At 65.3% G+C, this 56,005-nt stretch carries 56 protein-coding genes and 1 tRNA gene (2 of these 57 running past the window's edge); 30 read left to right on the top strand and 27 right to left on the bottom strand.

Annotated features, from left to right (window positions below; all coding sequences use genetic code 11):
• Positions 1 to 499 carry the start of a tRNA 2-thiouridine(34) synthase MnmA gene (gene mnmA / locus VF617_RS05945; RefSeq protein ID WP_331013948.1) on the bottom strand. 611 nt of this gene lie to the left of the window's left edge, so 499 of the gene's 1,110 nt are visible here — the first part of the coding sequence; the start codon lies at positions 497 to 499; the stop codon falls past the left edge of the window.
• Between the two features lie 116 nt (positions 500 to 615).
• On the opposite strand from mnmA, the gene VF617_RS05940 reads away from it, so the two are divergent.
• The 3 genes from VF617_RS05940 to VF617_RS05930 all read left to right on the top strand — a co-directional run bounded on the left by VF617_RS05940 (position 616) and on the right by VF617_RS05930 (position 1,685).
• Positions 616 to 843: a hypothetical protein gene (locus VF617_RS05940; protein ID WP_331013947.1), complete on the top strand. Its 228-nt coding sequence runs from the start codon at positions 616 to 618 to the stop codon at positions 841 to 843.
• A 100-nt stretch (positions 844 to 943) separates the two neighbouring features.
• A complete protein-coding gene (locus VF617_RS05935) occupies positions 944 to 1,243 on the top strand; it encodes a DUF1153 domain-containing protein (RefSeq protein ID WP_331013946.1) in 300 nt (99 codons plus the stop codon).
• A 184-nt stretch (positions 1,244 to 1,427) separates the two neighbouring features.
• Complete coding sequence (locus VF617_RS05930) at positions 1,428 to 1,685, top strand: GlsB/YeaQ/YmgE family stress response membrane protein (protein WP_331013945.1); 258 nt, start codon at positions 1,428 to 1,430, stop codon at positions 1,683 to 1,685.
• A gap of 51 nt (positions 1,686 to 1,736) precedes the next feature.
• On the opposite strand, the gene VF617_RS05925 is transcribed toward VF617_RS05930, so the two are convergent.
• Together VF617_RS05925 and VF617_RS05920 are read right to left on the bottom strand one after the other, a co-directional pair.
• Complete coding sequence (locus tag VF617_RS05925) at positions 1,737 to 2,453, bottom strand: SIMPL domain-containing protein (protein ID WP_331013944.1); 717 nt, start codon at positions 2,451 to 2,453, stop codon at positions 1,737 to 1,739.
• Positions 2,454 to 2,555: 102 nt separating this feature from the next.
• Positions 2,556 to 2,816 (bottom strand): GlsB/YeaQ/YmgE family stress response membrane protein, encoded by a 261-nt coding sequence (locus VF617_RS05920; RefSeq protein WP_331013943.1) that lies wholly within the window; start codon positions 2,814 to 2,816, stop codon positions 2,556 to 2,558.
• A 230-nt stretch (positions 2,817 to 3,046) separates the two neighbouring features.
• Between VF617_RS05920 and VF617_RS05915 the strand changes: the two genes are divergently transcribed.
• The 3 genes from VF617_RS05915 to VF617_RS05905 all read left to right on the top strand — a co-directional run bounded on the left by VF617_RS05915 (position 3,047) and on the right by VF617_RS05905 (position 8,699).
• Positions 3,047 to 4,243, top strand: coding sequence for an efflux RND transporter periplasmic adaptor subunit (locus VF617_RS05915; protein WP_331013942.1), 1,197 nt, complete (start codon positions 3,047 to 3,049; stop codon positions 4,241 to 4,243).
• A gap of 12 nt (positions 4,244 to 4,255) precedes the next feature.
• Positions 4,256 to 7,408, top strand: coding sequence for an efflux RND transporter permease subunit (locus VF617_RS05910; RefSeq protein WP_331013941.1), 3,153 nt, complete (start codon positions 4,256 to 4,258; stop codon positions 7,406 to 7,408).
• A gap of 85 nt (positions 7,409 to 7,493) precedes the next feature.
• On the top strand, positions 7,494 to 8,699 hold the full coding sequence (locus tag VF617_RS05905) for a DUF445 domain-containing protein (RefSeq protein ID WP_331013940.1): 1,206 nt from the start codon (positions 7,494 to 7,496) through the stop codon (positions 8,697 to 8,699).
• A gap of 32 nt (positions 8,700 to 8,731) precedes the next feature.
• Here the strand turns inward: VF617_RS05905 and VF617_RS05900 are convergent, their stop codons facing one another.
• Entirely contained in the window at positions 8,732 to 9,403 is a 672-nt protein-coding gene (locus tag VF617_RS05900; protein WP_331013939.1) for an HAD-IB family phosphatase, read from the bottom strand.
• Positions 9,404 to 9,485: 82 nt separating this feature from the next.
• Here VF617_RS05900 and VF617_RS05895 point away from each other — a divergent pair, with 82 nt between their 5' ends.
• The 4 genes from VF617_RS05895 to VF617_RS05880 are packed head-to-tail and all read left to right on the top strand — an operon-like array spanning position 9,486 to position 12,971.
• On the top strand, positions 9,486 to 10,595 hold the full coding sequence (locus VF617_RS05895) for an ABC transporter permease (protein ID WP_331013938.1): 1,110 nt from the start codon (positions 9,486 to 9,488) through the stop codon (positions 10,593 to 10,595).
• Positions 10,592 to 11,407, top strand: coding sequence for an ABC transporter ATP-binding protein (locus tag VF617_RS05890; RefSeq protein WP_331013937.1), 816 nt, complete (start codon positions 10,592 to 10,594; stop codon positions 11,405 to 11,407). Before VF617_RS05895 ends, VF617_RS05890 begins: the two co-directional genes overlap by 4 nt.
• A complete protein-coding gene (locus VF617_RS05885) occupies positions 11,407 to 12,372 on the top strand; it encodes an MlaD family protein (protein WP_331013936.1) in 966 nt (321 codons plus the stop codon). Before VF617_RS05890 ends, VF617_RS05885 begins: the two co-directional genes overlap by 1 nt.
• Positions 12,373 to 12,380: 8 nt before the next feature.
• A complete protein-coding gene (locus VF617_RS05880) occupies positions 12,381 to 12,971 on the top strand; it encodes an ABC-type transport auxiliary lipoprotein family protein (protein ID WP_331013935.1) in 591 nt (196 codons plus the stop codon).
• A 15-nt stretch (positions 12,972 to 12,986) separates the two neighbouring features.
• Here the strand turns inward: VF617_RS05880 and VF617_RS05875 are convergent, their stop codons facing one another.
• Entirely contained in the window at positions 12,987 to 13,847 is an 861-nt protein-coding gene (locus VF617_RS05875) for a peptidylprolyl isomerase (protein WP_331013934.1), read from the bottom strand.
• 90 nt (positions 13,848 to 13,937) lie between these two features.
• On the opposite strand from VF617_RS05875, the gene VF617_RS05870 reads away from it, so the two are divergent.
• The 3 genes from VF617_RS05870 to VF617_RS05860 all read left to right on the top strand — a co-directional run bounded on the left by VF617_RS05870 (position 13,938) and on the right by VF617_RS05860 (position 15,949).
• A tRNA-Ser gene (locus VF617_RS05870) sits at positions 13,938 to 14,028 on the top strand.
• A 275-nt stretch (positions 14,029 to 14,303) separates the two neighbouring features.
• Positions 14,304 to 15,056: a GntR family transcriptional regulator gene (locus tag VF617_RS05865; RefSeq protein ID WP_331013933.1), complete on the top strand. Its 753-nt coding sequence runs from the start codon at positions 14,304 to 14,306 to the stop codon at positions 15,054 to 15,056.
• Between the two features lie 2 nt (positions 15,057 to 15,058).
• Positions 15,059 to 15,949, top strand: a complete 891-nt coding sequence (locus VF617_RS05860) for an ABC transporter substrate-binding protein (RefSeq protein ID WP_331013932.1) — start codon at positions 15,059 to 15,061, stop codon at positions 15,947 to 15,949.
• Here the strand turns inward: VF617_RS05860 and VF617_RS05855 are convergent.
• From VF617_RS05855 to VF617_RS05805, 11 genes are all read right to left on the bottom strand, one after another.
• Positions 15,926 to 16,603: a dienelactone hydrolase family protein gene (locus tag VF617_RS05855; protein ID WP_331013931.1), complete on the bottom strand. Its 678-nt coding sequence runs from the start codon at positions 16,601 to 16,603 to the stop codon at positions 15,926 to 15,928. The two genes, VF617_RS05860 and VF617_RS05855, sit on opposite strands and share 24 nt — an antisense overlap.
• Entirely contained in the window at positions 16,600 to 17,613 is a 1,014-nt protein-coding gene (locus VF617_RS05850; protein ID WP_331013930.1) for a quinone oxidoreductase family protein, read from the bottom strand. Before VF617_RS05850 ends, VF617_RS05855 begins: the two co-directional genes overlap by 4 nt.
• Positions 17,610 to 18,116: a hypothetical protein gene (locus VF617_RS05845; protein ID WP_331013929.1), complete on the bottom strand. Its 507-nt coding sequence runs from the start codon at positions 18,114 to 18,116 to the stop codon at positions 17,610 to 17,612. The genes VF617_RS05850 and VF617_RS05845 overlap by 4 nt, the downstream gene beginning before the upstream one ends.
• Positions 18,117 to 18,138: 22 nt before the next feature.
• Positions 18,139 to 19,188 (bottom strand): LLM class flavin-dependent oxidoreductase, encoded by a 1,050-nt coding sequence (locus VF617_RS05840; RefSeq protein WP_331013928.1) that lies wholly within the window; start codon positions 19,186 to 19,188, stop codon positions 18,139 to 18,141.
• Between the two features lie 105 nt (positions 19,189 to 19,293).
• Entirely contained in the window at positions 19,294 to 20,391 is a 1,098-nt protein-coding gene (gene ribB, locus VF617_RS05835; protein WP_331013927.1) for a 3,4-dihydroxy-2-butanone-4-phosphate synthase, read from the bottom strand.
• Between the two features lie 10 nt (positions 20,392 to 20,401).
• The gene (locus VF617_RS05830) at positions 20,402 to 21,166 is read right to left on the bottom strand and encodes an enoyl-CoA hydratase-related protein (protein ID WP_331013926.1); all 765 of its coding nucleotides are present in this window, start codon (positions 21,164 to 21,166) and stop codon (positions 20,402 to 20,404) included.
• Entirely contained in the window at positions 21,163 to 22,044 is an 882-nt protein-coding gene (locus VF617_RS05825) for an amidohydrolase family protein (RefSeq protein ID WP_331013925.1), read from the bottom strand. The genes VF617_RS05830 and VF617_RS05825 overlap by 4 nt, the downstream gene beginning before the upstream one ends.
• A complete protein-coding gene (locus VF617_RS05820; protein ID WP_331013924.1) occupies positions 22,041 to 22,598 on the bottom strand; it encodes a carboxymuconolactone decarboxylase family protein in 558 nt (185 codons plus the stop codon). Before VF617_RS05820 ends, VF617_RS05825 begins: the two co-directional genes overlap by 4 nt.
• Positions 22,595 to 23,782 carry a CoA transferase gene (locus tag VF617_RS05815; RefSeq protein WP_331013923.1) on the bottom strand — a complete coding sequence of 396 codons (1,188 nt, stop codon included), beginning with the start codon at positions 23,780 to 23,782 and terminating at the stop codon, positions 22,595 to 22,597. The genes VF617_RS05820 and VF617_RS05815 overlap by 4 nt, the downstream gene beginning before the upstream one ends.
• Positions 23,779 to 24,420: a glutathione S-transferase family protein gene (locus tag VF617_RS05810; protein WP_331013922.1), complete on the bottom strand. Its 642-nt coding sequence runs from the start codon at positions 24,418 to 24,420 to the stop codon at positions 23,779 to 23,781. Before VF617_RS05810 ends, VF617_RS05815 begins: the two co-directional genes overlap by 4 nt.
• Before the next feature lie 84 nt (positions 24,421 to 24,504).
• A complete protein-coding gene (locus tag VF617_RS05805; RefSeq protein ID WP_331013921.1) occupies positions 24,505 to 26,760 on the bottom strand; it encodes a TonB-dependent receptor in 2,256 nt (751 codons plus the stop codon).
• 226 nt (positions 26,761 to 26,986) lie between these two features.
• Between VF617_RS05805 and VF617_RS05800 the strand changes: the two genes are divergently transcribed.
• Positions 26,987 to 27,877, top strand: coding sequence for an alpha/beta fold hydrolase (locus VF617_RS05800; RefSeq protein WP_331013920.1), 891 nt, complete (start codon positions 26,987 to 26,989; stop codon positions 27,875 to 27,877).
• Between the two features lie 4 nt (positions 27,878 to 27,881).
• Here VF617_RS05800 and VF617_RS05795 read toward each other — a convergent pair whose 3' ends face one another.
• Positions 27,882 to 28,970 carry a serine hydrolase domain-containing protein gene (locus VF617_RS05795; RefSeq protein WP_331013919.1) on the bottom strand — a complete coding sequence of 363 codons (1,089 nt, stop codon included), beginning with the start codon at positions 28,968 to 28,970 and terminating at the stop codon, positions 27,882 to 27,884.
• 220 nt (positions 28,971 to 29,190) lie between these two features.
• On the opposite strand from VF617_RS05795, the gene VF617_RS05790 reads away from it, so the two are divergent.
• The gene (locus VF617_RS05790; protein WP_331013918.1) at positions 29,191 to 30,522 is read left to right on the top strand and encodes an MFS transporter; all 1,332 of its coding nucleotides are present in this window, start codon (positions 29,191 to 29,193) and stop codon (positions 30,520 to 30,522) included.
• Between the two features lie 53 nt (positions 30,523 to 30,575).
• Positions 30,576 to 31,244, top strand: a complete 669-nt coding sequence (locus VF617_RS05785; RefSeq protein WP_331013917.1) for a GntR family transcriptional regulator — start codon at positions 30,576 to 30,578, stop codon at positions 31,242 to 31,244.
• Here VF617_RS05785 and VF617_RS05780 read toward each other — a convergent pair.
• From VF617_RS05780 to VF617_RS05770, 3 genes are read right to left on the bottom strand one after another with little or no spacing between them, the layout of a single operon-like run.
• The gene (locus VF617_RS05780; RefSeq protein WP_331013916.1) at positions 31,241 to 32,116 is read right to left on the bottom strand and encodes a dioxygenase; all 876 of its coding nucleotides are present in this window, start codon (positions 32,114 to 32,116) and stop codon (positions 31,241 to 31,243) included. The genes VF617_RS05785 and VF617_RS05780 overlap by 4 nt on opposite strands.
• A 40-nt stretch (positions 32,117 to 32,156) precedes the next feature.
• Positions 32,157 to 32,822: a malonic semialdehyde reductase gene (locus VF617_RS05775; protein WP_331013915.1), complete on the bottom strand. Its 666-nt coding sequence runs from the start codon at positions 32,820 to 32,822 to the stop codon at positions 32,157 to 32,159.
• A complete protein-coding gene (locus VF617_RS05770) occupies positions 32,819 to 33,697 on the bottom strand; it encodes a fumarylacetoacetate hydrolase family protein (RefSeq protein ID WP_331013914.1) in 879 nt (292 codons plus the stop codon). Before VF617_RS05770 ends, VF617_RS05775 begins: the two co-directional genes overlap by 4 nt.
• 97 nt (positions 33,698 to 33,794) lie before the next feature.
• On the opposite strand from VF617_RS05770, the gene VF617_RS05765 reads away from it, so the two are divergent.
• The 3 genes from VF617_RS05765 to VF617_RS05755 all read left to right on the top strand — a co-directional run bounded on the left by VF617_RS05765 (position 33,795) and on the right by VF617_RS05755 (position 37,177).
• A complete protein-coding gene (locus VF617_RS05765) occupies positions 33,795 to 35,048 on the top strand; it encodes a malonyl-CoA decarboxylase (protein WP_331013913.1) in 1,254 nt (417 codons plus the stop codon).
• Positions 35,045 to 36,598 carry a malonyl-CoA synthase gene (locus VF617_RS05760; RefSeq protein WP_331013912.1) on the top strand — a complete coding sequence of 518 codons (1,554 nt, stop codon included), beginning with the start codon at positions 35,045 to 35,047 and terminating at the stop codon, positions 36,596 to 36,598. The genes VF617_RS05765 and VF617_RS05760 overlap by 4 nt, the downstream gene beginning before the upstream one ends.
• A 327-nt stretch (positions 36,599 to 36,925) precedes the next feature.
• Complete coding sequence (locus tag VF617_RS05755; RefSeq protein WP_331013911.1) at positions 36,926 to 37,177, top strand: hypothetical protein; 252 nt, start codon at positions 36,926 to 36,928, stop codon at positions 37,175 to 37,177.
• A 186-nt stretch (positions 37,178 to 37,363) separates the two neighbouring features.
• Here VF617_RS05755 and VF617_RS05750 read toward each other — a convergent pair whose 3' ends face one another.
• Entirely contained in the window at positions 37,364 to 38,827 is a 1,464-nt protein-coding gene (locus VF617_RS05750) for a Gfo/Idh/MocA family oxidoreductase (protein WP_331013910.1), read from the bottom strand.
• A 109-nt stretch (positions 38,828 to 38,936) separates the two neighbouring features.
• Here VF617_RS05750 and VF617_RS05745 point away from each other — a divergent pair, with 109 nt between their 5' ends.
• Entirely contained in the window at positions 38,937 to 39,641 is a 705-nt protein-coding gene (locus VF617_RS05745) for an NAD-dependent deacylase (protein ID WP_331013909.1), read from the top strand.
• Here the strand turns inward: VF617_RS05745 and VF617_RS05740 are convergent.
• Genes VF617_RS05740 through lepB form a run of 4 tightly spaced genes read right to left on the bottom strand, consistent with a single transcriptional unit; the run spans position 39,627 to position 43,042 of the window.
• Positions 39,627 to 40,604 (bottom strand): nitrilase-related carbon-nitrogen hydrolase, encoded by a 978-nt coding sequence (locus tag VF617_RS05740; protein ID WP_331013908.1) that lies wholly within the window; start codon positions 40,602 to 40,604, stop codon positions 39,627 to 39,629. The genes VF617_RS05745 and VF617_RS05740 overlap by 15 nt on opposite strands.
• On the bottom strand, positions 40,601 to 41,503 hold the full coding sequence (gene era / locus VF617_RS05735) for a GTPase Era (protein WP_331013907.1): 903 nt from the start codon (positions 41,501 to 41,503) through the stop codon (positions 40,601 to 40,603). The genes VF617_RS05740 and era overlap by 4 nt, the downstream gene beginning before the upstream one ends.
• Before the next feature lie 19 nt (positions 41,504 to 41,522).
• On the bottom strand, positions 41,523 to 42,191 hold the full coding sequence (gene rnc / locus VF617_RS05730) for a ribonuclease III (RefSeq protein WP_331013906.1): 669 nt from the start codon (positions 42,189 to 42,191) through the stop codon (positions 41,523 to 41,525).
• On the bottom strand, positions 42,188 to 43,042 hold the full coding sequence (gene lepB / locus VF617_RS05725) for a signal peptidase I (protein ID WP_414713965.1): 855 nt from the start codon (positions 43,040 to 43,042) through the stop codon (positions 42,188 to 42,190). The genes rnc and lepB overlap by 4 nt, the downstream gene beginning before the upstream one ends.
• A 102-nt stretch (positions 43,043 to 43,144) precedes the next feature.
• On the opposite strand from lepB, the gene pgi reads away from it, so the two are divergent.
• The 3 genes from pgi to gorA are packed head-to-tail and all read left to right on the top strand — an operon-like array spanning position 43,145 to position 46,720.
• Complete coding sequence (gene pgi, locus VF617_RS05720; protein WP_331013905.1) at positions 43,145 to 44,638, top strand: glucose-6-phosphate isomerase; 1,494 nt, start codon at positions 43,145 to 43,147, stop codon at positions 44,636 to 44,638.
• A 42-nt stretch (positions 44,639 to 44,680) separates the two neighbouring features.
• Positions 44,681 to 45,355: a hypothetical protein gene (locus VF617_RS05715; protein WP_331013904.1), complete on the top strand. Its 675-nt coding sequence runs from the start codon at positions 44,681 to 44,683 to the stop codon at positions 45,353 to 45,355.
• Between the two features lie 18 nt (positions 45,356 to 45,373).
• Positions 45,374 to 46,720, top strand: a complete 1,347-nt coding sequence (gorA, locus tag VF617_RS05710; protein WP_331013903.1) for a glutathione-disulfide reductase — start codon at positions 45,374 to 45,376, stop codon at positions 46,718 to 46,720.
• Between the two features lie 140 nt (positions 46,721 to 46,860).
• Here the strand turns inward: gorA and VF617_RS05705 are convergent, their stop codons facing one another.
• On the bottom strand, positions 46,861 to 48,132 hold the full coding sequence (locus VF617_RS05705) for a dicarboxylate/amino acid:cation symporter (protein WP_331013902.1): 1,272 nt from the start codon (positions 48,130 to 48,132) through the stop codon (positions 46,861 to 46,863).
• A gap of 72 nt (positions 48,133 to 48,204) precedes the next feature.
• On the opposite strand from VF617_RS05705, the gene glmM reads away from it, so the two are divergent.
• The 7 genes from glmM (at position 48,205) to folP (ending at position 55,337) form a co-directional block, all read left to right on the top strand.
• On the top strand, positions 48,205 to 49,545 hold the full coding sequence (gene glmM / locus VF617_RS05700) for a phosphoglucosamine mutase (RefSeq protein WP_331013901.1): 1,341 nt from the start codon (positions 48,205 to 48,207) through the stop codon (positions 49,543 to 49,545).
• A complete protein-coding gene (locus VF617_RS05695; RefSeq protein ID WP_331013900.1) occupies positions 49,545 to 49,769 on the top strand; it encodes a DUF1272 domain-containing protein in 225 nt (74 codons plus the stop codon). The genes glmM and VF617_RS05695 overlap by 1 nt, the downstream gene beginning before the upstream one ends.
• Before the next feature lie 109 nt (positions 49,770 to 49,878).
• Positions 49,879 to 51,036 (top strand): bifunctional hydroxymethylpyrimidine kinase/phosphomethylpyrimidine kinase, encoded by a 1,158-nt coding sequence (gene thiD, locus VF617_RS05690; protein WP_331013899.1) that lies wholly within the window; start codon positions 49,879 to 49,881, stop codon positions 51,034 to 51,036.
• Positions 51,029 to 51,676, top strand: a complete 648-nt coding sequence (locus tag VF617_RS05685) for a ribonuclease HII (protein ID WP_331013898.1) — start codon at positions 51,029 to 51,031, stop codon at positions 51,674 to 51,676. The genes thiD and VF617_RS05685 overlap by 8 nt, the downstream gene beginning before the upstream one ends.
• Before the next feature lie 50 nt (positions 51,677 to 51,726).
• Positions 51,727 to 52,872 (top strand): YihY/virulence factor BrkB family protein, encoded by a 1,146-nt coding sequence (locus VF617_RS05680; RefSeq protein ID WP_331013897.1) that lies wholly within the window; start codon positions 51,727 to 51,729, stop codon positions 52,870 to 52,872.
• A 181-nt stretch (positions 52,873 to 53,053) separates the two neighbouring features.
• Complete coding sequence (locus VF617_RS05675) at positions 53,054 to 54,181, top strand: site-specific DNA-methyltransferase (protein WP_331013896.1); 1,128 nt, start codon at positions 53,054 to 53,056, stop codon at positions 54,179 to 54,181.
• A 73-nt stretch (positions 54,182 to 54,254) separates the two neighbouring features.
• A complete protein-coding gene (folP, locus tag VF617_RS05670) occupies positions 54,255 to 55,337 on the top strand; it encodes a dihydropteroate synthase (protein ID WP_331014016.1) in 1,083 nt (360 codons plus the stop codon).
• Between the two features lie 2 nt (positions 55,338 to 55,339).
• Here the strand turns inward: folP and VF617_RS05665 are convergent, their stop codons facing one another.
• On the bottom strand, positions 55,340 to 56,005 hold the 3' portion of the coding sequence (locus VF617_RS05665) for a sigma-54 dependent transcriptional regulator (RefSeq protein WP_331013895.1). 762 nt of this gene lie beyond the right edge of the window; 666 of the gene's 1,428 nt are visible here — the last part of the coding sequence; the start codon falls outside the window, past its right edge; it ends in the stop codon at positions 55,340 to 55,342.

Genomic DNA, 56,005 nt, shown 5'->3' with positions numbered 1-56,005 from the left:
AGAGGAAATAGCTCTGGTCGCGCGCCGGATCGACTGCGCGGTGCAATTCCGGCCCGCCCGGGCCCATCACGCGGCGGACATAATGGCCAGTGGCGAGGCAGTCCGCGCCCAGATCGCGCGCAAGCTTGAACAGATCGGTGAATTTCGGCCCCATATTGCATTTCACGCAAGGGATGGGCGTGCGCCCGGCGAGATATTCGTCGGCGAAATCGTCGATCACCGTCTCACGAAAGCTGCTTTCGTGATCGAATACGTAATGCGCGATGCCGAGCTTCTCGCAGACGGCACGCGCATCGCGAATGTCGCGCCCGGCGCAGCATGAGCCGGCGCGGCCAACCGCTTCGCCATGATCGTAGAGCTGGAGGGTGACGCCTATCGTCTCCGCGCCCGTCTGCGCGGCGAGCGCGGCCACCACCGAGGAATCGACGCCGCCCGACATGGCGACGACGATCCGCTTGGCCTTGAGCGGCCCTTCGAGCTGGAAATCGGCTTGCATCATCGCCGCGCCCCATAACGGGACGGAAGGTTAAGCGCCAGTTTTCAGCGGCTTTACGGCCCCTTCAGCACTCGGCGCTAAACCCGGACACCCGATGAAGAATATACGGATGCGTATTTGTGGATTTGAGTTTCGCCAGGCTGGATCGGGATGTGGCGGTTACCGCCATGCCAATCGAGCTTGCCATCCTGCTGGTCGGGGTCGCGGCGCGCCAGGCGGCGAGCCCCACGGCCCGCGCGCAGGCGCGGCTCGGCGTGGCGCTTCCGGTCGATGCATTGCTGGCGCCAATCCACGGCGCATTCCACCGTGCCGCCGCGCTCGCGCTAACGCGCTGGCAACGCAAATGAAGCCGATATTTACCCTGCCGCTTTAACCCATGTTCAAGCCCGGCAGTTATTGGTCGTTTCACAGTTCGAGTATTGGGGTCCCCGCCCCGAATGAGGTCCAATGATTGAAAACCAGAAGATCCGCCCCGCAAGGGTTATCGGCCCACTCGGCGAGCCGCTGACGATCGATACGCTGCCCCCGCCCCAGACCACCCGTTGGGTGGTCCGGCGCAAGGCGGAAGTCGTCGCCGCGGTGAATGGCGGGCTGCTGAGCGTGGACGAGGTCTGCGAGCGCTACAGCCTTACGGTGGAGGAATTCGCCGGCTGGCAGCGCGCGATCGATCGTTCGGGGATGCCGGGGCTGCGCGTCACGCGCATTCAGCATTACCGCTCGCTCTATGAGCGCCAGCAGAAATACTAGCTTAGGTTTCAGGGCTTCTCCCAAGGAGCAAAGCGGCCCGTCTTCCACCCAAGGAAGGCGGGCCGTTTCGTTTGTGCGGCACAAGGTTCCGCGCCGGTGATGAAATTTCGATACGGAACCAATATGACCGCTTGCGAGTAATCCCCCCGTCGCCCGGCCCGCCGGGCAAAACAAGGAGGGACTAATGGGTCTTATCATTTGGCTAGTCATCGGCGGCGTCGTCGGCTGGCTCGCGAGCATCATCATGCGCACCGATGGCCAGCAGGGCATCTTCCTCAATATCATCGTCGGCATCGTCGGCGCTGCGATTGGCGGCTTCCTGCTCGGGCGCGGTGACATCAATGACGGCGCGATCAATATCACCACCATCCTGGTGTCGTTGCTCGGCGCGGTCATTCTTCTCGCAATCGTGAACCTGGTCCGCCGCGGATCGGTTCGCTAAAAGCGACACAACGAAAGGGCCGTGCCGCCAAGGCACGGCCCTTTCTCATGCCTATTTGAGCAGGAATCGCACCGACACGGTGACGCTGAGCTGCTGTTCCCCCGCCACCACCTGCGTATCCGCACTCGCCGCCTGCGCCTTTTCGCGGAACGCCATCATCGGCATCGGCGGCGGCATGCCTCCGCTCTCCGAAATCGCCAGGATACGATCGACCCGCAGCCCGGCTGCCTGAGCATATAGCGTGGCGCGGGCGCGCGCCTTGCCGATCGCGTCAGTCCGCGCCTCGTCCAGCGCGGTTTCCGGCTTGTCGATCGTGAGGTTGGGCCCTGAGATATTGTTCGCACCCTGCTTGACCAAAGTGTCGAGGATCGCCCCGCTCCTGGCGATCTCGCGGAAACGCACCGAGACCTGGTTCGACGCCTGATAGCCGGTGAGGATCGGCGGCTGGTTATTCTCATAACGATATTGCGGGCTGAGCGAGATCGCCGCGGTCTGCATGTCGCGATCGGAGACGCCCGCCGCGCGCAGCGCGGCCAGCACTCCGCTCATGCGCCGGCTGTTCTGCGCCATTGCGGCGCTGGCACTGGGGGCTTGGGTGATGACTCCCGCCTGGATCACCGCGACATCTGGAACGCGTGTGCTGACGCCCTCGGCGGAAACTTCCAGCAGCGTGCCGTCGAGCGCCACTGGGCGCATTTCCTGCGCGGCGGCGGGCAGTGCAGTGGTGAAGAAAAGGGCTACGGTGCCCATCAGTGCAGTGCGAATCATTCAGTTCACTCCAGAAACGATTTGTCCCGCGCCCGGCATTGCCGAACGCGGGACAAATGAAAGCTGAACGAAATTGCGATGAAGCGCGCGCGCTTCAAGCAATCATACGCGGCGGACCATGATCAGCCGATAAAGCGCAAGCAGGATTACAGCGCCCGCCGTCGCCGCGGCATAGGCTTTCCAGCCGCTGCCGTTCACATCGATGCCGAGCATCGGAGTGAGATAGAATGCGAGCAAGGCGCCGGCGATGCCGATCAGGATGGTGACTATGATCCCGCCAGGATCCTTGCCCGGCATGATCAGCTTGCCGAGCGCCCCTGCGACCAGGCCGATCAGCAGCCATTGGATGATACCCTCAGGCATTGTTTTCCTCCTGTTGACGGCCCTTCGCTGAGAGCCCGGACAAAGGGTTGCCTCATGACGCCGCCATTGCAACACGTTTCTTGGAGCAACCCAATCGTGACGCTTGCGAAAAAGGCCCAAAAAGGGCATTGCCCCGCCCGCGTGCCGACGGCCCTTGCCGCTGGTGCCTTATTCATCTAATACAGCGCGAAGTCAGGGTCGGGGCGCAAATCCCGGAACGAGGCGCGCACATGAATTACGAGGCCAAGATGTTCGGACGGCAAGAGCGGCTGGAATTCACCGGGGAACCTGGCGCGCGGAGCAACCGGCGCTGGATCTGGATCGGCATCGTTGCGATCGTCGTGATCGGCGCGCTGACCTTCTATCTGCTCAGCCGGGGCGGCGACGCCGCGGGTAAGGGTGAGTCCGCCAAAAGCGAGGGCAAGGGCCAGTCCCAGGTCCCCACCGTGACCGTGGTCAGCCCCGGCCGTTCGACGGTGCAGACGATCGTCTCGGGCACGGGCACCCTGGCCGCGCGGCGCGAAATGCCGGTGGGCGTTGCCGGTGAGGGCGGCATGGTGACGCGCGTGCTCGTCGAGCCGGGAAGCTGGGTCGGCGCGGGCCAGGTGCTCGCCACGGTCGATCGCTCGGTTCAGTCGCAGACCGCCCAGTCGCTCGGCGCTTCGGTCCGCGTCGCCCAGGCCGATGCACGGCTTGCCCAGTCCGAGCTCGACCGGGCCCAGCGCCTTGTGGCCAACGGGTTCATCTCAAAGGCGGATATCGAACGCAAGACCGCGGCGCGCGATCAGGCCGCCGCGCGCGTCCGCGTCGCTCAGGCGCAGGCTTCTGAAACCAACGCCCGCAATCGGCGCCTCGATATCCGCGCGCCGGCCGCGGGGCTGGTGCTCACGCGCCAGGTCGAGCCCGGGCAGATCGTCAGCTCGGGATCGGGCGTGCTGTTCCGCCTGGCCCAGGGCGGCCAGATGGAGCTGCGCACCCAGCTCGCCGAAAGCGATATCCAGAAGCTCCATGCGGGGGTGCAGGCCGAAGTGACGCCCACCGGCTCGACCAAGGTCTTCAAGGGTCAGGTCTGGCAGGTCTCGCCGATCATCGATCCGCAATCACGCCAGGGCATCGCCCGCGTTGCGCTGAGCTATGATCCGGCGCTGCGCCCCGGCGGCTTCGCCAGCGCGCGCATCATCGCCGGTGGGATCACCGCGGTGATCTTGCCGCAATCCGCGATCCAGAGCGATGCGCAGGGCAATTACGTTTTCACCATCAACGCCAGGAACGAAGCCGTTCGCACGCCGGTCACCACCGGCGAGGTCAGCGAAAGCGGCGTGGCGATCACTTCGGGACTGACGGGCGCCGAGCGGATCGTGCTCACAGCGGGCGCCTTCCTCAATCCCGGCCAGAAGGTCATACCGACCCCTCAGAAGCCTAACTAAGGGCCATATGCCATGAGCTTCCGGAACATCTCGGCCTGGGCGATCCGCAATCCGGTTCCGCCCCTGGTTCTGTTCATCGCGCTGACAATCGCGGGGCTTTTCAGCTTCGCGAGCATGGACGTGAACAACGATCCGGACATCGATTTCCCGATCGTGTGGATTTCGGTGAGCCAGCCCGGCGCGGCGCCCAGCGAGCTGGAGACCCAGATCACGCAAAAGGTCGAATCGGCCGTGCGCAGCCTCCAGGGCATCGACCAGATCGATTCGACCGTTTCGGAAGGCAACAGCCAGACCATCGTCCAGCTCGACATCGGCACGCCGATCGATCGCGCGGTGGAAGACGTGCGCAGCGCGATGCAACAGATTCGCGGCTCGCTGCCCGATGGCATCCTCGAGCCGCAGGTCGGCCGCGCGAACACCACCGACGAGGATATCGCCAGCTTCACCGCCGTCGCGACCGACATGACCGTAGAGGAACTGAGCTGGTACATCGACAATACCGTCTCGAAGGAATTGCTCGCGGTCTCCGGCATGTCGGCGGTCAACCGCAACGGCGGCGTCGATCGCGAGATCCGCGTGATCCTCGATCCCGCCAAGCTCCAGGGCGTCGGGCTGACGGCGAGCCAGGTCAATCAGCAGCTGCGCGCGGTCAACATGAACGCGGCGGGCGGGCGCGCCGAGATTTCAGGCTATGAGCAGTCGGTTCGCGTGATCGGCAACGCCACCAGCGCCTATGCACTGGGGCAGACCCAGATCGCGACCGGCGGAGGCCGCACCGTGCGCCTGGCCGATATCGCGCGCGTGGAAGACAGCTTTGCCGAGCGGCGCAGCATGGCAAAATATAATGGCCGCCAGGTCGTCTCGTTCGACATCCAGCGCGCCAAGGGCGCTTCCGACGTGACGGTGTTTCACGAGTCCGAAAAGAAGCTGCGCGAGCTCGAAAAGACCAATCCCAAGGTCAAGTTCGAGCTGCTCGACAACAATGCGAAATATGCCGAGCAGCAATATCACACAGCAATGGAAGCGATGATCGAAGGCGCCGTGCTCGCCGTCATCGTGGTGTTCCTGTTCCTGCGTGATTGGCGCGCTACGTTCATCTCGGCGCTGGCCATCCCGCTATCGGCGATCCCGAGCTTCTGGTTCATGGACATGTTGGGCTTCACGCTCAACCAGATGACGCTGCTCGCGCTCAGCCTGGTGGCCGGCGTGCTCGTCGATGACGCGATCGTCGAAATCGAGAATATCGTGCGGCACATGCGCATGGGCAAATCGGCCTATCAGGCATCGATCGACGCCGCCGACGAGATCGGCGTCGCGGTGCTCGCGACCACCATGTCGATCGTCGCGGTGTTCCTGCCGGTGGGCCTGATGCCGGGCGTCTCGGGCCAGTTTTTCAAGAATTTCGGCCTCACCGTGGTGGCCGCGGTGCTGATGTCGCTGGCGGTCGCGCGGCTCCTGACGCCGATGATCGCGGCCTATTTCCTCAAGGCGCACGGCGAGGCGGCGCATGGCGAGAGCCGGATGATGCACTGGTATGTCGAAATGCTGCGCTGGACGCTTCGGCATCGCTGGGTGGCGGTGGCGGGCGGCGCGGTGTCGTTCGGCCTCACGATCCTGTGCTTCATGATGCTGCCGATGACGTTCCAGCCCACCGAAAACCGCGACAGCGTACTTGCGACCATCGAAATGGTGCCGGGCACCCCGCTCGAAAAGACCGAGCGTATCGTCAATCAGGTGGAGGCCATCCTCAAGTCCGAACCGGCGGTGGTTAATGTCTATGGCCGTAGCTTCGTAGGCAATGGCCGCGTCCGCGCCGATTTGAATGAAGACCGCAAGGAAACGAGCAACGAGTTCGAGAAGCGCGTCGCGCCCAAGCTAACCGCGATCCCGGATGCGCGGGTCTCCTTCCGATCGCAGTTCGGCTGGGGCGGCAGCGGCCGCGACATATCGGTCACTCTGGGCGGAGCCGATCCCGCCGCGCTCAACGACGTCGCCAACCGCCTCGTGACCGAAATGGAAGGAATGTCTTCGCTTGTCGCGCCTCGCGTTGGCGGCGACCTGCAGCGTCCCGAGATCATCGTGCGCCCGCGCCTCGATCTTGCGGCGAGCCTGGGCGTCACCACCGCGGCGCTCAGCCAAGCGATTCGCATCGCCACCCTGGGCGAGATCGAGCAGAATGCCGCAAAATTCTCGCTGACCGACCGCCAGATCCCGATCCGCGTAGCCATCGACGAGGACGCTCGCGCAAAGCTGTCGACAATCAAGAACATGCCGGTATCGACGCAGAGCGGGGGATCGGTGCCGCTGGGCGTCATCGCCGATATCAGCTTCGGCGCAGGGCCCACCCGCATTCAGCGCCTCAACCAGCAGCGCCGCATCGTTGTCGGTGCCGATCTGGCGATCGATCCCAAGACGGGAAAATCCTATGTCTCGGGCGACGTGATGAAGGAAATCCGCGCGCTCCCGACGATGAAGAACCTCCCTATGGGAATCAGCGAAATGTCTGTTGGCCAGGCCAAATGGCAGGCGGAGATGCTCCAGAACTTCTTTATCGCGCTCGCGGCCGGAATTTTCCTCGTCTTCGCAGTGCTGGTGCTGCTGTATCGCCGCTTCATGTCGCCGCTGGTGAACATGGGCTCGCTGCTGCTGGCCCCGCTCGGCGGCTTGCTGGCCCTGATGGCGACGGGCAATCCGCTCTCGCTGCCGGTGTTCATCGGCATCCTGATGCTGTTCGGCATCGTGGCGAAGAATTCGATCCTGCTGATCGATTTCGCGCTGGAGGAAATGAACAAGGGCGTCGACAAGTTCACGGCGATCCTCGATGCCGGACACAAGCGCGCCCAGCCGATCGTGATGACCACGGTGGCGATGGTCGCGGGCATGGTGCCCACGGCGATGTCGCTCTCAGGGGATTCCTCCTGGCGCGCGCCGATGGGCATCGTCGTGATCGGGGGCCTGATCCTGTCCACGATACTCACGCTGGTGATCGTGCCCGCCAGCTTCAGCCTGGCCACCGGAGTCGAGCAATGGCTCGGGCCGCGCCTGTCGAAGCGGCTGCTGACCTACCGGCCCGGCGACGACGGCAGCCGAGTGATCGGCACCGACGGCAAGGGCGGGCTCATCGACCACAAGCCCGGGGATGACGCGCCGCAGCCGGCTGAGTGAACGGAAAACGGGTTCAGGGATTGGGAAGCGTGTGAGTAGGCGCGCTTCCCGTCCCGTCGAGCCCGTGGCCCCCGGCCTCAAGCGCATGCGCCTGGTCGCAGGCGGGCTGCTGGTGGCGATGGCCGGGTTGTTCCTGGCGGCGCGCTCGCTCGATCATCTTCATCCGGCCATTGGCTATGTCCGCGCCTTTGCGGAGGCCGCGATGGTCGGCGGGCTGGCGGACTGGTTCGCGGTGACTGCCCTGTTTCGTCACCCGCTACGCCTGCCGATCCCGCACACTGCGATAATCCCGCGCAACAAGGACCGGATCGCGGGCACGCTCGCCCAATTCCTGCGCGATAACTTCCTGACCCCCGCGGTGGTCGCGCGACGGATGCAGCGGCTGGACGTGGCCGGCGCGGCGGGGCGCTGGCTCGCCAATCCGCCCCTGGCCAATGGCCGGATCGGGACCGGCGCATCGCGGTTGTTCGCCGATATCCTCGAATCGCTCGATCAGGAGCGGCTGGGCGGAATGGCAAAGGGCGCGATCGCGTCGCGGCTGCGCGCGATCGACCTGTCGCCGCTGTTCGGCCAGGCGCTAAGTGCCGCCATCGCCAGCGACCGCCATTTGCCCTTGCTCGACGGAATAATCCGCTGGGCGGCCAAGGTGCTTGAGGCGAACGAGCACCTGATCCGCGAGATGGTCCACCAACGCGCCGGCAGCGTGATGCGCTGGACGGGATTGGACGAGACGCTGGCCAACAAGATCATCGCGGGCTTGCACAAGCTGATCACCGAAATGGCCGACGACCCCCAGCATCCCCTGCGCGCCAAGGCGGTGGAAGGGCTAGAACGGCTTGCCGAAGACCTTCAGCACAAAACCGAGCTGCGCGCGCGCGTCGAAGGGTTCAAGGCAGAGATGCTCGAAAACCAGGCCTTTCAGCGCTGGATCGGCGGGCTATGGGAATCGAGCCGCGCCGCCTTGCTGCGCGTCGCGCGCGACCCCGAACGCGTGATGGCCGGCAAGATGGGTGAAGCGCTGCGCCAGTTCGGCACCACCCTCCAGAACGATCCGCGCCTGGCCGACACGATCAACCGCTTCGCGCGCCGCACCGCGGTTGGCGCGGCGTCCGATTACGGCGATGGCATAGTCCGTTTGGTCTCCGACACGATCCGCGGCTGGGATGCCGAGACGGTCACCGGACGGCTCGAGAACGCAGTGGGGCGCGACCTGCAATATATCCGAATCAACGGCACCCTGGTCGGCGGGCTGGTCGGCGTTATCCTCCACGCCGTCGATACTTTTTTGTAGGGCTCGGCGCACCCCGCTTCAGCCGGATCAGGTCAACGCCAGTCGAGCTCCGGCCAGCCCTTTTCCGCGGCCAAAGCCCTAAGCGGTCCATGCGCATTGACGGCGAAACCCTCATCCGCCCACTCCAGCAGCGGCGCATCGGAAACATGATCCGAATATGCGCGCACCTGCGCATCGCTGCGCGCAATACCCTGCTGGTCCATCCAATCCAGGATCATGCGGAGCTTTACGGGTCCGTAACAGTTATCTCCATCGAGTTCGGAGATGATACGCCCTTGTTCATCGCGCTTCGCCTTCGTGGCGACCACAGCATCCATGCCCAGGCGACGCGCGATCGCGGCGGCGTAATAGCCATGCGAAGCCGTGGCCATCACCAGCATATACCCCTGCGCGCGATCCCTGGCCATCCGGTCACGCGCGCCCTGGAGCACGCCGTGCGCGACCTCCGCCTCCGCAAAGGCATCCGCGAGGTCGGCCATCCGCTCTTCGGTCAGCACCCCGCCCAGCATCAGGCGATGCGTCAGGCGCTTCAGCCCGCCGCGATCGGTAAGCTTGAGCAGATAGCCGAGCCCGGCAAAACCGGCGATCGGATACAAGGCCAGCCGCCACGGCGCGCGGCGTTTCGCGGCGGCAAGCAGGAAGCGCGTCCACGTGGCCTGCCGCGTGATCGTCTTGTCCATGTCGTAAATCGCCAGGTGTCGCATTGGGACATGTAGGACGGCCCCGTGAAAGCGCGCCAGAGCAAATCCTTGCCGCAGCGCGGCTAATCGCCGAAAGATGCCAGACATGAAGGGTCCGGCGGATTTCGAGCGAGTCGACTCAGGCGGAAGCGTGACGCTGCGCTTCACTGGAAACCTGTCGCTCGCCTACATCGGCGACCTGCCCCAGCGGCTGAATGCCGTGCAGGGTCCGGTCGGCCAGCTCGACCTGCACGCGATCGAGCGGATCGACACTGTCGGCGCGTGGCTGGTCCATCGCTTCGCGCGCGAGCACCAGGCCGGCATCGTCGGGCTGGAGCCCGACGAAGTGCACCTGCTCGAACAGGTGACCGCCGCCGAATGCCCGGTCGAGCCTGCCCGGCGCGTATCGGGACCGATCCCTCGCGTCCTGGGCGAAATCGGCGACGCCGTGGTTACCGCCGGGCAGACGCTTTATGGGCTGCTGGGATTTCTTGGCGCGACGCTGATCGCGTTCTGGAACGTCGCGACGCACCCATCGCGCTTCCGCTTCAATGCGACGATCCACCGCTTCGAGATCGTCGGCGTCACGGCGCTGGGCATCATCGGGCTGATGAGCTTCCTGATCGGCATCGTGATCGCCCAGCAGGGCGCAGTGCAGCTCCGCCAGTTCGGCGCGGAAATCTACACGATAAACCTGGTAGGCCGCATCACCTTGCGCGAACTCGGCGTCCTGATGACTGCGATCATGGTTGCCGGCCGTTCGGGATCGGCCTTCGCCGCGCAGCTCGGCACGATGAAGTTGACCGAGGAAATCGACGCGATGCGCACGATCGGCGTTTCGCCGATGGAGGCGCTGGTGCTGCCACGCACGATCGCCGTGGTGCTGATGATGCCGCTGCTCGCCTTCTATTCCTCGCTGATCGGGATCATTGGCGGTGGATTGCTTTGCTGGATCGCGCTCGACATCCCGCCGATCACTTTCGTCCAGAAGATCCGCGAAGTCGTGCCGATGACCGATCTGTGGATCTGCCTGATCAAGGCGCCGGTATTCGGCGTGATCATCGCGCTCGCCGGCTGTTTCCAGGGCATGCAGGTCGAAGGCGATGCCGAGCAGGTCGGCCACCGAACGACCACGGCTGTCGTCCAGGCGATCTTCCTGGTTATCGTGCTCGATGCTGTCTTCGCGGTGTTCTTCAGCGGGATCGGCTGGAAATGAACACCCGCCCGCCCAAAAGCGAAACGATTATCACCGTGCGCGGCCTCAAGAACGGCTTCGGCGACACGCTCGTCCATGACGGGCTCGACCTCGACGTGCGCCAAGGCGAGATTCTGGGCGTCGTCGGCGGATCGGGCACCGGCAAGTCCGTATTGATGCGCTCGATCATCGGGCTGCAGACTCCGATGGACGGCGACATCGAGGTGTTCGGCGAATCGACCATCGGCCGCGATGAGACCGAAGCGACGGCCGTCCGCAAGCGCTGGGGCATATTGTTCCAGGGCGGCGCCCTGTTCTCCACGCTGACCGTTGCGGAAAACGTTCAGGTCCCGCTCAAGGAATTCTATCCCGGGCTGGATCAGAGGCTGCTCGACGAGATTTCGGGCTACAAGGTCGTGATGAGTGGACTGCCTTCGGATGCGGGGCCAAAATATCCGGCCGAGCTTTCGGGCGGCATGAAGAAGCGCGCGGGGCTTGCGCGCGCGTTGGCGCTCGACCCCGAATTGCTGTTCCTCGACGAGCCCACCGCCGGCCTCGATCCGATCGGAGCCGCGGCCTTCGACGAGTTGACCGCCTCGCTCCAGAAGACGCTGGGACTCACGGTGTTCCTGATCACGCACGATCTCGATACGCTATACGCGATCTGCGACCGGGTCGCGGTGCTCGCCGACAAAAAGGTCATCGCGGTCGGCACGATCCCCGAATTGCTCGCACTGGACCATCCGTGGATCCAGGAATATTTCAATGGACCGCGCGGGAGAGCCGCGGTCGCCAGTACGGCCCGGCATGCCGCACGTGAGGACAAAGCCTGATGGAAACGCGTTCGAACCATGTGCTCGTCGGCAGCGTCGTGCTGATCCTGATCGCCGTCCTCGCGCTGTTCGCCGTGTGGCTGGCGCGCCTGAGCGGCGGCGACGACCGTGAATATGACATCTTCTTCAAGCAGGCGGTCGACGGCCTGAGCGCGGGCTCGCAAGTCACATTCTCCGGCGTGCCTTCGGGCCAGGTAAAGGAAATCTCGTTCTGGAAGCCCGACCCCAGCCTGGTCCGGGTGCGGATCGCGATGAAGGACGACGTGCCGATCCTGGAGGGCACCACCGCGACGATCCAGGGCAGTTTTACCGGACCCTCGACGGTCCAGCTCGACGGCGCGGTCAAGGGAGCGCCTCCGATCGTGTGCCCGGTCCAGAACCCCCAGGCCGCGTGCCCCCTGGGCGTGCCCGTCATCCCCACCAAGGCCGGGGGCCTCGGCGCGCTGCTCAGCTCGGCGCCGAAACTGCTCGAGCGCATCTCGACGCTGACCGAGCGCCTTTCGGACCTGCTCGGCGACAAGAACCAGAGTTCGATCGCCGGCATCCTGGAAAACACCAATCGGCTGAGCGACGCGCTCGCGGATCGCGGGCCCGAAATAGCCGCGACCCTGGCCGAAACCCGCATCGCGATCCAGAAGGCGGGCATCGCCAGCGAACAGATCGGCCAACTCGCCGCCACCACCAACGGCGTGCTTGCGCAAGACATCAAGCCGACGATCAACAGCCTGAACCGCACCATCGCGGCGGCGCAGAAGAGCATGGAAACGCTCGATTCGACGATCGGCGAGGCGCGCCCGGGCATCCAGGCATTCTCCAAAAAGACGATCCCCGAAGTCGGCCAGCTGGTGCAGGATTTGCGCGTGATGTCGCAGTCGCTGGCATCGGTGGCGGAGAAGATCGACCAGGGCGGCGCGGGCGCCATCCTCGGTTCGCCCAAGCTGCCCGACTATAAACCCAAGAAATGAGGGCCGTGATGCAGAAGCGCCTTTTCCTCCTCGCACCGCTGCTTGCGGTATCGCTCTCGGGCTGCATTTCGTTCGGCGCCAAGCCGCCGCCATCGCTGATGACGCTGAATTCGACCGTCGATTTGCCGGTCGGCGAATCCCAGCGGTCGAACGTCGCGGCAACGATCACCATCAGCGTTCCCTCCGTGCCGCAGGAATTGTCCTCGTCGCGCGTGCCCGTCCATTCAGGCGGAACTGCGATCGCCTATGTGAAGGACGCTTTGTGGGTCGAACGCCCGTCGCAGCTCTTCGCGCGGCTGCTCGGCGACACCGTCACTTCGCGCACCGGCCGCCTGGTGCTGACTTCGCGCCAGTCGCAACTTGATCCCGGCGCCTATCTGATGGGCGAACTGCGCGCGTTCGGCGTGGACGCTGACACCGGCGAAGCAGTCGTCACCTATGACGCGGCGTTGATCCGAGGCAGCGAGACAATCGTCGAAAAGCGCCGCTTCGAAGCGCGTGTGCCTGTGGCACCGGTGGATGCCACCACCGTGGGCGTAGCGCTCAACACGGCGGCCAACCAAGTCGCGGCGCAAGTCGCCGACTGGGTCGGCCGCTAGGGCCTTGTCTAAGCCTCAAGGGCGCCGGCGCACGCCCGGCGCGAGGTCGCAAACCTCCAGGCCGGTCGCAACAGTCGGCGCAGCGGGCACTTCGCGCGACTTGATCAGCGCGGCATAGCGCTCGTTATCCGTGGCGCGATACTGGAAGCGCGGGCGTTCGTCCTCGGGCAATTGGCTGGCGAGCCGGACCGACGCGATCCCGGTGCGCTCCTGCTCGGTCGCATACACCCCCATGGCGGCGCTGCTGCGCGGGAGCGCCGACATGAACTGCATGCCCTCCACGATCCGGCCCACGACGGTGTAATTCCGGTCGAGCCGTCGCGCCGATTGCCCGATCGGAGTGAACAATTCCGCGCCGGTGCCGGTATTCGGAAGCGCATCGCGGGCAACACCGACCGTGCCATAGCAATGCGTCAACCAAGCGACCTTGCCGTCAGTGGCGATCGGCCAGCCATCGGCAGTCACTCCCGAGGCTGCCGAATAGCCGTCCGCCTTGGAAAGCCGCTGGGCAGGCAGGAACGCGCCGATCTCGAATTCGGGCGCCGGGCGCTCGATGATCAGGGGCGGAAGCTCTTTCTTCTCGGTGGCGTCGCCCCATTGCGCGACCCAGTTTTCCTGGACACGATAGATGCTCGTGCCGTCCCACCAATGCGCCTCGATCAGCTTGCGGATATTGCCGATATGGCCCGGCGCGAAGCGCGTGGCGAGCCGCACGAAGACCTGGCGGCCATCCTTCAACGTGATCACCATGATCTCGCCATCGGGAATGTCGCGCCAATCCTCGGGCGCGGGATCGGCGGGAGACGGAGGAGCGGTCTGCGCCGACGCGGGTGGCCCGGCGAGCGCGAGGGGGGAAAGCGCCAGCAGCGCGAGCATGGGTTTGATCATACCGGGAAACTGGCACGCCGCGCCGCGCTTGCCTAGCTCCCTTCCACGCTCTATCGGCCATCCCTTCCAGCGATATGCGGAGCGGTGGCCGAGTGGTCGAAGGCGCTCGCCTGGAAAGTGAGTATACGTCAAAAGCGTATCGAGGGTTCGAATCCCTCCCGCTCCGCCATCACTCTTGCCAGGACGACGCAGGCCGCGTCAAAACAGCCTCGCCGATGACGCGGCTGAGCCTCCGATTCCTCGCGGACGGCGCAACGGCCAGGGAAGGTCTGTGGGCATACCGCCTACCGATGGGATTGGCAGCGGGCATCCTGGCGACCCGGCGCCGGTTCCTATGGCCACTATTGACTATTCAACTCGGTCATTGAGTTTTACAGTGCGCATCACGCCGAATTGCTGAGACCGCGCCATCCTCCGGGATGGGGTCGCAAACGAAGGAAGAAGATGGCAACTGCGATCCGTCGCGCCGAGCCCGCGCCCGACCTCACCCGCAGTTCGGTCTCCCGCTACATCCAGCTCGCGACACTTTTCCGCCGTCGCATCGAGACTCGGCTTTGGGCGATCGGCGAGCAGATTCCTACCGTCGACGAGCTGGCCGAAGAATGCGGCGTGGCCCGCGCCACGGTCCGCCAGGCGCTCGGGCTGCTCGAGGCCGAAGGGCTGATCGAGCGGTTCCGCGCGAAGGGCACCTTTGTGCGCGCAGAGCCGCAGGCCCGATCCTGGTGCGCGGTGGGCACCGATCTCGGCGGGCTTTTGCGCGCGCGCGAGGGCGCGATTGTCGAGGTTCTGCTGGAGGAGCGCGGCGTCCGCCTGACTGGGGGATTCCCTCCGATCGGCACGGAGGCTCCCGCCTATCGCCACATCAGGCGCCGGCACGTGCGTGACGGCCAGCCATTCCTGCTCGGCGACACCTATATCGACGAGCGGGTTTGCGCGCATATCCCTAGGGCGGCGTTCAAGACCAAGACCGCGCTCAAGCTGATCAACGACGTGCCGGGCATGAAAATCGGCGACGCGCAGCAGACGCTGACCATCGGCACCGCCGACATCGCAGTCGCCGAGACGCTCGGCCTCCCGCTAAATGCCCCGATCGCAAAGGTCGATCTATGCGTGGTGGATTCGGATGGAACGCTCGTCCTGGCGGGTTATGGCATCTATCGCGGCGACGTCGTCCGGATCGACACCAAGCTCGTCTGACAGTGCGTATCGGGCTCATCACCTACGCGCATCCGGAGCCATTCCACACCGCACAGATGGACGTAGTCGCAGGAACGCTGGCCGCGCTCGGCACGAAGGCCGAGGTCAGCCGGCATTTCGGCTGCCGTGACAAGGCCCTGCTGGCGGCGGAGGCGGAGCGGCTGACCGCCTGGGAGCCGGACCTCATCGTTTCCTTCATGACCAATGCCGATATCGCGGTGATCGCGGCCACGGTCGACACTCCCATCGTCTGCTGGTCGATGGACCCGATCGATTCGGGGCTGGTCAAGGCGATGGCCCGCCCTGGAGGCCGGCTGACGGGCGTGGCCTTTCCGCCTGGGCTGCAGATGATGCAGTTGCGTGCGCTCAAGATGCTCAAGCCAGCGACGCAGCGTGTGGCCATGCTGTTCAACCCGGGTTACGCCCCCGCTGCCGGTTCGCTCGCCAAGCTGGCGGCGGCCGGCGGCCTGTTCGGCATCGAAATCGTCGCCTACGAGGCTTTGACGCTGGAGGCGGTACGGGCCGCCTTGCCCGCGATGGCGGCGGACGGATGCGGCGGCCTGGTCGTCGGCCCGCACGAATTGTTCAACCAAAACGGCCTGGTGATCGGAAGGCTGGCGCTGGAATGCGGGCTGCCCACCGTCGCGATGGACAATATCGTCGAGTGTGGCGGCACTGTCAGCTTCATGCCCGATTTCCCCCGCATCTGGGATGCCGCCGCACGGATCGCCAATCGCATCCTAAAGGGCGAAGCGCCGGGAGCCATCCCGTTCGATCGGCACATCAAGCCTCGCGTGACGCTGAACCTGGATGCCGCGCGGCAGCTGGGACTCCTGCTGGACCCGATATTCGTCGATGAAGCGGACCGGCTAATCGGCGTGGGCGGCGAATAGGGCAAGTGTACGCGCACGGGCCAACGTCGCGTCCGCAGGGTCGGCGTCCACCGCCCCGTCATTGTTGAAGCCGTGGCCTGAATTCTCGTAGATGTGGAACGGGATTTCGGGATGTGCGGCGCTGATCGCGGCATGGGTCGCGTCGGCATCAATATGCCCGTCCTTGCGCGCGAAATGACAGATCACTGGGCAATGTGGGGCCAGCTCGGCCAGAGGGGCGATCTGTCCGTAATAGCAAGCGGCGGCGCGTACGCCAGCGATCTGCGCCGACGCCTGCCACACAAGGCGCCCGCCATAACAATAGCCGACCATGTAAGCCGGGCCCCGCCGCCTCAGTTCCTGCACGCACGCCGAGATATCGCCCATCGCCGCATCCAGCGCGGTCTGCTGCACGAGACGAAAGCCCTCCTTTATCCCCGCCGGGTCATGCGCCGCTGCGAAGCCCGGGCTGGCGCGATCGAACAGCGACGGCGCGATAACTTCGAACCCGGCGGTGGCATAGCGCTCGGCATCGGCACGCATATAGCCATCGAGGCCGAATATCTCGTGGAGGAGCACCACTCCGCCCCGGCATTCCCCGGCGGGCCGGCGATGAAGGATGCCGAACGCAAAGCCGTCATGCAGGCTTTCAAGCGTATCCGGCGCCCGGGTCATGCGTAGAGGGCGTCGGGGACCAGCACGACCTTGCCGCTGGTGGCGCGTGTCTCCAGCGCATGGTGGGCCTCTGCGGCGCGCGATAGCGGCAGGACGCGATCGACCTGGACGCGAAGCTTGCCAGCCGCCGCGAGGACGCCGAACTCGGCGAGAAAATCGAGCAGCATCTCGCGCCGGTCGAGATATTGGCGGAACCAGAAGCCTGTCACGCTCAGATTGCGCGGGGGCAGCGTCTCGGGATCGACCGACCAGGGCTGCTCGCTCGCCGAGCCATAGACCACGGAGCGCCCGAAAGGCGCGAGCAGCGCCATCGATTCCTCGGCAATCCGCCCGCCGGTCATCTCGAGCACGATGTCCACGCCCCGCCCTCCCGTCGCGGTGCGAACTTCCTCGCCCCATCCGGGCCTGCCGTAATCCACCGCCATGTCTGCGCCCAGCTCCATCGCCAGCGCGCGCTTCGCCTCCGTGCTCGCCGCGCCTATCACCATGCCCGCTCCCCAGGCCTTGGCGAGCTGCACTGCGAACACGCCGACGCCCCCCGCCGCGCCCTGGACCAGCACGGTTTCGCCCGGCTGCATTCGCGCAGCGTGCCGCAGGATCATCGCCGCCGACAGGCATTGGACGAACAGGCCGATCGAATGCGGTGCGTCGAGGCCCTGGGGAAGCGGATACAGCCGCTCGACGGGCACCGCGGCATATTCCGCGTAGCAGCCCACGCCCGGAAACACGAAGCTGCGCGTTCCGATCAGCGCCGGATTGCAGCCTGGGCCAACTGCGACGATCTCCCCCACGGCTTCTCCGCCCAGAATGAAGGGCAAGGGGCTCGGCACCGGATAATGCCCCCCTCGCCTTCGCACGGTGTCCGCGAAATTAACTCCGATCGCCTCGATCCGAGCCAGCACCTCGCCCGGCCCCGCAACGGGGCGAGGCACGCTGTCATATTGAAGCACCTCGGGCTCGCCATGCGCGTGGAAACGGACGGCATGCATGCTCAGGGGAACTGGCTTCATGGGTGGAGCATATGGCTGGTGGTGCGGACGGGAAAGGTCTCGCCGCTTTCGAGAAACTGTTCGATCAGCGTCGCCGTCGCCTCGGGTCGCGCCGCCGCGACATCGCGGCCGGCGGCGTATACCAGCATCAGATAGCAGCTCGGCATCTCCTCGCTGCACCGCCGGCCCTGGGCCGCGCCCGCAAGGTCGTCCGAACCGATTATCACCAAGGTCGGCGTTTCGATCGAGGCGAGCGGCGCTTGGTCCGGGATTTGCGGAGCGATCAGCACCAGGCGGGCCACCCGCCCCGGCGAAGCGGCGGCTGCGGCAAGCGCAGCCTCTGCGCCCTTGCCCACTCCCACCACATTGGCCGGTTCCCCGAAACCCTCCACCTTGCCGCGCCGATACGCCGCATCGAGCAATTCGATCGCCGCGACGTCCTCCTCACCGTGCGCGAAAAGGGTGATCGTCCGGCCGCGGGCGTCCTCCTGCTCGGCTGCCATTGCCATCGCGATCTCGTTCATTGTGCTTCCCTGTCTTGCCCGGTCAGACGGCGCGGAGCTGCGGAATGACCCGGCTGGCATAGACTTCCATCGCCTCGCCCCGCTGTTCCGGAGTCAGTCCGGGCCAGTTGAAACCCATATCCACCACCCCGACGCCGGCGTCGCTCAGTTCGCCGAGCTGATCGACGACGCGTCCCGGCGAACCGAACAGCGCGGGCCTGGTCGGCATGCTGATTTTGTGCACATCAGAGGACTTTAGCTTGGCTTCGAGTGCCTTGTTGGCGATCCGGCCGACATTCATGAGCGGCGATTCCGCAGCCTCGGGCACGTTGCGTTCGGCCTCCGCATCGTCATGGGCGACGTGGCAATGGGTTCGGTAGACGACATCGTCCTTGCCCGGCGTCCACCCCGCCGCCTCGCATTCCTGCCGATACAGACCGACGAGGCGCCGCACGACGTGGAAGGGCGCATAGGACACGCCGATCCCCATGCGGTGGCGCGCGGCGAACACGATCGATTCCGAGCTGTTGCCCGATCCATAGACGCGCGGATGCGGGTCCTGCAGCGTGCGCGGCCAGACCGCCACGTTGCGGAAATCGAAATAGCGCCCCGCCCACCCGAACGGAACCACCTCGGTCCATGCGCGCAGGATCAGCTCGATGCCTTCCTGCGTGATGTCGCGCGATTCGGCGGGATTGGTGGTGTAGCTGAGCACTTCGTTGGGGGTGCCCCGCAACAGCATGCAGATCACACGGCCGTCGCTGATCCCGTCGAGCATGGCGACTTCCTCGGCCACTCGGATCGGGTTGTTGAGCGGAAGGATCGGCCCCATCAGCGCGACCTTGATCGTCGAAGTCGCCTGGGCGATCGCGCCGGCGAGGACAGTGGCGCTCGGGGCAAGGATGCCGGACATGTAATGATGTTCGGAAATGCTTACCCAGTCATAGCCCCATTCCTCGAGCCTCAGCGCGTCCGCGGTTGCCGCCGCAAAGGTGTCGCGCGCGGCTTCCCGGCGGCAATATTTGGGTGGTAGGGGCCATGCAGGCATACGATCGACCGCCGTGCCGAGATGCACATAGACAGAACTCTTCACGATCCCCCCTCCATCGCTCCTGTCCGGTCGGGACGCGGCCATGGATGCTGTACCGCCGCGTCCCAAACACAGCAAGTAAAAACCGTAAAGCTAGCCTTTTGATGATTAATCATGATTTTCCAGCATCTGCCAACCGGAAACCTCAAGCTCGAACGCTTCCAGCCCGACATAGCGCTTGGGCGGGCTGGCCAGCAGGAGGATCATCGATCGGACCTGCATCGCACGCAGGATCTGGGCGCCCACGCCGAACTCGCGCACGATCCGCGCTTCGCTATCCGGCTCCTCGACCAGCCCGAAGTGGCGGGACAGCCGCAACGGATCGAGGTGGCGCAGCAGCACGATCATGCCAGCGCTGTCATGTTGGGCAATCGCAGCGAGCGCAGTATCGACGAGATCGCTCCGCTCGCTGATCCCGAGCACGTCGGAGGCGAAATCGACGCGGTGCATGCGCACCAGGGTTGGCCGGCCAGGCTCGGGCTCGCCGCGCGACAGCACCGCATGTTCGGCACCGTCCAGATTGTTGCGGAAGATCGTCAACGTGAACTGGCCGTGGCATGTCTCGACCGGCGCCGAATGGATTTTCTCGATCAGGTGGTCATGCAGCCGACGATGCGCGATCAGGTCCGCGATCGTGCCGATCTTCAGCCCGAACTCCTCGGCCATCGCAAGCAGATCGGGCAAGCGCGCCATCGTCCCGTCTTCGTTCATGACCTCGCAGATCATTGCCGCCGGTGTGCAACCCGCCATGCGCGCCAGATCGACCGAGGCCTCCGTATGCCCCGCCCGCACCAGAACCCCGCCATCGCGCGCCACCACAGGGAAGACATGGCCCGGGCTCACGATGTCTGCAGACCCCTTGGCGCCGTCGATCGCCACCGCAATCGTACAGGCCCGATCCTGAGCGGAAATCCCCGTGGTCACGCCCTCGCGCGCTTCGATGGAGGGCGTGAAAGCCGTCTGGTGACGCGATCCCGTGCTCGGAAGCGGGGCGAGGCCTAGCGCATCTGCGCGGGGCCGGTCGAGCGCCAGGCAGATCAGCCCGCGCCCGTGCCGGGCCATGAAGTTCACTGCCGCGGCATCGGCGAATTCGGCCGCGACGATCAGATCGCCTTCATTCTCCCGATCCTCGGCGTCCACCAGGATGAACATTTCGCCCGCCTTCACCGCGGCGATCAGCTCGCTTGTGGGCGTGATGGCGGTCACACCATCCCCCTCAGCGACCCACGAACACAGGCGCGCGTTTCTCGACCACCGCCCGAGTCGCCTCGCGCGCATCTTCGGTCATCATCAGCTTCGTGGAATAGCCCTGCTCGAGGGCATATCCCTCATCGACGGGCAAGGGTTCGGCTTCGTCCATCGAAGTCTTTCCGAAGCGGATGCCGAGCGGCGCCTTGGCAGCGATATCCGCCGCCATCGCCATTACCGTGGGCAACAGCGCCTCGGGCTCGACCACCTGCTGGACAAAGCCGACACGATAAGCGGTTTCCGCATCGATCGGCCGTCCGGTGAAAAACATCTGCCGCAATAGGCCCTGGGGCAAATGGCGCCCCATATGCGCGGTCCCGCCACAGCGCCCGACATTGATCTCGGCAAGGCCGAAAGTGGCGCGCGTCGAAGCAATGCGGATATCGCTGACCGAAGCGAGCACGCAACCCGCCCCCAGCGCCGGCCCGTTGATCCCGGCGATCACCGGCACGGCGCAATGGCGCACTGCCAGAAACATGCGCCGGACCACCGCGGCCCGCGCCGGATCGTCCTCGACCGTCGCGCCTAGGAACTCCTTGAGATCGAGGCCCGCGCAGAACGCCCGCTCCCCTGCTGCAGTGAGCACCACGCAATTGACGTCGGCCTGCTCGGCGATGCCTTCGAACAATGTTGCGAGTTCGGCATATAGCTCGATCGTCAGCGCATTGACCGGCGGCCGGTCGAGCAGCACCGTCACGATACGGTTTTCCTTGGTGATGCGAACGCCATTCATGCGACTTCCTTCTCATCGAGCGGCGCAAAACCGTAGAGACGCTCGGGATTTCGAACCAAGATGGCATGGCGCAATGCATCGTCCTGCTCGATCCACGCGTCGAACAGATCGAGCAGGTGTCCCACATCGGGGGAGCGTTCGCCCATCCGCACATGCGGCCAATCCGAACCCCAGAGCATCCGCTCCGGAGCGGCGGCGATCAGCACGGCATGCAACGCGCGCGCATCAGCATAATCCGGCCAGTTCCGGGAAGCGCGGCACACGACCAGCTTCACCCAGAAGCCCCTATCCGCCACCGCGGCGATCAGGGCACTGTTCGTGGGATCGTCCAAGCCCTGCTCCGCAGCCATGCCGCCGAGATGGCCCAGCACCACCGGGAGCTGGAGCCGCTGAAGCATCTCCGCCTCGGCGACGATCCTTTCGGCTGGAGCCCAAAGCTCGGCGTGCCAGCCGAGTGCGCGCATTGCCGGGGCCAGCGCCGGCAATGCGTCGAAGCCCACCGTTCCCCGATAGCGCGCTCCGCTCGGGTCTCGCGCTTCGACGAACCGCAGGCCGCGCACACCCGCCGCATGCAGCCAGTCGAGATCGCTGTCGCGCGTCTCAGCGCCAAGGCTGGCGACACCGATGAGCCCGTCGCCCCCCAGCGCATCGATCAGCGCATCATGATCGTCCCCATAGACGGCGGGCTGCACCAGCACGCCCCGCGTCATCCCCGCAGCGCCGAGCATTGCCCGGTGGCCTTCGACGGGTGCGTCGGGCGGCGGATAGGCAGTCTCGACACGCGGTGGAAACCGCTCCGGCGGCCCGAACACATGCGCATGTGTGTCGCACGCGCCCCGGGGCGGCGCACGCTTCGGGGCACGCGCGACCGCGCTCACGGCTCCGTCCCAAGATCAGGCGCCACGCCGGGCGGCACCGGGATCTGGTGCACGTTCAGCGTCATCGCGACCAGCGTGTAATAGCCGATGATCGCGGCAAGCTCGACGACGCCGACCGCACTCCAGCGCGCCAAGACCACAGCATAGGTTGCGTCGCTAACCTGTCCGCCGGCCTGGAGCTCATACGCGAAATCCCGGACTTCGAGGATTTCCGCATCGGCTCCAACGGGCCGTTCGCCGCGCCGCAGCGCGTCGATCCAGTCGTCCTCCACCCCTGCGGCCCGCGCAATGGGCGCATGAATGCTCCATTCGACCTGGCTCGCCCATCGCTGCGCGGTGACCAGGATCGCCACTTCGCTCAGCCGAGCGGGGATCGAAGTCTCGTAGCGCAGCAATGCGCCCAGCGCCTGCCAGCGATCGGCCAACTCCGGATTGTGCAGGGCCGCCAGCAACGGTCCCTGCATCGTCCCCCGCCGCCCCGCTACGACCTTGTCGTACACGCGCCGCTGGTCCGCGGTCATCGTCTCCGGCGTGGGCAGCGGGATGCGGCTCATGTCCGCGCTTCCCAAGCGATCGCGCCGTCATGCTCGCCAAGCAGCGGCGGCGCGCGGCGGATCGCCACCCCGGCCTCGCCGAAGCGCAGCGGGCTGGCGAGCAAGCGGATATCGCCGCCGCTCGGGTGGGCGACGTGCGCCACCATCGCGCGGTGAATCACTTGCGGGTCGGCCAAGGCCATCGGCACGGTGTTGATCGGCGCGCATGGAACACCCGCTTGCGCCAGCGCAGCGGTCCATTCGGCGGTGCCGCGCGCCGCGAGCAGCGACTCGATCAGTGCATTGAGTTCGGCCACGTGCGCGACGCGCCCGGCATTTGCGGCATAGCGTGGATCGTTCGCCAAATCCGGCTTGGCCAGCACGTCGCAGAGGCGGGCAAACTGCTGATCGTTGCCCACCACGATCGCGACATGGCCATCCGCGCAGGCGAACACGTCCTGCGGCTGTATGTTGGGATGGGCATTCCCGGTGCGGCACGGCGTCGCCCCGGAAACCAGATGGTTCATGCCCTGATTGGCGAGCATGGCCACCCCGACGTCGAGCATTCCGATATCGATCGAATCGCCGCGGCCGGTCGCCTCGCGCCGGGCGAGCGCCGCGAGGATGCCCACCGCCGCATACATCCCGGTCATGATATCGACTATCGGCACGCCGACCTTCTGCGGCCCTCCGCCCGGCTTGCCGTCAGGCTCGCCGGTCACGCTCATTAGGCCGCTCATCGCCTGGATCATGAAGTCATAGGCTGGCTCGTCGCGGCGCGGCCCGGTCTGGCCGAACCCAGTCACCGAACAGTAGATCAGGCGCGGATTGGCGGCCCGCAATGCCTCGGCGCCAAGCCCGTGGCGTTCGAGCGTTCCGGCCTTAAAATTCTCGAGGACCACGTCGGCCCCGGCTGCCAATTCGCGAACCAGCGCCCGCCCTTCTGCGCCCGTCAGGTCGGCGGTAATCGAGCGCTTGTTGCGATTCACCGAGAGGAAGTAGCCGGACTCTCGCGTCGCTTCGCCGTCGGGCCCTTTGAGGAAGGGCGGCCCCCAGGCCCTCGTGTCGTCGCCTACCCCTGGTCGTTCGATCTTGATCACGTCGGCGCCGAGATCCGCGAGGATCTGGCTCGCCCAGGGACCAGCCATGATGCGGCTGAGATCGAGCACACGGATGTGCGACAGGGGGCCGGGGGCAGTGCTCACGCCGGAATCGCAGTCGCGAGCGCAGAGGGCCGGGCGGCGAACGCCTCGTGCCACGCGCTCAGGCGTGGCCGGCCCTTCCGCCATTCGAGATCTGGAAATCGGAAATCGCAATAAGCGAGCCCACAGCCTGTCGAGACATGCCCGAAGTCGAACGGCTCCGCGGCGCGTGCCTCGGCCTCCATCTCAAGGCGATCCAGCGTGGTCGCGGTCTTGACGGCGAATGCTGCCAGATGCGGCTCCGATTGCAGCGTAGCGGCCCGTCCGCGCTCGTTGCGCCACAGCACAAACAATTCGCACAAGCCGTGCCCCATTGCCTCCGCCCGCATCGCCTCCAGGAGCGGGCGGCCTTCGGGGGGCATCAGTCGCGGCCCGAGCCCGATGCTGTCGAGGTGGCGATAGATTACGCGGGAATCGAAAATTCCGGTGCCGTCCGGCAGGACGAGGGTGGGCAGCCGGCCCAGCGGATTGTCCGGCAAGATTGCCGCATTGGCGCTCGACATCGAGGCGGGCGTTCGCACCAGCCTGATTCGGTCGGCGATGCCGTGCTCATGGGCGACCACCAGCACCTTGCGCACGAACGGAGAAAAGGGCGACCAGTGCAACCGCATCCGTCCGTCCTCGGCGATATCGCCAGCCACAAAACCTCCACTCTAACGCTAGCTTGCCATCCGGATGCGGGAAGAAGGGGGCGAAGCGAACCGGATCGCCCGCCCCCTCGCCCCCTAGAAGTTCGCTCGACCCCGGATGCCGAACATCCGCGGAGGAGCGACGGTCGCGGAGTAATAGCGCGTCCCGGCGCCTTGCCGCCCCACGGGAATGAGTCCCGCGGCGCCCGAGATCGCGAGCCCGCCGGTGTAGACGACTTCGTTGGTGATATTCTGTACGAACAGCGAGACGCTGAAGCGGCCGCCTTCCGGACTGTATGTCAGGTCGGCATCGAGGACCTGATATGCCGGTACGCGGCCCTGCGGCCCATACACTACGTCCAGCCAGGATCCCGAGGCGAAGCGGGCGGCAGCGCCTGCACGCAGTGTCCCGCCATTCCCGAGATCGAACTGGTGCTGATAGCTCGCCCGTCCGGAGAATTTCGGTAGCCGCGCGATTTCGAGGCCCGAGCAATCGATGTTGAAATTTCCGGCCGTCGCCGCGGTCGCGCGGCAGCGGGTCCCGGTGGCTGTCGCGTAATTGCCGACGCCGAAATTGAGGAATGCGAATTCGTCGTATTTGCCGTTCGCATATTCGACTGCCACATTGAACGTGTCCGCGGGGGTCGCGCGCCAAACGATGTCGGCATTGACGCCCTTGATCGTGGACTTGCCGACATTGAGTGTCGATCGCGCCTGAAGCCCGCACCGATCGATTTGCTGCAGTCCGACATGCTGGTCGCTATAGGTCCAGTGAAACGCCTCGACGTTGACCTGCAGCGTGTTGCTGAAGAACCGGTTGCGCAGGCCGAGTTCGAATGCCTTCACGTCTTCGGGGCGGAACGCTCCCGTGCTGCATGCCGTGGATGCATTGAATCCGCCGCCCTTGAAGCCTGTCGAGAGCGTCCCGTACAGCATCGACTGTTCCGCGAGGTCGAGTTCGAAACCGACCTTGTAGGTCGTCTTGTTCAGAGTCGACGAAGGCACCGTCTGAAGCGTTCCGCTTGGCACGAACGGGACCAGCGGAAAAGCACCGGCTCCGGCCTGATATTGCAGGCCGATCTTCTCGTTTGTGTATCGTATGCCGCCGATCGCACGCACGCCCTTGGCAAGCGTGAGGGTTGCCTGCGCGAATGCCGCCTTGGCCTCCACGCTGTCATAATAGAAGACGGCGGAAGTGAAATTGCCCTGGCTGGGATAGACCTGGACGTCGTCCTTGCCCGAGAAATAATAACCGCCGATCACCCAGCTCAACACGGGCGATTCATTGCCCAGGCGCGCTTCGAGCGTAGTCTGCTCGCCGTGCAGCACCTCCGCGAACCTAAACGTCGTGCTGTAAGAGACGACGGCCTGATCCTGCTCGCGATAGCTCGGGATGATCGTGAGCGTCGCCGGCCCCAGGTTGAAATTGGCTTCGGCGCTCAGTCCCCAGGTTGTCCCATCGACCATGCGATCCACGCCCGGCGTGGTGTAGGGCAACGTCCCGGTACCGAAGGCCCAGGGGTAGACCAGCGGCTGATCGGTCATGCTCCGATAGGGGTTGCCCCCCTGCACGGGCAGCAGCACTGCCCCCGATCCTTGCCCGCCATTATGCGCATAATCCGCGTTCAGAAGCAGCGAGGCATCCTGGCTGGGTTCCCACAATGCGCGAATGCGACCGGATTTGGTTCGCTGGTCCATCGAGCCGTCGCTGAGATAGCCCTCGCGGTCCACGACCTGCGCCGCCACGCGGACCGCGAGGGTCTTGCCGAGCGGAACGTTCACAGCGGCGTCGATATCGATCATGTCGTAACTGCCGAGCTCGACGCCGACGCTGCCTGACAGTTCGCCCAAGACCGGCCGGCGGGAGATCAGGTTGATAGCGCCGCCCGACGAATTGCGTCCGTAGAGCGTGCCCTGCGGCCCCTTGAGGACTTCAACGCGCTCGAGATCGAAGAACATCAGCGTCGCGATGCCGCCACGTGGAAGATAGACGCCGTCGAGATTCCAGGAAACCGCGTTCTGGGTGCGGCTATTGGCCGTGTTTTCGCCGACGCCGCGGATATAGACCTGGGGATTTGGACCGATCGCGCCGATCTGCACCCCGGTCACCAGCGACTGAAGATCCTGCGGACGCGATACGCGATCCAGCTCTTCCGGCGACAGCACTTGAATCGCGAGCGATGAATCCTGCACGGACTGGCTCCGGCGATCCGCCGTGACGACGATATCGTCGATCCCGGCGGCTTCTTCGTTGCTTTCCGCCTGGGCGGAGGGGGCAGGGGGATCCGACTGCGCATGAGCGATTCCCTGGGTGCACAGTAAAACCATCGGTGCGACGATAATGGACTTCATCTCGGCATTCCCCCCTCTGCTCGTATCTTGGATTTCGCGACAGTCGGCCATCGGCCTCTGTCGTCTTCCTATGGTCTAGGTTTATAGCCTTTATGTTTACCAAGTCAATGTCTATGTAGCCAAGGCAGACAAAGGGCCTAGCGGCCCCCCGCTATCGGAAAACAAGCACTTGGCCGGAATGATGCCTCAATAGGTCACTAAACCAACTCTATCGATGGAGCGCGCTATGGGGCTGGCACTATCCGATTCGCTTGGTCGCCGGCTTGCCGGCCCCAGGATGTTCCTTCCTTTGATCGCGTTCCTGATCGCGCTGATACCCGTCCGAGCCGAAGCGGAGACGCACGTCGTTCGAAGCGGCGCCGTGACCGTTGAATATTTCGCCGCCGGGCGCGGCCCGTTGCTTGTGCTTTTGCCCTCGATGGCGCGCGGAGCGGAAGATTTTGACGAGATCGTGCCCGCGCTCGTCGCGCGGGGATTCCGAGTCGTCCGCCCGCAGCCGCGCGGGGCCGGCCGGTCGAGCGGGCCGAGCGGCGCCACGCTCCACGATCTGGCGGACGATATCGCGCTTGTGATCCGCAAGGAGCGGCGCGGGCCCGCCATCATCGTCGGCCACGCTTATGGCAACTTCGTCGCGCGGATGGCCGCGGCCGACCATCCAGAACTCGTGCGTGGCGTCATCGTCGCGGCGGGTGCCGCGCAATCGATCCCCCCCGAATTGCTCGCCGCGGTGACCGGCATGAGCGATATGCGGCGGTCCCAGCAGGAAAGGCTCGGCCTTTTGCGCCTCGCGATGTTCGCGCCCGGCAGCGATCCGTCGGGATGGCTCAATGGCTGGCATCCTGAGGCACAGCGCATCGCGCGGGCCGCGATCGAAGCAACCCCTCGGGCCGCCTGGTGGCCCGCAGGCCGCGCCCCGATCCTCGAGCTTCAGCCCGCCGAGGATCCCTTCAAGCCCGCGGCCAAGCGCGGCGAACTGGCCGCGGAGCTAGGCGCCGCGCGCGTCACTGCGGTGCTCATTCCCAATGCAAGCCACGCATTGTTCCCAGAGCAGCCGGAGGCGGTAGCAGAGGCCATCGCGCACTGGGCACGCAGCTTGCCGCGTACCGCAAGGCGATAATCGATCATCCGAACCACTCGGCTACCCGAGCCGAGATTTCAGCGCCCCACCTGACCTGCTCGGTGGGCGCGAAGGTCACTGTATCGGTCAGGAACGCAAAGGACAGGCCCGATTCCGGATCGGCCCATACCATCTGCCCGCCAAGCCCTTCGTGCCCGAATGCCTCGGCGGAGACACGGGTGCCGAAAAAAGCCCCCTCGCCAAGCCGATCGGCTGCGGGCCCGGCCGCGAGGAAGCCCAGTGTCCGGCAGATGGGCCGGTTCCAGGCGCCCCTGGTGCGCAGGCGCACCATGCGCGTGGCGTCATGCCGCACAGCGGGGTCCCACAAGCCAAGTGCGTCGTGCAGAAACGCCTGATAGAGCAAGGCAAGGGCGGACGCTGTGCCGGTAACCCCCGAGCCCGGCAGCCCGATCGCCCGGGCCTCGGGCGAATTTAGCCGCGCCGATATCGCACATTCGCCTGTGACGGGATCGGGCCGGAAGGGCGGCAAGGATTCTACCTGGTCCCCGGAAAGCGCGATCCGAACTTGCCGGACCCGCTTTTGCTCCGCAACCGGCAGGCCAAGCGCCAGCCTGTCCGCTCCGAACAGGCCGAGCGGGGCCAGGAGGTGCCGGTTGAGAAGTTCGGCATAGGCTATCCCCGTGATGGCCTGGCCGACATCTGCAAGCACCCAGGCACCGTTGCTGGGATGATAGGCATAGTCGCGGCCCGGCACGCCCTCCAGCGACCAACCGGCATAGGAATCGAGCCGGGTGCCGCGATCGGCGCATTGCGGGAAGGGCAGCGGCTGGGCGGCGAAGCAGCCCGTGTGCAGCATCACCTGTTCGATCGTTACAGCCGCTTTCCCATTGGTGGCGAAGCTCGGCAGATAATGAGCGACTGATGCATGAAGCTCGAGCTGGCCGTCTGCGATCAGCGGCCAGAGCGCTGCGCTCTGCAATGTCTTGGACAGCGACATGATAGTGAAGATCGCATCCGCGCCACCTTCCGCGAGAATGCCCCCATTGCGCGCGACGGCCCAGCCCCACCCGGACAGCCCCTCGGCCCGGGCGATGCGGTTGATGTGGTCAGCCAGCAGCCGTGCTCGATCCATGCCTATGTACAGACTATATAACTGGCCTTTTGACAAGGATAGAGGAGTGGTTGCAGGCGACCCGGTACTTCGCGATCAGAGCCGCGGTCAACCCATCGGCAGGTATGATCCATAATTATAGCCTTTACTATTGACGCGCAGGTGCCTGGCGCTTCACAAGGCAATGCCGACCATCGGCAAGGCCGGCAGCAGACCGGGTAAAGGCAAAAGGGGATGCGTGATGGGTCGTGAGAACGTGCGTCGTTCCGGAGCACCCGGCCGGGCCTATGCCTATTACGTGCTGGCGGTTCTCTGCCTCGCCAACATATTGGCCAGCGCCGACCGTTACGCCTTTTTCGTCCTGATCCAGCCGATAAAGCGCGAATTCCAGGCGAGCGACGCCGCAATCGGCTTTGTCTCCGGCATGGCGTTCATTCTGTTCTACGTGCTGCTCGGTATCCCCGTCGCCCGCTGGGTCGATCGAGGCAACCGGCGCAACATTCTCGCCGCATCCGTCGCCATCTGGTCACTCGTCACGATGCTTGGGGGTATGGCCGCGAGCATGGTCCAGCTCGGCGCCTCGCGCGCAGGCCTGGGCGCAGGCGAGGCAGGCGCGGTGCCGGCCTCGCAATCGCTGATAGCGGACTATTTTCCCAAGGCCGATCGGCCCGCTGCGGTATCGGTATTCCAGGCGGGGATGGCGATCAGCGCAATCGTCAGCGCCGGCCTGGTGGGGCTGATTGCCCAAAGCCATGGCTGGCGAATGGCGCTGATCGCGATGGGTGCGCCCGGATTGCTCGTGGCGCTGCTGATCTTCCTGACCGTACGCGAGCCCATGCGCGGCGCCATGGACCAGGCCGAGGCGGCGGCCAGATCGCCCACGCTGCGCCCGGGGTGGTGGGCGGCGATCATGGGCCTGCTCAAGGGCAAGGCGTTCCGCTATCTTTTCCTCTCCCAGATCGGCGCGGGGATCGCCGCGGGCATCCTGCCCGTCTGGCTGCCGATCTACTTCATGCGCGCTTATGGCCTGACCCTGCCCCAGGTGGGGGCGGTCACCGGCTTCCTCATGGGCGCGGTGATGCTCGCCTCATTCACGATCGTGGGCTTCATCGGCACGCTGACGATGCGTCGCGGGATGAGCGAGCGCACAATGTCGGTGATACCGGCCGTCGCCAGCGCGGCCGCGGTCCCGCTGCTCTGCGCCGTGCTGCTGACCGGCCCGTTCGCGACGGTGCTGGCTTTGGCCAGCGTCTATTTCTTCTGCCAGTTCGCCACGCGCCCGGCGGCCTTCACGCTTTCGATCGAGCTGGTTCCCGCCGATCAACGCGGCCTTTCAGCTGCGGTGATCGTCATCGCGAATTCGCTGATCGGCGCCGGCTTCGGCCCGATGGCGGCCGGCATGATCAGCGACGCGCTGACCCCTTCCATGGGCGAAGTGGCCGCATTGCGCACGGCGTTGCTCGCCATCGTCCCTGCGGCGATGGCGCTATGCGCGCTCGGATTCATCGGTGTGTTTCGCCACATGCCGGGAAAGGGCAGCGCGGCTATCAAGCCCGATGCCGCCACCGCCTGACGCATCTAACATCCCAGCATTGAGCAAATACGAAAAATCGATATTATTCGGGAATGGCCGAACTATGCTCTGGCAGCCCCTCCGATCTTCCCTCCGCTACGCACCGCGTTTACCTGCGAATCCGGCGGATGATCGTGACCGGCGAGATTGCGCCGGGCGAAAAGCTCAAGATCGAAGCCTTGAAGACCAGGCTGGAGGCGGGCACCGCGCCGATCCGCGAGGCCTTGAGCCTTCTGACGTCCGATCAACTAGTCGAACGGATCGACCAGCGCGGCTTCCGCGCGGCTCCTTCCAGCAAGGCGCAGTTCCATGAAATCCTGAAACTGCGCTGCGTTCTGGACGTGATGGCCCTGCGCCAGAGCATCGCCAACGCGACCCCGGAATGGCAGGAGGACCTGGTGCTTCGCCTCCACCGGCTTACCCGGGCGAAGCGCGATGAAGGCGGTGACGCGTTCGAGAATCGGCATAAGGCGTTCCATATGGCGCTGCTGGCAAATTGCGGTTCGCCGATCCTGCTGAAACTGTGCGACCAGCTCTACGATCTGAATATCCGCTATCGCTATCTGGCCGGCGAAGCGATCGACTATGGCGCCCGCGACATCGCCGCGGAGCACGCCGAGATGATGGCTGCGATCCTGGACCACGACGCCGACCGCGCAGCTACGAGCCTTGTCGCCCACTACCAAGCGACCGGTCGATTTCTCGCCGAGAATCTGCGTTAAGCAGGGTCGCTTCTCGCGAGAATGAGGTCGAAATCGACCCGATCGAAATCGCCATGAACTTTGCCGGATAGCGCCATCCCTCCGGGGAAGCTGCCCGCAGGCTGCCGGACATAGCGCATCACGAGATCCTCCCGAACGCCGAACACAGTGTCCTGGTCGAGATACGGATCGTCGTCCGGGAAAACCTCGGTCACCAGCGAGCGGCAGCCCTTTGCCTTGACGATGAAATGGAGATGCGAGGGGCGCCATGGGTGTCGCCCCGCAGCATTCAACAACTGGCCCACCGGACCATCGGTGGGCACCGTATAGCTGACCGGCCTTACCGTAGTGAAGGCGTAGCGTCCGTCCGCCCCGGTGGTGATGACCCCGTGGAAGGAGTGGATGTCCTGTGCGGGGTCTTGGCTCGAATAGAGGCCGTTGGGAGCGGTCTGCCAGATATCGACGGTCGCCCCGGCCACCGCCGCGCCGCGATCGTCGCGCACCTGGCCCTGGACCAGAACCACATCGCCTTCGAAATCCCTTTTCATGTCGCCGCCATTCTCGAGCGGCGGCGCGCCTGAGATGTGAAAGGGCCCCAATACGCTGGAGCTTGTCGCCCCCGGGCTCGAATTGATCATATCGACGAGCGACGAGATCCCGAGCACGTCGGACAACAGCACGAATTCGTTGCGCTCCGGGGTGGTGATGCGCCCTGCCCAGCCGAGCAGCTCCAGCGCCTTGCGCCATTCGTCATGGGTCAACCCGGTTTCGCGAACGAAGGCATGCATGTGCCGCGTCAGGCCCTCCATTATCGCGCGCAGCCGCGGATCGGTTTCCGGGCTGAAATAGCCCATGAACACCTCCGAGATCGTGTCTGGCGTCACTTTGCGCATGGGCAACAGCTCCTCGGTCGGCGGCGGTATCGCGGGGCGCTCATTGAACCGAGCAGACGGCATCGAAGGGGAAGCGCGGCAACTTCTCGAACAGCGCCGTTTCGTCAGCATAGCCAAGATTGCACAGGAAGTTCGACTTCGTCTCGGAGCCCCCAAAGAACTCGGCATCGACCACTTCGTTTGAAAAGCCGCTGATCGGCCCGACATCGAGCCCGTGCGCCCGCGCGGCAATCACGAAATAAGCTCCCTGCAGCGTCGAGTTGCGAAACGCGGTCTCGTCGGCGAGCGCCGGATTCTGCTCGAAGAGCGCGCGGCGGTCCTCGTGCGGGAACAGGAAGGGCAGGTCGCGCCAGAATTGCCTGTCATAGGCGATGACGGCGGTTACCGGAGCTGCCATCATCTTCGCGATGTTCGCCGAGCGGAGCGACTTGGCCAGCTTCTCCTTTGCGGCCTCGGATCTGACGAACAGGAACCGGGCCGGGCAGCAATTCATGCTGGTCGGTCCCGCGGCGGCGGAATGGTATATCCGTTCGAGCAGTTCGTCGGGCACCGGGCGGCTGGTCCAGCCATAATGCGAACGCGCCCCACCTAGAATAACGTCGATCGACAACGGATCGAGCGCCGGGCGCTTCGCGCGCAGGACGCGGACCGCAGCCTGTGCCGCGGCCCGCCCGATATCGGGCGCGGACGCTGTATCGGCGATCATTCCGCCGCCTTTGCGAACATATCCTCCTCGGCAACGATCGGGCTCGAGCAGATGCCGATGCCTTCGATCTCGACATCGATCACTTCGCCGGGACGCAGCCAGCGCGGTGGCGTGCGCGCGTGGCCGACACCGGGCGGCGTTCCCATCGCAATCAAATCGCCGGGTTCGAGCGTCGCATATTCGGAGATGGTCGCGATAGCCTTTGCGACGGACCACATCATGTCGGAAGTGTTTGCGCTCTGCAGGATCTCGCTTCCGACCCGGCTCTCGATCTTCAAGCCTGCGGCCCCAAGGGGCAGCTCGTCGGGTGTCACGACAAGTGGGCCGATCGCTCCGGTGGCGTCGAAATTCTTGCCGGGCGTCCATTGATGCGTCTTGCGTTGATAATCGCGCACCGACCCATCGTTGAAGGCAGTGTAGCCAAACACATGCGACAGCGCATCGGCTTCGGCGATATGCCGCCCGCCCGTTCCCACGATCACCATCAGTTCCGCTTCGTAGTCCAGCCGTTCGGAACAGGCCGGACGCACCATCGGAGCGCCCGCGGGCATGATCGAATTGCCGCCGCGCATGAACAGCGCCGGATAATCGGGAATCTCGTAGCCGCCTTCCTTGACGTGATCGACATAGTTCAGCCCGAGGCAGATGATCTTGGAAGGGCGCGCGATCGGGAGCAGCACTTGGATATCGGCCAGTGCGATGTTGGGCAGCTCAGCAATCCGCGCCGCCACTTCCTCCGCCGATAGCATACCCTTGGCCAGCCGAAGCAGGTCGGTGCCTATCTCGGGCGCCGCCCGGGTGAGATTGCGGGCCCCGTTCCCGTCCACCACGAAAACCGAGCGTGCGCCATCGTGCTGCCCAACCATGAACTTCATTGCCGCTCTCCCTGGAGTCACAAAATATCGATTATGATTGCCTTGTCAAATAATATCGATATTCTTTCGGCTGAGACGGTCGTGACGGAGAAGGGGCATGCGTCAGTCCAATTACCTGAAGGACATCATCGGGACTCTGTTCGAACGCCGCTTCACGCCCTCCCGCATTGGCGATAACCGCACTGTCGAGGCATTGTGCGAGCTGCTGCTCAGCGAGACCGGCGACATCGCGACAATCAAGACCGCGCGCGAAATCCTCGCCCGGTATGCGATGATGGACGCCCCGGCGAAGCTCGGCTTCTTCGAATTCCTCGCGCGCGATCTCGATCTTGATCCGACCGCCATCGCCCGGCTCGCGACAGCCTATGGCGCGGCGCGCACGGCCCAGGGCCTGGCCAAGCTCGTCAAGGCGGCAGAGCCGAGGCGACAGGAATTGCTGCGCCGGCTGAACCGCGTCGTCGGCGCAACTCCGTCGCTCGTCGCCATGCGCCGCGATCTGTTCTCGCTCGTCGATGCGCATCCGGATCTTGCCCGGATCGACCTGGATTTCGCGCATCTGCTCTCGTCCTGGTTCAATCCGGGTTTTCTGGTGCTCAAGCGGATCAGTTGGCACAGCCCAGCGATCATCCTTGACAAGATCATCGAATATGAAGCGGTTCACGCCATTCGGGACTGGGACGATCTGCGCCGCCGGCTCGCGCCTGAAGACCGCCGTTGCTTCGCCTATTTCCACCCCAGCATGCCGGACGAACCGCTGATCTTCGTCGAAGTCGCTTTATGCAACGGAGTACCCGGGTCGATCCAGGCTGTGCTGGCCGACGGCCGCGATATCCTCGTCCAAGACCAGGTGGACACCGCCGTCTTCTATTCGATTTCGAATTGCCAGGAGGGCCTCCGCGGCGTTTCCTTCGGCAATTCGCTGATCAAGCAAGTCGTCGAGGACCTGTCGAACGAGTTTCCGCATCTCGCCCGTTTCATTACCCTGTCGCCAATACCGGGGCTCACCCGCTGGCTCGCCGAGCAGCCCTTGTCGGGCGCGCAATCCGGGGAGAAGTTGCGCATCGACGCCGCCCGCTATCTGCTGGAGGCCAAGCGGCCCGACGGTACTCCGCTGGACAGCGTCGCGCGTTTTCATCTCGGCAACGGCGCGAGCGTCCACGATGTCCACTCAGACGCCGATCTATCCGAAAACGGCATGCGGCAATCGCACGGGGCGATGGTCAACTATCTCTACGATCTGAAGCGCCTGGAGCCTAATATCGAAGCATATTTCGGCGAGAAGCGCGTTGCTGCATCGCCCCGCATGCAGGCGCTTCTAAAGGGTGCGCAACGTGAGGCGAGGAAGGGATGAGCATGGAGAACCTGCTGTTCGACGCACTGTTGAGGCCGCATGGGGATAATAGCGCGCCCTTCCTTTTCCCGGAGAAGGGCGGTCCGGTCTCGTTCGCAGCGTTCCTGCGGCTGTCGGCCCGATATGCCAATCTGTTCGAGTCGCTTGGCGTCGCGAAGGGTGACCGCGTGGCGGTCCAGGTCGCGAAGTCGCCCCAGGCGCTGGCCCTCTATGCGGCCTGCGTCCGCTCGGGCGCGGCGCTCCTGCCGCTCAACCCAGCTTACACGACAGACGAGGTCGCCTATTTCGCTGGCGATGCCGAACCGCGGTTGCTTATCTGCGCGCCCGCTGCGCAAGCCGCGCTTGCGCCGATCGCGAGCCGCCACGGCGCGACTGTGCTCACGCTGGATCGCGACGGATCGGGCAGCCTTGCCGATGCCGCGCACGCTGCGGACACTCACCACGCCCCCCGCGCCTGCGGCCCCGACGATCTCGCCGCCATTCTCTACACTTCGGGCACTACCGGGCGCTCGAAGGGTGCGATGCTTTCACACGCCAACCTGCTGTCGAACGCGCAGGTGCTGGCCGATCTGTGGCGGTTTAGCTCGGGCGACGTACTGCTCCACGCGCTGCCGATCTTCCATACGCACGGCCTGTTTGTAGCGGTGAATGTATGCCTCCAGTCCGGCGCGGCGATGATTTTCCACGAGGGATTCATAGTGGATGCGATCCTGAACGCCCTGCCCCGCGCCACCACGATGATGGGCGTGCCCACCTTTTACACCCGGCTCCTGCAGAGCCCCCGCCTGACGCGCCAGGCGACCGAGCACATGCGGCTCTTCATTTCGGGCAGCGCGCCTTTGCTTGCCGAAACGCATGACGCCTTTGCCTCGCGTACCGGCCATCGCATCCTCGAGCGCTACGGCATGACCGAGACCAACATGAATTCGTCCAATCCTTATGAGGGCGCGCGGCGCGCGGGCACCGTGGGTTTCGCCTTGCCCGGCACGGAGATCGCGATCACTGATCCCGAGAGCGGCGGACCGGTGCCGCCCGGCGAGATCGGCATGATCGAAGTGCGCGGGCCCAACGTCTTCTCGGGCTATTGGAAGATGCCCGAAAAGACTGCGGAGGAACTCCGTCCCAACGGCTTCTTCATCACGGGCGATCTGGGCCAGTTCGACGACCGGGGCTATCTCAGCATCGTGGGGCGGCAGAAGGACCTGATCATTTCAGGCGGCTACAACATCTACCCGCGTGAGATCGAGTTGCTGATCGACGAATTGGAAGGCGTGGCGGAATCGGCGGTGTTCGGCGTGCCCGATCCGGATTTCGGCGAAGCGGTGATAGCGGCGGTGGTGGCGGACGGCAGCGGTGTGGCGACTGCGGACATGATCCTCGATCAATGCCGCTTGAAACTGGCCCGTTTCAAGCATCCGCGCCAAGTGATCCTATTGGATGACCTGCCCCGCAATGCGATGGGCAAGGTTCAGAAGAACCTGCTGCGCGAGCGCCATGCCCCGGGGCCCAGTCCGGCCGGGCGGCCAAATTCAATAACAGTTCGGCGATAGCGATCCGCAACCGATTGCGCCAAGGCTCAGCGTAGCGGGAGAGGTCTTCGCGCGCTGCCCCGTACGATCACTTCGCCGGGCGCCGTCACTTCGGCGACATCTTCCGGGCCGGCCGGCATCCGCCGGTTCAGCATGCCGAGACGATGCCCGAGCTGCGGCGCTCTTCCCCGGCATCGAAGCGCATCCGGTGCCGGGCGGGCTGGGCTTTCGCATTGCGGACGCGCTCGCGACGATCTGCGCTGCAATGCAGCAATCTATGAGATGCTGGGGCTATCATTGCGGGAGCTTTCTAACGACGGCCGGATCTAGGACGTTCTCTCGGCGCGCGTGCATCTATCGGGCACGGCCGCGGCGCGCCGGCGAAATATCCTCGAAGAGCGCGGCGTCGTATCCGGCTACACGACCAATCTCGACATGGGGCAGCTCGGTTTCATCTCGATCGCCAGCGATGGAGCCGCGGTGAACTTGACCGGCGCGACCGACCCGCATCCGCGCGCTTATGGCAGCAACGCCCGCGTGCTCGGTCATTATGTGCACGACTTGAAGTTGCTCACGCTCGAAGAGGCCACCGCAAGATGACCTCGCTGCCCGCGCCGGGCATTAGTCGCCGATCATAATGCGAGGCAGGCGTCGTTCATAAATCGCGCCCGGCTTTTGGCGGACCGCCGCGGAGCTCATGCTCCTCGGTCACCGCCAGAATCGCTTCAGGCGCCTGCGCATCGCCAGCCGCTCGCCTGTAATCGGCTCGCGAAGGGCGTCGAGGATTTATCCCCTCACCCATTTCGGCGGCATCGGCACCTTGTCCTTGCGCGTCGGCATCGGCGGAAGCTCGGGCTTTTTGAGGCCGGGCAACAGGTCCGCGATTTCGACCGCCTTGCCGGTCTTGAAGCATTGATTCGCCGCGATGCCGACTGCGATGGACGCGGCGCCGCCCAACTCATTCGCGGCGCGGAAGGTGGGGTCGCTCGGCGCAGTGCCGAATAGTTCGGCCAGCATCACTGCGTCGCCGCCGCCATGCCCGCCCTGGCCCAGCCGCACCTTTATGTCGCGCGGCGCGCCGCGTAGCGGATAGATGCGCGTCTTGACCTTGTCTTCTTCCACTCCGCCCTGCACCATGTCGCCGCCGGCAACATAGACACTCTCTACCTGGCTATGCTCCAGCCGGCCCTTGGTGCCGTTGAAGGCGATCATATAGCCTTCCCACGCATTGTTGGCGTTGAGCGAATAGGACATCTGCGCGCCGGTGTCGTATTCGACGACGACATTCATGTTGTCCTCGATATCGATCTCGGGCCGCCAGACGCACTGATCGCGAAAATAGCCGTCATATTTCTCGTTATCTAGGTACAGCGCTTTCAGGCCACGATCCGCCGAGATGTCCAGATAGAAGCCGCATTGCGCCTTTTCGGGACAGGTCAGGCAGCGCTCGTGCGGGCCTGATAGCCCGAAGCGGCGCGCCATTTCGGGCGTGTAGAATTCGCGCTTGCCTTTGGCGGTAACGCTCACCGGATTGGCCGAGAGCCACCAGTTGACCAAGTCGAAATGGTGCGTCGCCTTGTGCACCATCAGCCCGCCCGAGATCGCCTTGCTGCTGTGCCAGCGGCGGAAATAATCCGCCCCGTGCGTGGTGTTGAGCAGCCAGTGGAAATCGACCGACAGCACGTCGCCGATCTCTCCCGCCATCAGCAATTCCTTCACTTGGGTGCGGAACGGCGCATAGCGATAGTTGAACGAGACGCGGATGTGCTTGCCGGTGCGTGCGCAGGTATCGAGGATGCGGCGCGCCATTGCCGCCGTCGTCGTCATCGGCTTTTCGGTGACGACGTCGCAGCCGAGCTCCAGCGCGCGGACGATATAGCGCTCGTGAAAGGCGTCGGGCGTGGTGACGATCACCACTTCGGGCTTGGTCTCGCGGATCATCTTGTCGAAGTCGCCCGCCAGATAGGTCCGGGGCGGCGTCGCACCCGCTTCCGACGCGCGCCGCGCGACCAGGGCCAGCCGGCCGGGATTGGTGTCGCAGATGCCGACAAGGCTGCTCGTGGCCTTGTGCTCGGCCCAGATCGCGGCCTGGTACATGCGCGAGCGCGAGCCGACACCGACGATCGCATGGGTCTTGCGGTTCATCGCCTGGGCCTGGGCCGCGACCTTCGACGCACTCGCCAGCGCCCCGCCGGCGACCGCGCCCTTGACCAGAGTGCGGCGCGTCAGTTTCTTGCCAATGTCCGTCATTTACGCTCTCCCAGACCCGAGTCTACCGGTGTCAGGCACAGAAAGCAGCTTCGGCGAGCGCGCGTCAAGCCGGTGGCCCGGCAATCCTAACCCGCCTATCACCAAGTGGATGGCGGACATTTCGAATATCCTGATTCTGACGGGCGCCGGCCTTTCCGCCGAAAGCGGCATCGCCACTTTTCGCGGGCCCGGGGGATTGTGGGAGGGGCACCGCGTCGAGCAGGTCTGCACCCCTCAGGCGCTCCGCGACGATCCGGTGCTGGTGCACCGATTCTATGATGCCCGCCGTGCGAAGCTGAGCGAAGTCGAGCCCAATGCGGCGCATCGCGCTCTGGCCCGGCTCGATGCGGAATGGCCCGGCGAACTGCTGATCGTCACGCAGAATGTCGATGATCTGCACGAGCGCGCCGGCGCAAGGCGGCTGATTCACATGCATGGCGAGCTGAATTCGGCATTGTGCGCTTCCTGCGGCGAGCAGCCCGCATGGCGGGAATCGCTGCCGCCGCGGAGCCGATGCCCGTCATGCGGCGCGCCCGCCTTGCGCCCCGACATCGTCTTTTTCGGCGAGATGCCCTATCGGATGGACGCGATCGAGCGCGCGCTGGCGCGTGCGGACCTGTTCGTCTCGATCGGCACGTCAGGCGCGGTCTATCCCGCCGCGGGCTTCGTCCAGACCGCGCGCTATCATGGCGCCGCGACGCTCGAGCTCAATCTCGATCCATCGGAAGGGAGCATCTGGTTCGCGGAGAGCCGCATGGGTCCGGCGGGCACATTGGTGCCGGCCTGGGTGGACGAGATTCTAGGCGGCCTCTGACTCGCCATCGGCGACGTCAACGATTCCCGTCCGCGTCCGGCGGTCCACGCGCAACTCGAACACATCCGGCCGCGCCTGCTGGCCGTCGGTGTCCATCGTCGTCAGCCCGCGCGGGATTTCGCCAAGATCGAGTTCGGCGGTGAGGATTTCAACGCCCTCGCCCGCCTGCGCCAACACTACGCCATCCGGCGCGATGATCGCGCTGCGGCCGTGCTGGAGCTGTCCCTCGGGCAGCCGGTCGAGCAGCTTGCGGGCCGTGCCGTCGCCGCCTGCCTGCTCATAGCCGAGGAGGATTTCGGCCTTGTGCTGGATCGTCCCCGCGGCAAGCACGAAGCTGCGTCCTTCATAGGCATAATGCGCCGAGGCGAGCATCGAGATGTCGTGCACTGTCGGCCAGGCGGCGACATGCACGGTCTCGCCTTCATGGTGCATCGCCGCGCGGGTGAGCGGCATCCAATGCTCGTCCGATGCAAGCTGGCCCAGCCGGCCCCAGACCGCCTCATGCACTTGCAGCGTCGATCCATCGCCCGAGCCGAGCAGAAGCCGCTCGGCAGGCGAAAGCGCGAGCTTGCGGTGGCGCAGCACCTTGGCCTTGGGGCTGAACAGGAACTGCGTCGAATAAAGGCTGTTGCGTATCCGCTCATAGCCGCCGACCGAGACGGTAACCCCGGCGATATCCACTGCCCATTGCAACTGGGCGAAGCGCGGGTCGTCGCCCCGGATCGCCTGGGTCAGCAACAGCGCATGCAGTTCCTTCGTGCCGGGATGATCCCAGAGCGACACCGCGGGCACATGATCGAGCCAGGCCGGATAGCCGCCGAGAAACGCCTCGCCGAACGCGATCACGCGCGCACCCGTTTCGATTGCCTCACGGGTCCTGGCGACCACCTTTTCCATGCCCTGCGCCACGGCCAGCGGCACGGGGGAATCCTGTACGATGGCGACCTTCAGCTTTTCGCTCATTCCACCCAGTCCAGCCCTATTTCACGATAAAGCGAGCGGTCTTCCTGCCACTCCGGCCTTACTTTCACGTGAAGATAGAGATGAACCTGAACGCCCATGATCCGGCTTAGCTCGGCGCGGGCGCGACTGCCGATTTCCTTGAGGCGCACGCCGCCCTTGCCGAGCACGATCGCGCGCTGGGTGGGGCGCTCGACCATGATCTGCTGGTGGATCTCGACCGAGCCGTCCTCGCGCTCGGTATATTTCTCGGTCTCGACCGCGCTGGCATAAGGCAGCTCGGCGTGAAGCTGGAGATACAGCTGCTCGCGCGTCACTTCCGCCGCGATCATCCGCTCGGTCGCATCGGAGACCTGGTCCTCGGGGAAGTGCCAGGCGCTTTCGGGCATCGCCCCGGCCAGCGCCGCCTTGAGCTCGGGAACGCCGTCGCCGGTGGCGGCACTGACGAACCATGTCTCGTCGAAGGGCATCCGCTCGTTGAGCTTGGCTGCATGGCCCAGCAGCCGCGGCTTGTCGGCCACGTCCACCTTGTTGAGGATCAGGATCTTGCGTTCCTTGCGGCCCTCCAGGCTGTCGATCACCGTCTGGACCTTGGGGCCTATGCCGCCCTTGGCATCGACGACCAATGCGATCAGGTCCGCGCCCTCCGCGCCCTCCCAGGCGGCGGCGACCATCGCGCGGTCCAGCCGCCGCTCGGGCTTGAAGATGCCGGGCGTGTCGACCAGCAGCAGCTGCGCCTCGCCCTCGATCGCGATGCCGAGCAATTTGGCGCGCGTCGTCTGCGCCTTGGGGCTGACGATCGCCACCTTCTGCCCGACCAGCGCATTGACGAGCGTGGACTTGCCCGCGTTGGGAGCGCCCACGACGGCGACTACGCCGCAACGCTGGTGGGGGTTGGTCATGTGGCGAGACACCCTTCGATCATTTCGCCAATTTCTCCAGCAAGGCCGCCGCAGCGGCAGTCTCTGCTTCCTGCTTGCTGGTGCCGCCCGCGCTTGCTTCCGCCAGCTTGGGAATCCGAACCGTCACGACGAATGTGGGCGCGTGATTGGGGCCTGAGCGATCGGTGATCTCATATTCGGGCGGCTTGCGGTTGTTCGCCGCCGCCCATTCCTGCAGCGCGGACTTGGGGTGCATCGGCGCCAGCGCGTGCGCTTCGATGCGGCTTGCCCAGGTCTTGCGGATGAACGCACGCACCGGGGCAATTCCTGATTGGAGGTAGAGCGCGCCGATCAGCGCCTCCATCACGTCGCCGAGCACATTGTCGCTGTCCGCCGCGCCATCGTCTCTCGCCTGCTTGCCGAGCCTAAGGTGCGGCACCACGCCGACTTCTCGCGCCACCCCCGCGCACATCGCGCCGGTCACCAGCGCATTCAGCCGCCGCGAAAGCGCGCCCTCCGCGTCGCCGTCAAAGCGCTCGTAGAGCCATTCCGCGATGACGAGGCCCAGCACCCGGTCGCCCAGAAATTCGAGCCGTTCGTAATTCGCGGCAGCCTGGCTGCCATGGGTCAGCGCACGCTCGAATGCCGCGAGATTGGTGGGTTGCTCGCCAAATGTCTTCTTGATCCAGCCCCCGAGGTCCGGATTCAAAAGCCTTCCCCAATGCGGCTCCAGCGCGCCGCGGTGAACCAAGTCCAGGGCAGGAACCAGTTTGCGCCGCCATCGGTTGACCAGAAGCTGACCACCGCCTTGCCCTCCAGATTGGCCAGCGGCACGAACTCGATCCCGCCCTCCTCATGCGCGAAGCGGCTGTCGGTCGAATTGTCGCGATTGTCTCCCATCAGGAAGACATGCTCGGCGGGCACGGTGAAGATCTGAGTGTCGTCCTGGGGCTTCAGCCCTTGATCGATCACGTCATAGCTCTTGCCGTTGTCCAGCGTCTCGCGGAAGCGCGGGATGCGGCACACCGGCTCGTTATTCTCGACAGTCTGGAACTGCATCTGGCACTTGGTGAAATTGGGCGTGATCGGCAGCGTGAAATCAGCGACCTTCTGCTTGGGGATTGCCTTGCCGTTCACGACGAGCTGGCCGCCCACCATCTGGACGGTGTCGCCCGGAAGCCCGATCACGCGCTTGATCCAGTCGGTATTGTCCGTTGGCGGGGCCTTGAACACCACCACGTCGCCGCGATCCGGGGTGCCGCCGAAGACGCGGCCCGGGATCAGCGGCAGGCTCCACGGCAGCGAATGCCGCGAATAGCCGTAATTCCATTTGGTGATGAACAGATAGTCACCGATCAGCAGCCGCGGCATCATCGATTCGCTGGGAATCACGAAGGGCGAGAAGATGAAGCTGCGCACGAAGAACACGATCGCCGCCAGCTTGAGCAGGAACATGCCCAGATCGCGCCATTCCGATTTGGGATCGGCGGTTGTGGCAGCGGCCGCGGTTTCGGTATCCTGGCCGGCGTGAACGGCTTCGTCGGAGGGCGTGGTTTCCATGGCGTGCTGCTCTGCTTGGGTGGGGCGATGAGGTCAAGCGGATGAATCCCGCTGGAAGCGGCAGTTATGGGACGATAGGGGCTTGGGCGACAGGAGATGAACATGACCTTGCCGGACTGGTCCACGATTCGGGCGCTTGCGCCGACCCCCCTCACCGCGCTCTTCAATCAGGACGCGAATCGCGTCTCCATGCTCTCCGCCGATGTGGCGGGTATCCACTTCGACTGGTCAAAGACGCATCTGACCGCGGAGGCGCTTTCCGCTTTCTCGGCGCTCGCCGCTTCGATGGGGCTGGCATCGAAGCGCGACGCGCTGTTCGCGGGCGAACCGGTCAACGTGACCGAAGGTCGCGCCGCGGAGCATAGCGCCGAGCGGGGGGAGGGCGCGCCCGAAAGCGTGGCGAGGGCGCGCGCCTATCAGGCGCGGATGCGCGCGGTCATCGATGCGATCGAGGCCGAAGCCTTCGGGCCGATCCGCAGCATCCTGCATGTCGGCATCGGCGGATCGGCGCTCGGCCCCGATTTGCTCGTCGATGCGCTGGGTCGAGACACGGACCGCTATGAGGTCGCGATCGTCTCGAATGTCGACGGCGTAGCACTCGAAGACGCGATGGACCGCTTCGATCCGAAGACGACCCTGCTCGCCATCGCGTCCAAGACCTTCACCACCACCGAGACGATGCTCAACGCCGAAAGCGCGCTGGCATGGATGCGGGAAGGCGGAGTCGAGGACCCCTATGGCCAGGTCATCGCGCTCACTGCCGCGCCCGAAAAGGCGCTCGAATGGGGGGTGGACCAGACTCGCATCGTGCCGTTTTCCGAAAGCGTCGGCGGGCGCTATTCGCTCTGGTCCTCGATCGGCTTTCCGGCCGCGCTGGCGCTCGGCTGGAATGCATTCGAGGAATTGCTGGAGGGCGCGGCCGAAATGGACCGCCATTTCCGCCTGACCCCGCTGGAGCAGAACGCGCCCGTGCTCGCGGCGTTTGCAGACCTTTATTACACCCAGGCGCGCGGCTGCGAGACGCGGGCGGCCTTCGCCTATGATCAGCGCCTCAAGCTCCTTCCCTCCTACCTCCAGCAACTCGAAATGGAATCGAACGGCAAGAGCGTGACCGCCAAGGGCGAGCCCGTGACCTATCCGACCGCTCCGATCACCTGGGGCGGAGTCGGCACCGACGCGCAGCACGCCGTGTTCCAATTGCTTCACCAGGGCACGCACCTCGTGCCCCTCGAATTCGTCGGAGTGATCGAAGCCGGCGATGCGCTGGCGGAGGACCACCACCGCCAGTTGCTGCTCAACATGTTCGCGCAAGGGGCGGCGCTGATGGCCGGGAAGGCGCATGACGATCCGGCGCGAGCCTATCCAGGGGATCGGCCCAGCTCGACGCTGCTCCTCGACCGGCTGGACCCGCGCACGCTCGGCGCGCTGCTGGCCTTTTACGAGCAGCGGACCTTCGTGAACGCAGTGCTGCTCGGCATCAATCCGTTCGACCAGTTCGGCGTGGAGCTGGGCAAGCAGATGGCCAAGGCCGCCGATCAGGGGGGACTGGATTTCGACGCTTCGACCACCGACCTGATCCGCCGCGCCTTCGGCTGAGCCCTCAAGCAATCGGCAACCCTTACCGGATAGACCGGGGGCATGGATCGCGAAAAGGCAATGCGCGAAAGCGAGCGCGCGGCGGTGGAGCGCTGGTTCGCGCCTTCGCCGCTGGGCCCGATGTTCGATGTCGGCGACGGCCGCATGCTGCGTATCGCCCCCGATGCGATACCCGCTTGGCGAGACCGGGCCTTTGCGCGAATCGAGGCCTTCATCGTCGCCAGCCGCCCGCCCCCGCGCGAGCTGATGTTCTGCCTGGCGTTTCTGTTCGCCGGGCTGGTGACGGTGCTTCAAATCCATACCGCGCTCCGGGGCGAAGCGATCGCCGCGCTCATGGCGGGAGGGGCGGTGCTCTGGCATGCTGTCGAGATGCTCAAATTACGGGACTTCCGCCGCGATCTGAGGGGTTTGCGGGGAGAGATCGCCGCTTCGCTCGCGCTTAGCACGCCGCTTCCCGCCGAGTTCGGCGCACGCTTCCGCCGCCGCAATCCCTGGCGCACCGCATTGCAAATCTGGGTCTGGAGCGTGCTCGCCGCCGCGCTCGCATCTCTGCATTTCGTGCCCGCGGAGGCGATCGACCGCGGCCCGATCCTCGCGGCACTCGGCGCGACGGGTGTGGCCTGGCTCCTCCATTTCGCCGCGCGGCATGTCGACCGCGTCCAGGCGAAGACCCCCGCATTGGCATCGCGCCCCACACCGCCTATCTCGCGCCCCTGAGCGCTGAGGAGAATATGGGTGGCCGATCACGAGTTTGACTTGTTCGTAATCGGCGCGGGCTCGGGCGGCGTGCGCGCGTCGCGGATCGCGGCGGCGCATGGCGCCAGAGTCGCGGTTGCCGAGGAGTATCGCGTCGGTGGCACCTGCGTCATTCGTGGCTGCGTGCCCAAGAAGCTGCTCGTTTATGGCGCACATTTCGCCGAGGATCTGAAGGACGCAAAGCGCTTCGGCTGGCAGGTGCCCGATTGCGGCTTCGATTGGCCCACGCTGCGCGACAATGTGCTGGGGGAAGTCGATCGGCTCAACGGGCTTTATGCGCAGACTCTGACCAACAACAAAGTCGAGATCATTCTGGAACGCGCGACGGTTTCGGGCGCGCACGAAGTGACGCTCGCGAGCGGTCGCAAGGTCACCGCCAGATACATCCTCATCGCCACGGGCGCGCACCCGCACGTCCCCGAATTCCCGGGCAGCGAGCACGGCATCACTTCGAACGAAGTGTTCCACCTCGACAAGTTGCCACGCCGCATCCTGATCGCGGGCGCCGGCTATATCGCCAACGAGTTCGCCGGCATCTTCAATGAATTCGGCACCAAGGTGACCCTCATCAACCGCTCGGACGTGATTTTGCGCGGCTACGAGGAAGCGATCCGCGACCGCCTGCTCCAGATCTCGCTGACCAAGGGCATCGAATTTCGCTTCAATTCGGAATTCGAGAGCATCGAGCGCCAGCAAGACGGATGCCTGAAGGTCAAGACCAGCGGACATGACCCTGTCGAAGTCGATTGCGTTCTCTTCGCCACCGGCCGCGTGCCCAACACGACGGGCCTGGGCTTGGCCGAAGCCGGCGTCGAGCTCGACGACAAGGGCGCGGTCGTGGTGGGCGAGGACAACAAATCCTCGGTCGATTCGATCTACGCGGTCGGCGACGTGACCAACCGGGTACAGCTGACTCCGATCGCGATCCGCGAGGGCCAGGCATTCGCCGACACCGTCTTCGGCAACAAGCCGCACAAGGTCGATTACGACAATATCCCCAATGCGGTGTTCAGCCATCCGCCCATGGCGGGGGTGGGCCTCACCGAAAGCCAGGCGCGCAACAAGCTGGGCTCGGTCGCGGTCTACACATCGGACTTCCGCGCGATGAAGAACGTGCTGGCCGGCCGCAACGAGCGCGCGCTCTACAAGATGGTCTGCGATGCCACGACGGGCCGCGTCGTCGGCCTCCACATGATCGGGCCGGACGCGCCCGAAATCCTCCAGGCCGCGGCAGTGGCCGTGAAGGCTGGCCTCACCAAGGACGATTTCGACCGCACCGTCGCGCTGCACCCGAGCATGGCCGAGGAACTGGTGCTGCTGAAATAACCTGTTCCCCTCCCTGAAAGGGAGGGGTTAGGGGTGGGTGGAGTGCTCGCAATACGTTGAGATTCTGTCTGGTCTATCCGTATCGCCCGGACGCGACCCACCCCCGACCCCTCCCTTCCAGGGAGGGGAGTCTCAGAGCTCTAGACCCCGTCGGCCTTCAGCATCGCATCCGCCTCGTCCAGCGGCACCTTGTCCGCGCGGCGCGACAGCCAGGCCGTCGCGGCCAGGTCCCAGGTCACATTGCCGACGGTGCGCATGATGTCGGGGATCGTCTCCACCGCGACGAGCAGCCCGAGCGGAGCCACCGGCGCGCCGATGGTGGCGGCGACAGGTGCGATCGCGCTGACATAGCTCACCGTGCCGGGCAGGCTGACCGACCCGAGCGAAGTCAGCGCGGCGACGATTGCGCCGACCGCCAGAGTGGCCGGACTGAGCGGCACTCCGAACCAGGTGGCGACATAGATCGCCACGGCGAAGTTCATCGCAGGACCAGTCGCGCGGAAGATCGCGACCGCCAGCGGCAGGGTCACGCCCGAAACCGCGACCGGCACGTCCAGGTCGGTCGCTCCCTCGATCATCACCGGCAAGGTGGCGAGCGAAGATTGCGTGCTGAACGCGACCGCCTGGCTCGGCAAGGCGGCGCGCACGAAACGGCCCAGGCGGGTCCGCCCCCCCAACACCGCGACCGGATAGGCGAACAGTGTCACGACCAGGCCGACGCTGGCGACGATCACGATATAATGGATCAGCGCACCGAACGCGCCGGTCCCCGCCTTGGCGCCGACGACCAGGGCCAGCGCGAACACGCCGACGGGCCCGATCCACAGCACCCAGTTGATCACCACGAGCATCACGTCGCGGACCGCCGAGAAGAAGTCGACGAGCAGATTGCGCGCTTCCTCGCCAACTCGCGTGATTGCGAACGCGAAGACCAGCGAGAAGATGATCAGCGACAGGAACGCATTCTCCGCCGCCGCCTTGATGATGTTGGCGGGAATGATCGCCGCGAAGAATTCGCCGAGCGGGGGGACCGGCCCGATCTGCTCCGCTCCGGTAAGCGCCGCACGCAGGGCGGCCGCGGATTCCTGCGGGAGCGGCCAGATCTGGAGCAACAGGGGGGTCAGCACTCCGGCGATCACCGCCGACAGGAACAGCACCGTCACGTAGAGCGCTATCGCCCGTCCGGCCAGCCGCCCCGCGCGCGCCGCCTCCGCGGTGGCGGTAACCCCCGTCACCAGCAGCGCCACTACCAGCGGCACGATCGTCATCTGGAGCCCGTTCAGCCATGCCTGGCCCACCGGTTGCGCCCAGTCGGCAACGCTCAGCGCAGTCGCGGGCGCATAGCCCGCAAGCGACGCGCCGACGATCAGCCCCACGATCAGCGACAACAAAATACGGGTTGGTTGCGACATGCTCGCCCTTTTCGGTTCGCGGCGCTATTGCTGCGCCCGTTCGAACGCAACAAGGCCTTCAGAAGGCGGAGCATGGCAAGAAAATATTTCGGCACCGATGGAATCAGGGGAGCGACCAACGCTCATCCGATGACCGCGGCGATGGCGATGAAGGTCGGCATGGCGGCCGGCGCGCACTTCGCGCGCGGCGATCACAAGCATCGCGTGGTGATCGGCAAGGACACGCGCCTGTCGGGCTACATGCTCGAAAACGCGATGGTCGCGGGGTTCACTTCGGTGGGGATGGACGTGGTATTGGTCGGCCCGATGCCGACGCCCGCGGTGGCGATGCTCACCCAATCGATGCGCGCCGATATGGGCGTGATGATCTCGGCCAGCCACAATCCCTTCGCCGATAACGGCATCAAGCTCTTCGGCCCCGACGGCTACAAGCTCTCCGACGCCGACGAGATGGCGATCGAAGCGATGATCGACGGCGATGTGGCGCTCGCTCCCCCCGAGCAGATCGGCCGCGCCCGCCGCGTGGAGGATGCGCGCGGACGCTACATCCATTTCGCCAAATCGACCTTTCCCGAGGATCTGACGCTCGACGGCCTCAAGATCGTCGTCGATTGCGCCAATGGCGCCGCCTATCAGGTCGCCCCCTCGGCTTTGTGGGAGCTGGGCGCGGAGGTCGTCGCGGTCGGCGTCTCGCCCAACGGCAAGAACATCAATGACGGCGTCGGATCGACTGCGCCGCAGACCCTTTGCGAGACCGTAGTCGCCACCGGCGCGCAGCTCGGCATCGCATTGGACGGCGATGCCGACCGGCTGATCCTGGTCGACGAGACCGGCCGCGTAATCGACGGCGACCAATTGATGGCGACGATCGCGGACGGCTGGGCGCGGCGGGGGAAGCTCGCCGGCGGCGGACTGGTCGCGACGGTTATGTCCAATCTCGGCCTCGAGCGGCATTTGGCGGCGCAGGGCCTCGAACTCATCCGCACCTCCGTGGGGGACCGCTATGTCTTGGAGAAGATGCGCTCCTCCGGCTATAATGTCGGCGGCGAGCAGAGCGGCCACATCATCCTCAGCGACTATGCCACCACCGGGGACGGGCTGGTCGCCTCGCTTCAGGTGCTCGCCGAACTGGTCCGCTCGGGAGCGCCGGCCAGCGAAGTGCTCCACCGTTTCGATCCGCTGCCCCAGATCCTCAAGAATGTCCGCTTCAAGGGCGGCAAGCCGCTGGAGGACACCACCGTCAAGGAGGCCATCGCCGCCGCGGAGGCCGAGCTTTCCGGAAACGGCCGCCTGGTCATCCGCGCCTCGGGAACCGAGCCGGTGATCCGCGTGATGGCCGAGGGGGACGAAGCCGGGCAGGTCGAGGCAGTGGTGGATCGCGTATGCGAAGCCGTGCGTAAAGCGGCCGCCTGATGCTTGAGATGCGCCCCGATTGCGAGCGCTGCGGCGCCGGTCTCCCCGCCGATCAGCCGGGGGCGTTCATCTGCTCTTTCGAATGCACTTATTGCGCGTTGTGCGCCGATGCATCGGACGAGCATTGCCCCACATGCGGCGGCGAGTTGCTCGATCGGCCCACTCGCGTCGGCGGCGCCCTCGCGCGCAACCCGGCCTCGACCGAGTCCCGCTTCAAGGGCTGAAAATTCCCCTCCCGCTTGCGGGAGGGGCTAGGGGAGGGCATGTGATGCTCATGCATATCCGGTGCGGACACCCCCTCCCCCGACCCCTCCCGCAAGCGGGAGGGGAGAAGTGACTCCCCGCATCCTCATCATCGCCGGCTCGGATTCGGGCGGCGGCGCGGGCATCCAGGCGGATATCAAGACCGTCACCATGCTCGGCGGGCATGCGATGACCGCGATCACGGCGATCACCGCGCAGAACACGCTCGGCGTGGACGGAGTCCACCCGATCCCAGCCCGGATGGTAATCGCCCAGATCGACACGGTGGTGCGCGATATCGGCGTCGATGCAGTCAAGATCGGGATGATCGGCTCCCCCGCGACCGCGCTTGCCGTGGCCGAAAAGCTCGCCGATCTGCCCGGCGTGCCGGTGGTCTTTGATCCCGTGATGGTCGCCAGCTCGGGCGCCGAGCTCGCCGACAAGGCCACCGTCGCCGCCTTCGAACGGCTGATGGCGCGCGCCACGGTCGTGACGCCCAATCTGCCCGAGCTCGAAGCGCTTGGCGGCGATCCGCGCGCGCTGGTCAGGGCGCATGGCTGCGCGGTGCTGGTCAAGGGAGGGCATGGCGAGAGCGACCAGGTCACCGACCGGCTTTATTCGTCCGATCCCGAGGACCCGCCCGAAATCGACTGGACCAATCCCAGGATCGAGAGCGACAATAACCACGGCACCGGCTGCACGCTTTCCTCGGCGATCGCCTGCGGGCTGGCGCAGGAATGGGACTTGCCCGAAGCCATCCGCCGCGCGCGCCGCTTCGTCCGCATCGCGATGCGCGAGGCTCCGGGGCTGGGCCGGGGCCACGGCCCGATGGGGCACCAATCGGTGCGGCTCGACACCAATATGAGCTTTTTCGAGCCCATGCTGAACCAGGTCACCGTGCCCGCTCAGGATCTGGCGGCGAGCGAGAAATTCTACCGGCTGCTGGGCCTTCGCCAGATCGTTCGCGCCAGCCCGCGCTATGCCCGCTTCGAGACGGAGGGGGGCGCGACCTTCTCGGTCGCCACCGATCCCGGCTACACCGCCCCGGTCGTCTATTTCGAATGCGGCGATTTGGACGTCACGGTCGCCTATCTCCAGCAGCAGGGCGTAAAGTTCGAAGCCGAACCCAAGGACGAGAGCTGGGGCTGGCGCGAGGCGCGGCTGCGCGATCCGGCGGGCAACTCGGTTCGTCTCTACCAGGCTGGCGAGATGCGCCGCTTTCCGCCATGGCGGCTGGACGATGCTTAAGACGACCGGGCCTCACCTCAAATTCGAACGGAAATACACGCGGCTCCACAAGGGGCCGATCGCGGGCGTGGACGAAGCCGGCCGCGGCCCGCTCGCCGGGCCCGTCGTCGCCGCGGCGGTCGTGCTCGATCCCAAATGCATCCCGGAAGGGGTGGACGATTCGAAGGTGTTGACTGCCGCGAGGCGCGCCGAACTTTGCGCGCGGCTGCTGGAATGCGCCAGGGTCGGCGTGGGCATAGCGAGCGTCGAGGAAATCGATTCGCTTAACATTCTCTGGGCGACGATGCTCGCGATGCACCGTGCCGTCGATGCCTTGGGGTTCGTGCCGGCAATGGTGCTGGTGGACGGCAATCGCTGCCCCAAATGGCCGCATGCCAGCCAATGGGTGATCGGTGGCGACGCGCTGTGCATGTCGATCGCCGCCGCCTCGATCGTCGCCAAGCACCGCCGCGATTGCATGATGGAAGAGCTCGACGCGCTTCATCCCGGCTATGGCTGGGCGAGCAACAAGGGCTATTCGGCCAAGGTCCATCAGGAAGCGCTTCGAACCCTCGGCCCCACGCCGCACCACCGCCGCAGCTTCTGGCGCGTGGCGCAGGCCGAACTGGATTTCGGGTCCGTCGTCCAGGCCGCGGAATAGTCGGAACCCGTTGATCTCCCACCTGTTTGCCTCGCGGACAGGAGGATGGAATGACGAAAGCGGCGGCCCCGAGCCCCTGGTCGATGCCGGCCGCCAGATGGAAGACGGTGCTGCTCCGCACATGGGCGGAGATCAGCGACGATGATATCGGCCTGATCGCGGCGGGGGCGGCCTTTTACGGCTTCCTCGCCATCGTGCCGGCATTGGGCGCGATCGTGCTTCTTTATGGCCTGCTCGCCGAGCCGGAGACAGTCAGCCGCCATATCGGGGAGCTTTTCCAGAATCTGCCCCGCCCGGCCGCCGAGGCCATCGCCGTGCAATTGGCCACCGTGGTGGAGACCTCCGGGGCGAAGAAAGGCTTTGGGCTGCTGATCGCCCTGGCGCTTGCAATCTATGGCGCGTCGAAGGGCGCCGCCGCGATGCGGACCGCGCTCAACATCGCTTATGGGCTCAAGGAGCATCGCAGCTTCCTGCGTCTGCAATTGCTCGCCTTGGGCATGGTCGTGGGTGGAATCGCGCTGATCGTGCTCGCGCTCGCCGCCAATGCGGCGATCGCCTGGGTGGAGGCATTCGTTCCTTCGCCGGTGATGGAGTTGCTGCTCAAGGCACTCAGCTATCTGGTGCTCGGCGCGCTAGCGGTTACTGGCGCTGCCTGCCTCTATCGCTACGGCCCCAATCACCACAAGCCCCATTGGGCATGGCTTTCGCCCGGCGCCCTGGCGGCAGCCTTGCTCTGGCTCGCGGGGACGGGGGGCTTCGGGCTCTATGCCTCGCGTTTCGGCAGCTACGGGGCGACCTATGGATCGCTGAGTGCAGTGGTCGTGCTGCTGACCTGGCTGTGGCTGAGCGCCTATGTCTTCCTGCTCGGCGGCGAACTCAATTCGGAGATCGCATGCGAAATGGCCGAGAGCCCTGAGAGCCCTATAACTCCGGCAGAAGCGCCTGGGTCCGGCGTCGGACTCGGCGATCAGCAAGGTGCAACCGTACCGCCGGCTTCGCCGCCCGAACGCTCGCCTGGACCCCTCGCGTCGAGCTTCGAAACCAAGCTCGGTGGAAGGCTCGCGGGAGCCAAGGTAGGTCTGCCGACCGCTTTGCTAGCAGGCGTAGGGCTTGCCCGGCTGCGGCGCGGCTCGGCGAACGGCTTCGCGCTGGTCGCCGGCTCGGCGGCGCTTGCCTGGATCACCCGCCGTCGCTGAGTCTTTTTCGCCACACCCCATCTCTAGTGGCTGTGGACAAGCCCGCGACTCAACATGTGGATAAGTTCGCGCGGCGTTCTACAAGTTAACGGAATATCAGCCTTTTTCGTTAACCAATGTTCGCTTGACGCCGGGCCGTTTCGCACCCGAAACCGGCGTCTCGGGCAAGGGAAGAGGGTTAATGGGGGTCATCGAAAAGGGCAGGATTCGTGCGGCTTCGAGCCGCGCATGGGTGGATACGCTCCCGCTCGACACGATCATCCAGCAGGATTGCATCGCGGCGATGCGCGCGCTGCCGGCAAAGTCGATCGACATGATCTTCGCCGATCCGCCCTACAATCTTCAATTGGGAGGCGATCTGAACCGGCCCGACGGCAGCCTGGTCGATGCAGTCAACGACGAATGGGACAAATTCGACAGCCTCTCCGCTTATGACCGCTTCACGCGCGAATGGCTGGCCGAGGCGCGCCGCATCCTCAAGGACGATGGCACGATCTGGGTGATCGGCAGCTATCACAACATCTTCAAGGTCGGCTCGGCTATCCAGGATCTCGATTTCTGGATCCTCAACGACATCATCTGGCGCAAGGCCAATCCGATGCCCAATTTCAAGGGCACCCGCTTCACCAATGCGCACGAGACCCTGATCTGGGCCTCGACCGGCGAAAAGGCGCGGTACACGTTCAATTATCGCAGCATGAAGACCCTCAACGACGAGCTGCAGATGCGCTCCGATTGGGAATTCCCGATCTGCGGCGGACCCGAGCGGCTCAAGAAGGACGGGCACAAGGTCCATCCGACCCAGAAGCCCGAAGCCCTGCTCTATCGCATCCTGCTCGCCAGTACGAAGAAGGGCGATGTCGTGCTCGATCCCTTCTTCGGCACCGGCACCACCGGCGCAGTCGCCAAGCGCCTCGGCCGCCGCTGGATCGGCATCGAGCGCGAAGGCCAGTATGTCGCGGCCGCGCGGGAGCGAATCGAAGCGGCGCTGCCGCTCGACGAATCGGCGCTCAACACGATGCAGGCCCCGAAGGCCGCGCCGCGCGTCGCTTTCGGCCAGCTTGTCGAAAACAACTATCTGGCGGCCGGCACGGTGCTCACCGACGCCAAGCGCAAGCACCTCGCGACGGTCGGCGCGGACGGCTCGCTCAAATGCGGTGACGCGACCGGTTCGATCCACAAGGTAGGCGCGACGGTCCAGAGGGCGCCCTCGTGCAACGGCTGGACCTATTGGCATTACGAAGCCGCCGACGGCCTGCGCCCCATCGACGCGGTCCGCCAGACCTATTTGCTGGCGACGCAGCCCTGAACCCGAACCGCTCATGCTGAGCTTGTCGAAGCACCCTTCGACAAGCTCAGGGTGAGCGGAGTAAGTGGTGCAGATGCAAATCCCACCCACCGCCAAGCTCTACCTCCGCCCCGTCCAGTTTGCCGACACGCCAGTAAACCGCGACGGCGAAGTCGCGCGGCTGGCGGGCGGGCTCAACTGGTTCGCGGGCTATGAGGTGATCGCGGTCGAAGGCGGCAAGCGAATCCTCCAGCAGACCGTCTCCGTCGCCGATCTGCCCGATGACGAGCGCGTGGCCGCCATCGCCCGCCGCATCTCCGCACCCCGTGCCGCGCTCCAGCTCGGCGAGCGCATCGTCCGGATGGACCAGCCGCAGGTGATGGGCATCCTCAATGTCACGCCGGACAGCTTCTCCGACGGCGGCAAGCACATCGCCGATCCGGCAGGCGCGGCGCAGTCCGGCACCGATATGAGCGTGGCGGGCGCTGCGATCGTCGATGTCGGCGGCGAATCGACCCGACCCGGCGCAGCGGACGTGTGGGAAGGCGACGAGATCGCGCGCACGATCCCCGCAATCGAACGGCTGGCGAAGAGCGGCGCGGCGGTGTCGATCGACACGCGGCGCGCGGCCGTGATGGAAGCCGCGCTCGCCGCCGGCGCCCATCTGGTCAACGATGTCGCGGCATTGCTTTACGATCCCCGCGCGCTCGAAGTCGTGGCGAAAGCCGGCTGTCCCGTGGTGCTCATGCACTCGCCCGACCCCGCCAAGGACCCGCATGGCGGCAGCGGTTACGGCGACGTGCTGATCGAGGTTTACGATTGGCTCGAAGCCCGCGTCGATGCCGTCGCCGCGGCAGGTGTCGATCGCGCGAAAATCCTGATCGATCCGGGCATCGGCTTCGGCAAATCACTTGCGGACAATCTCGCGCTGCTCAATGGCCTCGCGCTATTCCACGGCCTGGGATACCCGATCGTGCTCGGCGCGAGCCGCAAGCGGATGATCGGCGCGCTTTCCAACGAGGCCCCCGCCGATGCGCGGCTCGGCGGCTCGGTCGCGCTGGCTCTGAAAGGAGCCGAACTCGGCGCGCAGCTGATCCGCGTTCATGACGTGTTCGAAACCGTCCAGGCGCTTCGCGTCTGGCGCGGGCTCAGGGACGCGGCGTTGACCGCGCGTTAGACTCAGGCGGCGCTCTGGTCGATCCCGAGCTCGCCGAGCTTGCGGTAGAGCGTCGAGCGCCCGATACCGAGCCTCCGCGCCACTTCGGTCATCCGCCCGCGATAATGGCCGATCGCCAGGCGGATCACGTCGGCTTCTATCTCGTCGAGCGCGCGCAGATTGCCATCGGGGCGGAACAGCGTGACTCCGGCATTGCCCGATCCCTGCTGCTGCGAGCCGACCCCCGTGGGGCGGCCCGCCGCAAGCTGAGCGATTTGCGGAAAATCGGCGCGAGTCAGGCCGTCGCTGTCGCAGAGTACAGCCGCGCGGAACAATGCGTTCTGGAGTTGCCGGACGTTGCCGGGCCAGTCGTAATTGCCGAGCAGCGTGAGCGCGTCGTCGGTGATGCCGAGCGGGCGCAGCCCAGGCTGGTCGGCGATGCGGGCGAGCAGGTGGCGGGCAAGCGCCGGAATATCGCCGCTGCGCTCGCGAAGCGGCGGGATCGTCACCTGGACGACGTTGAGGCGGTAATAAAGATCTTCGCGGAAACGACCGGCCTCGACTTCGGCGAGCAGGGTTTTGTTGGTCGCCGCGATCACCCGGACATCCACTTCGCGGGGATGCCGCGCGCCGAGCGGCTGGATTTCGCCCGATTGGAGCACTCTGAGCAACTTGACCTGCGCTTCGAG

The organism is Sphingomonas sp., from assembly GCF_036388215.1.
Lineage (GTDB): Bacteria > Pseudomonadota > Alphaproteobacteria > Sphingomonadales > Sphingomonadaceae > Sphingomonas.
The sequence above is the reverse complement of the archived record's forward strand: the minus strand, read 5'-3'. Positions and strand labels throughout refer to the sequence as shown.

Bases quoted from the DNA above. Each gene is read 5' to 3' on its own strand.
- VF617_RS05935 (WP_331013946.1), top strand. From the start codon at position 944: ATGATTGAAAACCAGAAGATCCGCCCCGCAAGGGTTATCGGCCCACTC.
- VF617_RS05930 (WP_331013945.1), top strand. From the start codon at position 1,428: ATGGGTCTTATCATTTGGCTAGTCATCGGCGGCGTCGTCGGCTGGCTC.
- VF617_RS05925 (WP_331013944.1), bottom strand. From the start codon at position 2,453: ATGATTCGCACTGCACTGATGGGCACCGTAGCCCTTTTCTTCACCACT.
- VF617_RS05920 (WP_331013943.1), bottom strand. From the start codon at position 2,816: ATGCCTGAGGGTATCATCCAATGGCTGCTGATCGGCCTGGTCGCAGGG.
- VF617_RS05915 (WP_331013942.1), top strand. From the start codon at position 3,047: ATGAATTACGAGGCCAAGATGTTCGGACGGCAAGAGCGGCTGGAATTC.
- VF617_RS05910 (WP_331013941.1), top strand. From the start codon at position 4,256: ATGAGCTTCCGGAACATCTCGGCCTGGGCGATCCGCAATCCGGTTCCG.
- VF617_RS05905 (WP_331013940.1), top strand. From the start codon at position 7,494: ATGCGCCTGGTCGCAGGCGGGCTGCTGGTGGCGATGGCCGGGTTGTTC.
- VF617_RS05900 (WP_331013939.1), bottom strand. From the start codon at position 9,403: ATGCGACACCTGGCGATTTACGACATGGACAAGACGATCACGCGGCAG.
- VF617_RS05895 (WP_331013938.1), top strand. From the start codon at position 9,486: ATGAAGGGTCCGGCGGATTTCGAGCGAGTCGACTCAGGCGGAAGCGTG.
- VF617_RS05890 (WP_331013937.1), top strand. From the start codon at position 10,592: ATGAACACCCGCCCGCCCAAAAGCGAAACGATTATCACCGTGCGCGGC.
- VF617_RS05885 (WP_331013936.1), top strand. From the start codon at position 11,407: ATGGAAACGCGTTCGAACCATGTGCTCGTCGGCAGCGTCGTGCTGATC.
- VF617_RS05880 (WP_331013935.1), top strand. From the start codon at position 12,381: ATGCAGAAGCGCCTTTTCCTCCTCGCACCGCTGCTTGCGGTATCGCTC.
- VF617_RS05875 (WP_331013934.1), bottom strand. From the start codon at position 13,847: ATGCTCGCGCTGCTGGCGCTTTCCCCCCTCGCGCTCGCCGGGCCACCC.
- VF617_RS05865 (WP_331013933.1), top strand. From the start codon at position 14,304: ATGGCAACTGCGATCCGTCGCGCCGAGCCCGCGCCCGACCTCACCCGC.
- VF617_RS05855 (WP_331013931.1), bottom strand. From the start codon at position 16,603: ATGACCCGGGCGCCGGATACGCTTGAAAGCCTGCATGACGGCTTTGCG.
- VF617_RS05850 (WP_331013930.1), bottom strand. From the start codon at position 17,613: ATGAAGCCAGTTCCCCTGAGCATGCATGCCGTCCGTTTCCACGCGCAT.
- VF617_RS05845 (WP_331013929.1), bottom strand. From the start codon at position 18,116: ATGAACGAGATCGCGATGGCAATGGCAGCCGAGCAGGAGGACGCCCGC.
- VF617_RS05830 (WP_331013926.1), bottom strand. From the start codon at position 21,166: ATGAATGGCGTTCGCATCACCAAGGAAAACCGTATCGTGACGGTGCTG.
- VF617_RS05820 (WP_331013924.1), bottom strand. From the start codon at position 22,598: ATGAGCCGCATCCCGCTGCCCACGCCGGAGACGATGACCGCGGACCAG.
- VF617_RS05805 (WP_331013921.1), bottom strand. From the start codon at position 26,760: ATGAAGTCCATTATCGTCGCACCGATGGTTTTACTGTGCACCCAGGGA.
- VF617_RS05800 (WP_331013920.1), top strand. From the start codon at position 26,987: ATGGGGCTGGCACTATCCGATTCGCTTGGTCGCCGGCTTGCCGGCCCC.
- VF617_RS05795 (WP_331013919.1), bottom strand. From the start codon at position 28,970: ATGGATCGAGCACGGCTGCTGGCTGACCACATCAACCGCATCGCCCGG.
- VF617_RS05790 (WP_331013918.1), top strand. From the start codon at position 29,191: ATGGGTCGTGAGAACGTGCGTCGTTCCGGAGCACCCGGCCGGGCCTAT.
- VF617_RS05785 (WP_331013917.1), top strand. From the start codon at position 30,576: ATGGCCGAACTATGCTCTGGCAGCCCCTCCGATCTTCCCTCCGCTACG.
- VF617_RS05780 (WP_331013916.1), bottom strand. From the start codon at position 32,116: ATGCGCAAAGTGACGCCAGACACGATCTCGGAGGTGTTCATGGGCTAT.
- VF617_RS05775 (WP_331013915.1), bottom strand. From the start codon at position 32,822: ATGATCGCCGATACAGCGTCCGCGCCCGATATCGGGCGGGCCGCGGCA.
- VF617_RS05770 (WP_331013914.1), bottom strand. From the start codon at position 33,697: ATGAAGTTCATGGTTGGGCAGCACGATGGCGCACGCTCGGTTTTCGTG.
- VF617_RS05765 (WP_331013913.1), top strand. From the start codon at position 33,795: ATGCGTCAGTCCAATTACCTGAAGGACATCATCGGGACTCTGTTCGAA.
- VF617_RS05760 (WP_331013912.1), top strand. From the start codon at position 35,045: ATGAGCATGGAGAACCTGCTGTTCGACGCACTGTTGAGGCCGCATGGG.
- VF617_RS05750 (WP_331013910.1), bottom strand. From the start codon at position 38,827: ATGACGGACATTGGCAAGAAACTGACGCGCCGCACTCTGGTCAAGGGC.
- VF617_RS05745 (WP_331013909.1), top strand. From the start codon at position 38,937: ATGGCGGACATTTCGAATATCCTGATTCTGACGGGCGCCGGCCTTTCC.
- VF617_RS05740 (WP_331013908.1), bottom strand. From the start codon at position 40,604: ATGAGCGAAAAGCTGAAGGTCGCCATCGTACAGGATTCCCCCGTGCCG.
- era (WP_331013907.1), bottom strand. From the start codon at position 41,503: ATGACCAACCCCCACCAGCGTTGCGGCGTAGTCGCCGTCGTGGGCGCT.
- lepB (WP_414713965.1), bottom strand. From the start codon at position 43,042: ATGGAAACCACGCCCTCCGACGAAGCCGTTCACGCCGGCCAGGATACC.
- pgi (WP_331013905.1), top strand. From the start codon at position 43,145: ATGACCTTGCCGGACTGGTCCACGATTCGGGCGCTTGCGCCGACCCCC.
- VF617_RS05715 (WP_331013904.1), top strand. From the start codon at position 44,681: ATGGATCGCGAAAAGGCAATGCGCGAAAGCGAGCGCGCGGCGGTGGAG.
- VF617_RS05705 (WP_331013902.1), bottom strand. From the start codon at position 48,132: ATGTCGCAACCAACCCGTATTTTGTTGTCGCTGATCGTGGGGCTGATC.
- glmM (WP_331013901.1), top strand. From the start codon at position 48,205: ATGGCAAGAAAATATTTCGGCACCGATGGAATCAGGGGAGCGACCAAC.
- VF617_RS05695 (WP_331013900.1), top strand. From the start codon at position 49,545: ATGCTTGAGATGCGCCCCGATTGCGAGCGCTGCGGCGCCGGTCTCCCC.
- VF617_RS05685 (WP_331013898.1), top strand. From the start codon at position 51,029: ATGCTTAAGACGACCGGGCCTCACCTCAAATTCGAACGGAAATACACG.
- VF617_RS05680 (WP_331013897.1), top strand. From the start codon at position 51,727: ATGACGAAAGCGGCGGCCCCGAGCCCCTGGTCGATGCCGGCCGCCAGA.
- VF617_RS05675 (WP_331013896.1), top strand. From the start codon at position 53,054: ATGGGGGTCATCGAAAAGGGCAGGATTCGTGCGGCTTCGAGCCGCGCA.
- folP (WP_331014016.1), top strand. From the start codon at position 54,255: ATGCAAATCCCACCCACCGCCAAGCTCTACCTCCGCCCCGTCCAGTTT.